This window comes from Vibrio sp. 661 (genome assembly GCF_033339315.1).
Classification (GTDB): Bacteria; Pseudomonadota; Gammaproteobacteria; order Enterobacterales; family Vibrionaceae; genus Vibrio; species Vibrio alginolyticus.
In genome coordinates, this window is sequence record NZ_JAWOUJ010000003.1 from 230687 (window position 1) to 288357 (window position 57671).

General features: G+C 44.4%; 57 protein-coding genes, 1 riboswitch and 1 other annotated feature (1 of these 59 cut by a window edge). Of the genes, 25 read left to right on the plus strand and 32 right to left on the minus strand.

Annotation, left to right across the window (positions count from 1 at the left end; genetic code table 11):
- The first annotated feature begins 411 nt into the window (after positions 1 to 411).
- The 4 genes from cls to R7P69_RS09060 all read left to right on the plus strand — a co-directional run bounded on the left by cls (position 412) and on the right by R7P69_RS09060 (position 5310).
- Positions 412 to 1866, plus strand: a complete 1455-nt coding sequence (cls, locus tag R7P69_RS09045; protein ID WP_005378105.1) for a cardiolipin synthase — start codon at positions 412 to 414, stop codon at positions 1864 to 1866.
- 211 nt (positions 1867 to 2077) lie between these two features.
- Positions 2078 to 3283 (plus strand): cystathionine beta-lyase, encoded by a 1206-nt coding sequence (locus R7P69_RS09050; RefSeq protein WP_238952270.1) that lies wholly within the window; start codon positions 2078 to 2080, stop codon positions 3281 to 3283.
- A 248-nt stretch (positions 3284 to 3531) separates the two neighbouring features.
- The gene (locus tag R7P69_RS09055; RefSeq protein ID WP_197687493.1) at positions 3532 to 4437 is read left to right on the plus strand and encodes an esterase/lipase family protein; all 906 of its coding nucleotides are present in this window, start codon (positions 3532 to 3534) and stop codon (positions 4435 to 4437) included.
- 12 nt (positions 4438 to 4449) lie between these two features.
- A complete protein-coding gene (locus tag R7P69_RS09060; protein ID WP_238952269.1) occupies positions 4450 to 5310 on the plus strand; it encodes a lipase secretion chaperone in 861 nt (286 codons plus the stop codon).
- A 24-nt stretch (positions 5311 to 5334) separates the two neighbouring features.
- Here the strand turns inward: R7P69_RS09060 and R7P69_RS09065 are convergent, their stop codons facing one another.
- The 7 genes from R7P69_RS09065 to pspA all read right to left on the minus strand — a co-directional run bounded on the left by R7P69_RS09065 (position 5335) and on the right by pspA (position 12674).
- Positions 5335 to 5901 carry a DNA-3-methyladenine glycosylase I gene (locus R7P69_RS09065; RefSeq protein WP_005378109.1) on the minus strand — a complete coding sequence of 189 codons (567 nt, stop codon included), beginning with the start codon at positions 5899 to 5901 and terminating at the stop codon, positions 5335 to 5337.
- A 72-nt stretch (positions 5902 to 5973) separates the two neighbouring features.
- Positions 5974 to 9084 carry an efflux RND transporter permease subunit VmeI gene (gene vmeI, locus R7P69_RS09070; RefSeq protein ID WP_017634672.1) on the minus strand — a complete coding sequence of 1037 codons (3111 nt, stop codon included), beginning with the start codon at positions 9082 to 9084 and terminating at the stop codon, positions 5974 to 5976.
- A complete protein-coding gene (locus tag R7P69_RS09075) occupies positions 9081 to 10178 on the minus strand; it encodes an efflux RND transporter periplasmic adaptor subunit (RefSeq protein WP_238952268.1) in 1098 nt (365 codons plus the stop codon). The genes vmeI and R7P69_RS09075 overlap by 4 nt, the downstream gene beginning before the upstream one ends.
- 1 nt (position 10179) lies before the next feature.
- Positions 10180 to 11211 carry an efflux RND transporter periplasmic adaptor subunit gene (locus R7P69_RS09080; RefSeq protein WP_054577943.1) on the minus strand — a complete coding sequence of 344 codons (1032 nt, stop codon included), beginning with the start codon at positions 11209 to 11211 and terminating at the stop codon, positions 10180 to 10182.
- Positions 11212 to 11372: 161 nt separating this feature from the next.
- The gene (gene pspC, locus R7P69_RS09085) at positions 11373 to 11762 is read right to left on the minus strand and encodes an envelope stress response membrane protein PspC (protein WP_025766867.1); all 390 of its coding nucleotides are present in this window, start codon (positions 11760 to 11762) and stop codon (positions 11373 to 11375) included.
- Positions 11755 to 11988 carry an envelope stress response membrane protein PspB gene (pspB, locus tag R7P69_RS09090; RefSeq protein ID WP_005378117.1) on the minus strand — a complete coding sequence of 78 codons (234 nt, stop codon included), beginning with the start codon at positions 11986 to 11988 and terminating at the stop codon, positions 11755 to 11757. The genes pspC and pspB overlap by 8 nt, the downstream gene beginning before the upstream one ends.
- Positions 11989 to 12002: 14 nt before the next feature.
- The gene (pspA, locus tag R7P69_RS09095; RefSeq protein ID WP_005378119.1) at positions 12003 to 12674 is read right to left on the minus strand and encodes a phage shock protein PspA; all 672 of its coding nucleotides are present in this window, start codon (positions 12672 to 12674) and stop codon (positions 12003 to 12005) included.
- Between the two features lie 231 nt (positions 12675 to 12905).
- Here pspA and pspF point away from each other — a divergent pair, with 231 nt between their 5' ends.
- The 6 genes from pspF to R7P69_RS09125 all read left to right on the plus strand — a co-directional run bounded on the left by pspF (position 12906) and on the right by R7P69_RS09125 (position 19357).
- Complete coding sequence (gene pspF, locus R7P69_RS09100) at positions 12906 to 13913, plus strand: phage shock protein operon transcriptional activator (protein WP_017820869.1); 1008 nt, start codon at positions 12906 to 12908, stop codon at positions 13911 to 13913.
- A gap of 205 nt (positions 13914 to 14118) precedes the next feature.
- Positions 14119 to 15738 (plus strand): ABC transporter substrate-binding protein SapA, encoded by a 1620-nt coding sequence (sapA, locus tag R7P69_RS09105; RefSeq protein ID WP_033905101.1) that lies wholly within the window; start codon positions 14119 to 14121, stop codon positions 15736 to 15738.
- Positions 15738 to 16700 (plus strand): ABC transporter permease, encoded by a 963-nt coding sequence (locus R7P69_RS09110; protein ID WP_005378122.1) that lies wholly within the window; start codon positions 15738 to 15740, stop codon positions 16698 to 16700. The genes sapA and R7P69_RS09110 overlap by 1 nt, the downstream gene beginning before the upstream one ends.
- Positions 16687 to 17574, plus strand: a complete 888-nt coding sequence (locus R7P69_RS09115; protein WP_005378123.1) for an ABC transporter permease subunit — start codon at positions 16687 to 16689, stop codon at positions 17572 to 17574. The genes R7P69_RS09110 and R7P69_RS09115 overlap by 14 nt, the downstream gene beginning before the upstream one ends.
- Positions 17574 to 18569, plus strand: coding sequence for an oligopeptide/dipeptide ABC transporter ATP-binding protein (locus R7P69_RS09120; RefSeq protein ID WP_005378126.1), 996 nt, complete (start codon positions 17574 to 17576; stop codon positions 18567 to 18569). Before R7P69_RS09115 ends, R7P69_RS09120 begins: the two co-directional genes overlap by 1 nt.
- Positions 18566 to 19357, plus strand: a complete 792-nt coding sequence (locus R7P69_RS09125) for an ATP-binding cassette domain-containing protein (RefSeq protein WP_005393308.1) — start codon at positions 18566 to 18568, stop codon at positions 19355 to 19357. Before R7P69_RS09120 ends, R7P69_RS09125 begins: the two co-directional genes overlap by 4 nt.
- A gap of 82 nt (positions 19358 to 19439) precedes the next feature.
- On the opposite strand, the gene R7P69_RS09130 is transcribed toward R7P69_RS09125, so the two are convergent.
- Positions 19440 to 19829 (minus strand): DUF2750 domain-containing protein, encoded by a 390-nt coding sequence (locus R7P69_RS09130; protein ID WP_005378129.1) that lies wholly within the window; start codon positions 19827 to 19829, stop codon positions 19440 to 19442.
- A gap of 68 nt (positions 19830 to 19897) precedes the next feature.
- Positions 19898 to 20803: a manganese-dependent inorganic pyrophosphatase gene (locus R7P69_RS09135; protein ID WP_017634678.1), complete on the minus strand. Its 906-nt coding sequence runs from the start codon at positions 20801 to 20803 to the stop codon at positions 19898 to 19900.
- A gap of 186 nt (positions 20804 to 20989) precedes the next feature.
- Between R7P69_RS09135 and R7P69_RS09140 the strand changes: the two genes are divergently transcribed.
- Positions 20990 to 22204 carry a putative manganese transporter gene (locus tag R7P69_RS09140; RefSeq protein WP_005378133.1) on the plus strand — a complete coding sequence of 405 codons (1215 nt, stop codon included), beginning with the start codon at positions 20990 to 20992 and terminating at the stop codon, positions 22202 to 22204.
- 77 nt (positions 22205 to 22281) lie between these two features.
- Here R7P69_RS09140 and R7P69_RS09145 read toward each other — a convergent pair whose 3' ends face one another.
- The 4 genes from R7P69_RS09145 to torE all read right to left on the minus strand — a co-directional run bounded on the left by R7P69_RS09145 (position 22282) and on the right by torE (position 28123).
- Positions 22282 to 24021, minus strand: a complete 1740-nt coding sequence (locus R7P69_RS09145) for a glycoside hydrolase family 36 protein (RefSeq protein WP_053303207.1) — start codon at positions 24019 to 24021, stop codon at positions 22282 to 22284.
- Positions 24022 to 24219: 198 nt separating this feature from the next.
- Complete coding sequence (gene torA / locus R7P69_RS09150) at positions 24220 to 26682, minus strand: trimethylamine-N-oxide reductase TorA (protein WP_005378138.1); 2463 nt, start codon at positions 26680 to 26682, stop codon at positions 24220 to 24222.
- Between the two features lie 26 nt (positions 26683 to 26708).
- Positions 26709 to 27893, minus strand: a complete 1185-nt coding sequence (gene torC / locus R7P69_RS09155) for a pentaheme c-type cytochrome TorC (RefSeq protein ID WP_005378139.1) — start codon at positions 27891 to 27893, stop codon at positions 26709 to 26711.
- A gap of 50 nt (positions 27894 to 27943) precedes the next feature.
- Positions 27944 to 28123: a trimethylamine N-oxide reductase system protein TorE gene (gene torE, locus R7P69_RS09160; RefSeq protein ID WP_005378141.1), complete on the minus strand. Its 180-nt coding sequence runs from the start codon at positions 28121 to 28123 to the stop codon at positions 27944 to 27946.
- 462 nt (positions 28124 to 28585) lie between these two features.
- Between torE and R7P69_RS09165 the strand changes: the two genes are divergently transcribed.
- Together R7P69_RS09165 and R7P69_RS09170 are read left to right on the plus strand one after the other, a co-directional pair.
- Positions 28586 to 29398 carry an ABC transporter permease gene (locus R7P69_RS09165; protein ID WP_017634681.1) on the plus strand — a complete coding sequence of 271 codons (813 nt, stop codon included), beginning with the start codon at positions 28586 to 28588 and terminating at the stop codon, positions 29396 to 29398.
- A 354-nt stretch (positions 29399 to 29752) separates the two neighbouring features.
- Positions 29753 to 29890, plus strand: coding sequence for a hypothetical protein (locus R7P69_RS09170; RefSeq protein ID WP_005378145.1), 138 nt, complete (start codon positions 29753 to 29755; stop codon positions 29888 to 29890).
- Positions 29891 to 29975: 85 nt separating this feature from the next.
- Here the strand turns inward: R7P69_RS09170 and focA are convergent, their stop codons facing one another.
- Positions 29976 to 30836, minus strand: coding sequence for a formate transporter FocA (focA, locus tag R7P69_RS09175; RefSeq protein WP_005378146.1), 861 nt, complete (start codon positions 30834 to 30836; stop codon positions 29976 to 29978).
- Positions 30837 to 31135: 299 nt separating this feature from the next.
- Between focA and R7P69_RS09180 the strand changes: the two genes are divergently transcribed.
- Positions 31136 to 31369 carry a TIGR02647 family protein gene (locus R7P69_RS09180; RefSeq protein ID WP_005387662.1) on the plus strand — a complete coding sequence of 78 codons (234 nt, stop codon included), beginning with the start codon at positions 31136 to 31138 and terminating at the stop codon, positions 31367 to 31369.
- A 43-nt stretch (positions 31370 to 31412) separates the two neighbouring features.
- Here R7P69_RS09180 and R7P69_RS09185 read toward each other — a convergent pair whose 3' ends face one another.
- A complete protein-coding gene (locus R7P69_RS09185) occupies positions 31413 to 31859 on the minus strand; it encodes a PACE efflux transporter (protein ID WP_005378150.1) in 447 nt (148 codons plus the stop codon).
- 89 nt (positions 31860 to 31948) lie between these two features.
- Here R7P69_RS09185 and R7P69_RS09190 point away from each other — a divergent pair, with 89 nt between their 5' ends.
- From R7P69_RS09190 to R7P69_RS09200, 3 genes are read left to right on the plus strand one after another with little or no spacing between them, the layout of a single operon-like run.
- On the plus strand, positions 31949 to 32827 hold the full coding sequence (locus R7P69_RS09190) for a LysR family transcriptional regulator (RefSeq protein ID WP_005378151.1): 879 nt from the start codon (positions 31949 to 31951) through the stop codon (positions 32825 to 32827).
- A gap of 18 nt (positions 32828 to 32845) precedes the next feature.
- Positions 32846 to 33673, plus strand: a complete 828-nt coding sequence (locus tag R7P69_RS09195) for an NAD-dependent epimerase/dehydratase family protein (protein WP_017634682.1) — start codon at positions 32846 to 32848, stop codon at positions 33671 to 33673.
- The gene (locus tag R7P69_RS09200; protein ID WP_042522048.1) at positions 33670 to 34308 is read left to right on the plus strand and encodes a YdcF family protein; all 639 of its coding nucleotides are present in this window, start codon (positions 33670 to 33672) and stop codon (positions 34306 to 34308) included. Before R7P69_RS09195 ends, R7P69_RS09200 begins: the two co-directional genes overlap by 4 nt.
- Positions 34309 to 34369: 61 nt before the next feature.
- Here R7P69_RS09200 and R7P69_RS09205 read toward each other — a convergent pair whose 3' ends face one another.
- Complete coding sequence (locus R7P69_RS09205; protein WP_042522050.1) at positions 34370 to 34948, minus strand: thymidine kinase; 579 nt, start codon at positions 34946 to 34948, stop codon at positions 34370 to 34372.
- Between the two features lie 87 nt (positions 34949 to 35035).
- The gene (cysS, locus tag R7P69_RS09210) at positions 35036 to 36418 is read right to left on the minus strand and encodes a cysteine--tRNA ligase (protein WP_005378155.1); all 1383 of its coding nucleotides are present in this window, start codon (positions 36416 to 36418) and stop codon (positions 35036 to 35038) included.
- A gap of 202 nt (positions 36419 to 36620) precedes the next feature.
- On the opposite strand from cysS, the gene R7P69_RS09215 reads away from it, so the two are divergent.
- The 4 genes from R7P69_RS09215 to R7P69_RS09230 all read left to right on the plus strand — a co-directional run bounded on the left by R7P69_RS09215 (position 36621) and on the right by R7P69_RS09230 (position 39829).
- Complete coding sequence (locus R7P69_RS09215; RefSeq protein ID WP_005378156.1) at positions 36621 to 37115, plus strand: peptidylprolyl isomerase; 495 nt, start codon at positions 36621 to 36623, stop codon at positions 37113 to 37115.
- Positions 37116 to 37175: 60 nt separating this feature from the next.
- A complete protein-coding gene (gene lpxH, locus R7P69_RS09220; RefSeq protein WP_005378157.1) occupies positions 37176 to 37913 on the plus strand; it encodes a UDP-2,3-diacylglucosamine diphosphatase in 738 nt (245 codons plus the stop codon).
- 98 nt (positions 37914 to 38011) lie between these two features.
- On the plus strand, positions 38012 to 39226 hold the full coding sequence (locus R7P69_RS09225) for an EAL and HDOD domain-containing protein (RefSeq protein WP_017821720.1): 1215 nt from the start codon (positions 38012 to 38014) through the stop codon (positions 39224 to 39226).
- An 87-nt stretch (positions 39227 to 39313) separates the two neighbouring features.
- Positions 39314 to 39829 (plus strand): YchJ family protein, encoded by a 516-nt coding sequence (locus R7P69_RS09230; RefSeq protein ID WP_031812834.1) that lies wholly within the window; start codon positions 39314 to 39316, stop codon positions 39827 to 39829.
- Between the two features lie 275 nt (positions 39830 to 40104).
- Here the strand turns inward: R7P69_RS09230 and hisIE are convergent, their stop codons facing one another.
- From hisIE to tet(35), 9 genes are all read right to left on the minus strand, one after another.
- Positions 40105 to 40740, minus strand: coding sequence for a bifunctional phosphoribosyl-AMP cyclohydrolase/phosphoribosyl-ATP diphosphatase HisIE (hisIE, locus tag R7P69_RS09235; RefSeq protein ID WP_053307441.1), 636 nt, complete (start codon positions 40738 to 40740; stop codon positions 40105 to 40107).
- Positions 40737 to 41510, minus strand: coding sequence for an imidazole glycerol phosphate synthase subunit HisF (hisF, locus tag R7P69_RS09240; protein ID WP_004749837.1), 774 nt, complete (start codon positions 41508 to 41510; stop codon positions 40737 to 40739). Before hisF ends, hisIE begins: the two co-directional genes overlap by 4 nt.
- Positions 41492 to 42229 (minus strand): 1-(5-phosphoribosyl)-5-[(5-phosphoribosylamino)methylideneamino]imidazole-4-carboxamide isomerase, encoded by a 738-nt coding sequence (gene hisA, locus R7P69_RS09245; RefSeq protein WP_053307442.1) that lies wholly within the window; start codon positions 42227 to 42229, stop codon positions 41492 to 41494. The genes hisF and hisA overlap by 19 nt, the downstream gene beginning before the upstream one ends.
- A 12-nt stretch (positions 42230 to 42241) precedes the next feature.
- The gene (gene hisH, locus R7P69_RS09250; protein ID WP_017821716.1) at positions 42242 to 42856 is read right to left on the minus strand and encodes an imidazole glycerol phosphate synthase subunit HisH; all 615 of its coding nucleotides are present in this window, start codon (positions 42854 to 42856) and stop codon (positions 42242 to 42244) included.
- A gap of 26 nt (positions 42857 to 42882) precedes the next feature.
- Complete coding sequence (gene hisB / locus R7P69_RS09255) at positions 42883 to 43956, minus strand: bifunctional histidinol-phosphatase/imidazoleglycerol-phosphate dehydratase HisB (protein WP_053307443.1); 1074 nt, start codon at positions 43954 to 43956, stop codon at positions 42883 to 42885.
- 71 nt (positions 43957 to 44027) lie between these two features.
- Positions 44028 to 45068, minus strand: coding sequence for a histidinol-phosphate transaminase (gene hisC / locus R7P69_RS09260; RefSeq protein ID WP_238952267.1), 1041 nt, complete (start codon positions 45066 to 45068; stop codon positions 44028 to 44030).
- A 12-nt stretch (positions 45069 to 45080) separates the two neighbouring features.
- A complete protein-coding gene (gene hisD, locus R7P69_RS09265) occupies positions 45081 to 46379 on the minus strand; it encodes a histidinol dehydrogenase (RefSeq protein WP_005378178.1) in 1299 nt (432 codons plus the stop codon).
- Positions 46380 to 46384: 5 nt separating this feature from the next.
- Complete coding sequence (gene hisG / locus R7P69_RS09270) at positions 46385 to 47281, minus strand: ATP phosphoribosyltransferase (protein ID WP_005378180.1); 897 nt, start codon at positions 47279 to 47281, stop codon at positions 46385 to 46387.
- 53 nt (positions 47282 to 47334) lie between these two features.
- Positions 47335 to 47472, minus strand: a sequence feature (His leader region).
- 180 nt (positions 47473 to 47652) lie between these two features.
- On the minus strand, positions 47653 to 49254 hold the full coding sequence (gene tet(35), locus R7P69_RS09275; protein ID WP_005378182.1) for a tetracycline efflux Na+/H+ antiporter family transporter Tet(35): 1602 nt from the start codon (positions 49252 to 49254) through the stop codon (positions 47653 to 47655).
- Positions 49255 to 49363: 109 nt separating this feature from the next.
- A riboswitch (Lysine riboswitch) is annotated at positions 49364 to 49546 on the minus strand.
- Between the two features lie 582 nt (positions 49547 to 50128).
- On the opposite strand from tet(35), the gene R7P69_RS09280 reads away from it, so the two are divergent.
- Positions 50129 to 50536 (plus strand): H-NS family nucleoid-associated regulatory protein, encoded by a 408-nt coding sequence (locus R7P69_RS09280; RefSeq protein ID WP_005378185.1) that lies wholly within the window; start codon positions 50129 to 50131, stop codon positions 50534 to 50536.
- Between the two features lie 127 nt (positions 50537 to 50663).
- On the opposite strand, the gene R7P69_RS09285 is transcribed toward R7P69_RS09280, so the two are convergent.
- Together R7P69_RS09285 and R7P69_RS09290 are read right to left on the minus strand one after the other, a co-directional pair.
- Positions 50664 to 51968, minus strand: a complete 1305-nt coding sequence (locus R7P69_RS09285) for an inosine/guanosine kinase (protein ID WP_005378187.1) — start codon at positions 51966 to 51968, stop codon at positions 50664 to 50666.
- Between the two features lie 117 nt (positions 51969 to 52085).
- Positions 52086 to 52355, minus strand: a complete 270-nt coding sequence (locus tag R7P69_RS09290; protein ID WP_005378190.1) for a hypothetical protein — start codon at positions 52353 to 52355, stop codon at positions 52086 to 52088.
- 188 nt (positions 52356 to 52543) lie between these two features.
- Here R7P69_RS09290 and mnmA point away from each other — a divergent pair, with 188 nt between their 5' ends.
- From mnmA to purB, 3 genes are all read left to right on the plus strand, one after another.
- Positions 52544 to 53668 (plus strand): tRNA 2-thiouridine(34) synthase MnmA, encoded by a 1125-nt coding sequence (gene mnmA / locus R7P69_RS09295; protein ID WP_005378192.1) that lies wholly within the window; start codon positions 52544 to 52546, stop codon positions 53666 to 53668.
- A 10-nt stretch (positions 53669 to 53678) separates the two neighbouring features.
- Complete coding sequence (gene hflD / locus R7P69_RS09300) at positions 53679 to 54296, plus strand: high frequency lysogenization protein HflD (RefSeq protein WP_005378194.1); 618 nt, start codon at positions 53679 to 53681, stop codon at positions 54294 to 54296.
- 153 nt (positions 54297 to 54449) lie between these two features.
- Positions 54450 to 55820 (plus strand): adenylosuccinate lyase, encoded by a 1371-nt coding sequence (purB, locus tag R7P69_RS09305; protein WP_238952266.1) that lies wholly within the window; start codon positions 54450 to 54452, stop codon positions 55818 to 55820.
- Positions 55821 to 55953: 133 nt separating this feature from the next.
- Here purB and R7P69_RS09310 read toward each other — a convergent pair whose 3' ends face one another.
- The 4 genes in view from R7P69_RS09310 to R7P69_RS09325 are tightly spaced (at most 6 nt apart) and all read right to left on the minus strand, a layout consistent with a single transcriptional unit that may run on beyond the window.
- On the minus strand, positions 55954 to 56487 hold the full coding sequence (locus tag R7P69_RS09310) for a DUF3833 domain-containing protein (protein ID WP_005378200.1): 534 nt from the start codon (positions 56485 to 56487) through the stop codon (positions 55954 to 55956).
- Positions 56487 to 57080 (minus strand): chalcone isomerase family protein, encoded by a 594-nt coding sequence (locus R7P69_RS09315; RefSeq protein WP_025766881.1) that lies wholly within the window; start codon positions 57078 to 57080, stop codon positions 56487 to 56489. The genes R7P69_RS09310 and R7P69_RS09315 overlap by 1 nt, the downstream gene beginning before the upstream one ends.
- Positions 57040 to 57552 (minus strand): DUF2878 domain-containing protein, encoded by a 513-nt coding sequence (locus R7P69_RS09320; protein ID WP_025766882.1) that lies wholly within the window; start codon positions 57550 to 57552, stop codon positions 57040 to 57042. The genes R7P69_RS09315 and R7P69_RS09320 overlap by 41 nt, the downstream gene beginning before the upstream one ends.
- A 6-nt stretch (positions 57553 to 57558) precedes the next feature.
- A protein-coding gene (locus R7P69_RS09325; RefSeq protein ID WP_025766883.1) for an SAM-dependent methyltransferase crosses the window boundary here: on the minus strand, positions 57559 to 57671 show its 3' portion. The gene runs 1144 nt beyond the window's last position; 113 of the gene's 1257 nt are visible here — the last part of the coding sequence; the start codon falls outside the window, past its right edge; the stop codon is at positions 57559 to 57561.

The following is a 57671-nucleotide window of genomic DNA, read 5'->3' on the forward strand; positions in this document are numbered from 1 at the left end:
CCCCACGTATCACGTGGTGCTGCTGTATTAGTTGTAGCCACGCTTTTTCTCCAAAATTAGTTTGTTGTGTATGCATAGAGATAGGCGTCTAAAAAGTTTATGTAAAAATTATTGTACACTTATAGAATAAGCGTTCGACGCACTATGTCTAGAAAGTAAAGCAGCTCCCCTTTAAAATTGGAACCCCAAAAAAGTACATTTATCGCACAAGTGTCGAGTTACGCAGGTTAAATGCTGCTTTTTTGTTCAAAAGTTAAAGAATGGCCTTATTTTTCACATTAAAATAACAGAATCAGCTGTTATGAAATTCGTTCCTCATATAAGGTCAATCCCACGTCTAAATGGGAAATCTATTCCCCCAACCCACTTTTATGCTTAATATCCTAGAAGGGCATATTACTCTGAGCGTATATGGACAAGTTTTATCACTTTCTTACTTTAGCTGGCATCGGGCTATATTGGTTACTGGTCGCAGGTGTGACCATTCGTGTCGTTTTAAAGCGCCGTGCAGTGAGCGTGTCTTTAGCTTGGCTAATGATCATTTATATCCTTCCCGTTCTGGGTGTCGCATGTTATTTCCTCTTCGGTGAACTGAACTTAGGCAGAAAGCGAGCCGAACGTGCGAAAGAGATGTTTACACCATTCGAGAAGTGGTTCAGTCAGCTTAACGACTGTAACGCGCACAACCCAGAAACGATGGGAAGGCACATCTACCGAATTGATGAACTTTGTAACAACCGCCTTGGTCTTCCCGCATTGAGCGGTAATACATTGTCGCTGCAACAGTCACCTAATGAGATTTTGCATTCCATTATTGAAGACATCGAAAACGCGCAGAGCAGTATTCGAATGGTATTCTACATTTGGCATCCAGGTGGTTTGGCTGACTCTGTGGCTTCTGCGCTTATTCAAGCGGCTAAACGCGGCGTAGATGTCAAACTATTGCTCGATTCAGCAGGTAGCCCGCGTTTTTTCAGAAGTCCTTGGTATCGAATGATGCAGGATGCTGGAATTGAAGTTATTCAAGCGTTAGAAGTGAAGATGTGGCGTATTTTCTTACGTCGTCTTGATCTTCGCCAACATCGCAAGATCATCGTAATTGATGATGAAATTGCTTATACAGGTTCAATGAACTTGGTTGACCCGGCTTACTTCAAGCAAAATAGTGGCGTTGGGCATTGGGTGGACATCATGGTTCGCATTACGGGACCAACGGTAAACGTATTGAGTGCCATCCACTGTTGGGATTGGGAAGTCGAAACTGGCGAACGTCATTTACCAAGACTACCTGAATGCAAGATCGATGAGAGTGAATTCCAACACCCTATTCAGGTTGTGCCTTCTGGCCCAGGTATGCCGGAATATCTGATCTATCAAGTATTAACATTGGCAATAAACCAAGCCAATCGCTCGGTACGAATCACAACACCATATTTCGTGCCCAATGCTGATTTACTCGAAACGTTAAAGATGACAGCACAACGAGGCATTGACGTTGAACTCATTATTCCACATAAAAATGACTCTATGATGGTGCAATGGGCGTCACGCGCTTTTTATAGTGAGCTCTTGAGTGCAGGGGTCAAGATTTATGAGTTTTATGGTGGTTTGCTGCATACAAAATCTGTCGTAATTGACGACCAATTCTGTTTAGTTGGCACCGTAAACATGGATATGCGCAGCTTGTGGCTGAACTTCGAAGTGACCCTCGCCGTTGATGACGAAGAGTTCACCAAGCAAATGTCTTGGTTACAAGATAGCTATATTAAGCAATCTCACACTGTTGTATTGGAAGAATGGGAGAAAAGGAGCCTATTTTCTCGGTTCTTAGAGCGAGTGTTCTATCTCTTCAACCCACTCCTCTAATACCTCAAATACACCGACTAAAAAACCTCCAGCGCTACATGCATCCTGCTGGAGGTTTGTTCTTTTAGCTCCCTATCTACACGATACCTCTCGACATCATTACCTGTTCATCTTGGCTGTTATTGGCTGATAGTCGACTTTTCCCTTGCATAACCTACGTCGTCCATGTTTTAAATATTCAAAACCGCAATATTTAAGACAGGGAACTTTTATGTCAGAGGGAAAAAAAACCAAACTCATTACCGCTGGCCGCGATAAAAAGTGGACAAATGGTGTTGTAAACCCACCCGTTCAACGCGCTTCAACCGTGGTATTCAATACCGTTGCAGAAAAGAACCAAGCCACCATTAATCGTGCAAACAAAACGTTGTTTTATGGTCGCCGAGGCACCAACACGCACTTTGCTTTCCAAGACGCAATGGTTGAGATTGAAGGTGGAGCTGGTTGCGCGCTTTACCCTTGTGGAACGGCAGCAATTTCAAACGCCATCCTCTCTTTCGTTGAAACTGGCGATCACATTCTAATGGTGGACACTTGTTACGAACCAACTCGTGACTTTTGTAACACCATCATGAAGAAGATGGGTATCGAAACCACCTATTATGACCCAATGATCGGTGAAGGTATCCAAGACTTGATTCAGCCGAATACCAAAGTCCTTTTCTTGGAGTCTCCTGGTTCAATAACCATGGAAGTCCAAGATGTACCTACATTAGCACGCATTGCCCATGAGCAAGATATCATCGTGATGCTAGACAATACATGGGGAGCTGGCGTGAACTTCTCTCCTTTCGAGCATGGCGTAGACATTTCCATTCAAGCGGCGACTAAGTATATCGTTGGACATTCAGATGTCATGCTAGGTACTGCTGTGGCTTCTGAAAAGTATTGGGATCAGCTTCGTGAACAAAGCTACCTGATGGGTCAGTGCGTTTCTCCTGACGACGCATACCTAGGTCTTCGAGGTATTCGCACGTTGGATGTTCGCCTAAGACAACACGCAGAAAGCAGTTTAAAAGTCGCTCAGTGGCTCGCTTCTCGCCCAGAAGTTGATCATGTCCGCCATCCAGCTTTAGAAACAAGCCCTGGCCATGAGTTTTTCAAACGAGACTTCACAGGTGGAAACGGCTTGTTTTCATTTGTTCTCAAAACGTCTTATCCAAAAGCGACGACGGCTCTGCTTGATGGTATGAAACACTTCAGTATGGGTTACTCTTGGGGCGGTTATGAAAGCCTCATTCTAGCTAACGAACCTAAGAGCTTTAACAGCCTGAGAACCGTAGCTCACCCACACTTTGAAGGTACTTTGGTTCGTATTCATATTGGCTTAGAAGACGTAAATGACTTGATCGCTGATTTAGAGACTGGTTTTGCGCGTTATAACGCCTTAATGCTTGAAAAAGAAGTCTCCCTATAACAATGATTGAATCGCCCTGCATTGCGGGGCGTTTTTATAACCCCCTGACTTAATTAGAATTTACTAACATTCACCCACGCCATTAATTAATGTTAATCATTTGTGTTGTTTTTCAATTGAGCAGTCACAGAATGAAATAATGTGCTATAAATAGGCTTTCCAAATTTAGAGTTTCTCTCCTACTTTTTATCATTCATAAGAGGTCATACCACAAGGAGATAGTTTTGAAACTCAAATTTATAGCGCTAATGCTTTTTACCTTAATTACCGTCCCAATAACCTCCGTATCCGCTGCAACAGGTTATACCCAAACCAAGTATCCGATTGTTCTGGTTCATGGATTATTTGGTTTTGATACCCTCGCAGGCGTAGATTACTTTTTCGGAATACCACATTCCTTAACAAAAGATGGCGCTACGGTTTATGTTGCACAGGTATCCGCGACCAATAGCAGCGAAGTTCGAGGGGAGCAACTGCTTGCTCAAGTCGAAACCTTACTTGCAGCAACAGGCGCAGAGAAAGTCAATCTCATTGGTCACAGTCATGGTGGTCCAACAACGCGCTATGTTGCCTCTGTCCGTCCTGACCTAGTCGCATCAGTTACGAGTATAGGAGGCGTTAATAAAGGGTCTAAAGTGGCAGATTTAGTTCGTGGCACCGTATCTGAGGGTTCGGGTAGTGAGCAGCTCGCGGTAAAACTGGCGCAAGGCTTAACTACTCTTATTAATCTTCTATCAGGTGGTTCTGATCTCGACCAAGACCCTTTAGCCTCACTAGCAGCATTAACCACGGAAGGATCATTAGCGTTTAACCAACACTACCCGGAGGGAGTCCCTACCAGTGAATGTGGTAATGGTGACTTGCTGGCTTCAAATGGCGTTTATTACTACTCATGGACCGGATCATCCACTTTTACAAACGTTTTCGATCCGACCGATGCTGCCATGATGGTACTTGGCTTAGCCTTTGATGGGCCAAATGATGGCTTAGTTGGTGCGTGCAGCACACATTTGGGCAAAGTCATACGTGATGATTATCAAATGAACCATTTGGATGAAATTAACGGCCTACTCGGTATTCATCATCTTTTTGAAACCGATCCAGTCACGCTTTATCGCCAACATGCAAATCGTCTCAAACTTCAAGGTTTATAAGAGGTCATCACAATGAAGAAAGTCGCTCTCACCACTTTTATCCTGCTCTCGATATTTGGCGTGGGAGCGCTTTCTCTGTTGCAAAGCGACAAACAACAAGAGATAACCTCTAACCATTCGCAATCTCAGCAAGATATAGCCGCCGATGTCTCTTCCCCAAAAGACTTCTTCGAATATTCTCTTAGCCGGCTGGGCGAAGAAGATCTCGATACGATCAAAGCGGAAGTTAATGATGACACTTTAGCAAAGCAAACTCTGAATATTGATGCCAAACTTTTTCAAACCTACCTTTCCTACAAGCAAGCACTCTCTGCATTAGAGCCTTTTGAGCACAACCACCTAACGCTTGAACAGTTAACCATGCTGAATGAAGCAATACTGAACTTACAGCTTCAATACTTTAACGAGGTGCAGATAACCCAATTGTTTGACGAAGAAAACCGACTTCGCCAACTTGCTTTAGAAAAGCTGACGATTAAAACACAGGCATCGGATAGCGAGAGTCAAGAACACCTTCTCAATCAAGCGTTATCAGAACAACCGGATTACATACGAGAAAGTGAACGCAATAACGCATTAGCAAAGCAGCTCGAGCAAGCTTCTCAGCTTGATTCACAAGACAAGTACATCGCCCGTGTTGCTCTGGTAGGAGATACCGGAGCGCAGAGGCTGCAAAAGCTTGATGAGCAAAGAGCATCATTTGAGACTCAACTCGCCACTTACTTAAAGCAGCGTCAAAATATTCTGAATAGAGATTTTCTAGGGCAAGACGAAAAACAGGCAGAAATCATTGCTTTAAGAAAACAAAGCTTCGATACCACTCAATGGCGTCGAATCGAAGCTTTGGAACGTATTCATGATAGCCAGAACTAACAACATTAGCTTAATCGCCAAACGTTACTTATTCTGCTTTTTAGGACATCCAACGATATGGTCATCCACCATGCCGACGGCTTGCATGAAAGCATAACAGATGGTTTCACCGACAAACTTGAAGCCTTTCTTTTTTAGGAATTTACTCATGGCTTTGGATTGCTCTGTCGAAGCTGGTACGTCACTCATATGTTGCCATTGATTGACGATTGGTTCACCGTCCACGAACTGCCACAACGCGTCTGATAAACTCCCGTATTCAGCAATTAACGCTTTAGCCGCTTTGGCATTACTAAATACCGAGTTAATCTTTCCGCGATGTCTCACAACATCGAAGTTTTCCACGATGTATTCAGCGCGTTCTTCATTTCTTTGTTCCAACGCATCTAGGTCGTAGTTCTCGAACGCTTCTCTGTAACCTTCGCGTTTTTTAAGGATGGTGATCCAGCTAAGCCCAGCTTGCGCACCTTCCAAAGTAATAAATTCAAACAGGACTTGGTCGTCATATACTGGCACGCCCCATTCGGAATCATGATATTCGCGTTCTAATGGGTGATTCATCGCCCACGCACACGTTTTTTGTTCTGTCATTATTCTTCCTTAAAAAGCGCCTCTAACTGATGAGCTAGAGGCGCGATATTTTTCATCGTTATATCAGTAGCACTAAGCCTGTTTCGGTACTGCCACTTTATGGAACAAACGATACAACACTGGCACGACAATCAGTGTCAGGACTGTCGCAAAACCCAAACCAAACATAATCGTAACCGCCATTGGTTTGAAGAAAATATCTGGCAACAGTGGGATCATACCAAGGATCGTCGTGATAGCAGCCATACAAACGGGACGGACGCGACTTACCGCAGCATCAACGACCGCGTCATAAGCCTCTTTACCGGACTTCATTTCAATTTCAATTTGGTCCAGTAATACGATGCCATTTTTGAGCACCATTCCCGATAAGCTTAAGAAGCCGAGCAATGCCATAAAACCAAACGGCGTGTTGAGTGCCAACAAACCAGTGGTGACGCCAATTAACGCCAGCGGTACGGTAAGCCAAACAATGAGTGGCTCTTTGATAGAGTTAAATAGGAATACAGTGATCAAGAACATGAACAAGTACCCCATTGGCATAGTAGTAAACAGTGACTCTTGAGCATCACCTGAAGATTCGTATTCACCACCCCACTCTAAGGAATAACCTGGTGGTAATTGAATCGCTTCGATTTGGGGCTGTAAGCGTTTTTGCAATGTCGATGCGGTTTCTTCACCTAGAATATCAGGGTCTGCCATCACAGTGAGCATACGCTTACGGTTCTTACGTACGATGATAGGATCCTCCCAACGCATGTCGTAACCCATTGTGACTTGTTGAAGTGGGATAAACTCACTCTGTGCTGGACTCCATATTTTCATGCCTTCAATGTTACGAATATCAATACGTTCATCTTCAGGTAAACGAGCCACGATAGGCATGAGCGTCGTGCCGTCTCGGTAAAGGCCTATCGTCATTCCAGAGAATGACATGGACAAGAAGTCATCGACATCTGATTTGGTAATGCCATAGCGACGTGCCTGACTCTCGTTAAACTGAGGTTCAAGAACTTGGGTTCGTTCACGCCAATCATGCCTGATATTTGTTGCCTGAGGGTCGGCGTACATGATGTCCTTGACCTGAGCGGCTATCGTACGAAGGACGGTTGGATCTGAGCCAATAATGCGAGCTTCAATTTTTGCACCACCACCAGGGCCTAACTCAATCTGTTTGAGCTTGTAATTGATTTCTGGGTAGTTGGCTTTTAAATACTCTCGAAACTTCGCCATTAATGGTTTTAACGCTTCGTAGTTTTCCATGCGAGTGGTTATCTCACCATAAGCCGCATAACTTTTCTCTGGCGCGTACGTTAACATGAAGCGCTGTAAGCCTTTACCCGCGGTCGTCGTGATATGGTCAACATGCTCTTGCTTAGCTAACCAACTTTCTAACTCTTTAAGCGTTGTGTTGGTTGCTCGAATATCAGTTCCTTCTGGCATCCATACATCTAACTGAAAAATAGGCGTTGTCGACGATGGGAAAAACGCTTGCTTCACAAAGGTGAACCCGTAAACACTTGCCGCTAATCCCGCAATCAGCACCACAACGGTAAACCAAGCACGACGCATACAAAACTGAAGAAACTTTTTATAAATAACGAAAATAACCCCGTTATATGGATCATTTTCTTCCCCTTCACCTTGTTTAATCTTCTGGCCTTTAAAGAAGATGTCAGCAAAGAATGGTGTCAACGAGATAGCGGTAAACCAGCTCAACATTAAAGAGATCAGCAGAACCGTAAATAAAGTGCCACAGTATTCGCCCGTCGAGTCTTCAGACAGTCCAATTGGCGCAAATGCAGTTACCGCAATCACAGTTGCCCCAAGTAATGGCCACTTTGTTTGGGTAACAATGTCGGTCGCTGCTTGGAGTCGAGTTCGCCCTTTTTGAGTACCAATCAAAATCCCCTCAACCACAACGATTGCATTGTCCACCAGCATACCTAACGCGATAACCAAGGCACCTAATGAAATCCGCTGCAAATCTATCGCGAGATACTTCATGAAAATGAACGTACCCAATACCGTCAGCAGCAAGATTAAACCAATAAGTAGCCCCGAACGTAGCCCCATAAAGAACAGAAGTACGATAATAACGATACCGACTGCTTGAGCTAAGCTCACAACAAAACCGCTAACCGATTTATCCACCTCTTTAGGCTGACTGTAAATTTCGGAAATTTCGATACCGACAGGTTGTTGGTACTTTAGCTCGGCAAGGCGATGATCAAATGCTTTTCCGACTTCAACCACATTGACGCCTTCAGCAAAAGAAACACCCACGTTCAGTGCAAGGCTGCCGTTAAAATTAATAACATTACTCGGTACTTCTACATACCCGCGTTTTATTTCCGCCACATCTTTCAAGAAAATGAGCCCCTGAGCGCCCGACTCAGTAATTAACAAATCACCCAGCTCCTCCACACTCTGGAACTCGCCAGTCGGCTGAATTCTGATGTACTCGTCACCAATTCTGATCGCTCCTGCGTCAGAAACCACGTTTTGCGTCGAAAGAAGATTAAATACGGTATCCGGAGCAAGACCTATACTGCTCAGCTTTTTCATCGATACTTCGATGAAAACTTGTTCTTGCTGTTGCCCGGATACCGAAACTTTACTCACGCCATCAACCAGTTCGAGCTCTCGGCGTAAGTAATCGACGTAATCCAGTAGCTCTTTATAGCTATAACCGTCGCCAGTCACCGCTAACAAAATCCCGTAAACATCACCAAAATCATCGATCACTTGAGGTTCATTCACACCTGGAGGCAACGTCCCTTTAAGGTCGTTCACTTTACGGCGCAACTCATCCCAAATTTGTGGTAGATCATCAGGGCCATAATTGTTCTTCATCGTGACCGTGATTTGAGATAATCCCCGGCTAGAAATCGAATTTACTTCATCAACATAAGTAAGCTGCTGAATCGCTTTTTCGATTGGGTACGTCACTTCTTCTTCGACTTGTTGCGGTGTCGCACCAGGGTAAGAGGTCACTACCATCGCATCTTTAATAGTAAAAGCAGGGTCCTCAAGACGCCCTAAACCAAAGAATGCGGCGATACCACCAATCAAAAATATCAGTGCGACCATCCAACTGATGACGCGATTTCGGATGAAGTACGCAGCAATACCGGTCACATCATCATCACTTTGAGGCACTGATTTATTAAGATCGCTCATAGACCGACCTCCTGCGTAGCCATTTCCTGTATCACTTCCACTTTCATGCCATCCCTTAATCGAGAAACACCGGCAATCACGACTTTGTCTTTGAGCATGAGACCATCAAGGATTTGAATGGACGTTTTAGATGCCTTACCTGCTCGCACCTGTTTGCGCGATACCGTATTGTCGTCATTCAGTACCCAAACAAATTTGTTTTCGCGCCCCAGCTCGTCACCATCCGCATTAAAAATGGCTTCGATAGGAACATTAATTCCTAGGTTGAGATCAAGCCCAACATTCTCGTCTTTAGAAGTTACCTCAACAGCCATACCATCTAGGATGTACTCTTCTTCCGGCATAGGAAGCGACAGTGTGACAGTAAACGTACCTGTTGTTGGGTCGGGTTCGGTTGTAAATTCTTTTACCGTCGCGTTATATTCGTTACCACTGGGCACGCGCACTAATGCTTTGATCGCGGTAAGCCTTTCTTCCGTTGGCGGTTGGTTCACATAGAGGCGGTCAGGAAGCTGAATCAACACTTCGACTCGCTCCAAGCTGTGAATATTAACGATATGCTGTCCGACTTGAACATTTTCGAATTGGTCGATATTAACTCGCGAAATAATCCCATCCACGGGCGCTTTTAAGGCAGTAAATGATAGACGAAGTTTGGCTAACTGAAGCTCAGCTAAGGCGATTTGTCGTTGTGCTGCAATTTCATCAAACTGAGACTTAGCTAATAGGCCTTTATCAACCAAAGGGCGTGAGCGGCGATACTGACTGTCGACAACAGAAAAACGCGCACTCGCATTATCTACATCCAACTCATAGTCAGTGGGATCTAGTGTTGCAATAACATCACCCTTCGTGACTTTGTCGCCCTCTTTTACCATGATGCTGCTGACTTCTCCTGCCACTCTAAAGCTCAAATGAGAGCGATCCGCTGCATTCGCAACCGCAGGGAAGTACAAGTTGTCGTCCACCTTGTTTCCCGCTAATGACGTAACCCTAACTCGTGGCGTTTCGAGCTCTTTTTCTGGCGCCTTATCCCCACAGCCGACGAGAAAAAGCGTTGAAAGTAAAGTCGCTAGAGAGATGATTCCTTTCATATTACAACCCTCTTTCCTTAATCCACGCTCTTACCTTAATTCCGGGTTCAATTACACTGACACCCGAGATAATGATTTGGTCGCCATCGTTAAGCCCAGCTAACACTTGATTTTTGTCATTCATCTCAATTGCGGCTTTGGACACAATGCCTTGCTCATCGACACGCCAAACGTATGTTTTGCCGTTCTCTACTAGCAGCGCAGAGTTAGGAATCTTTGTCGCTCCTGCACTTTTGGACAGGAGGTAAGCATTGCCAGACATTCCCGGCAAAAGGCCTATTTCTGCTGGCCGTTCCATGACCATCGTGACTTTGTAACTGCCCGTTTTAGGATCGGCTTCTGTATCGATTTCCTGAAAGGTTAAATCAAAGGCTCGCTCGGGGAACGCATCAAATATCATTCTGGCAGAGACATCGCTCCCCTGCGTGTAACGATTTAGAAGATAGTCTGGGATTTGGAATATCACTTTGAGGAGTTGGTTGGACTGAATATTCATCACCCCTTCTTTCGCGGCAACATATTCATGGTTTTCTGCTGGAATGTACGAAATGGTGCCATCATATGGCGCGACAAGTTTGGTATACCTTAAGTTTGCCTTTGCTTGATTCCATTGAGCTTTTGCCGAGTTGTGATTCGCTTTTGCCTCATCAAAATCTTGCTCAGATACTACTTGGTCTTTACGTAGCTTTTGGTATCGCTTGTATTGCACATCTGCGAGCAAAAAATTTGCCCGAGCTTGCTGTTCGAGCAGAGAATATTCATCTGGGTTTAATGACGCCAAAACATCACCTTTACTGACGACTTGACCTTCATTCACTTCTATCGTTTGAAGAAGCCCAGGAACTCGAAATGTCAGTACTGCTCTATCGCCAGCTTCCGTCGTGGCAGGAAAATGTCGCTCAAACTGGGCATTGCCAACAGATACTGTAAATAGCTTCGCAGGGCGCGATTCAGGTTCAGGAACAGGAGGAAGTTCTTTACCGCACCCCGACAAGACAGCCGAGATGGCAATAGGAATGAGCAATTTTCTCATTACATTCATCCATAAAAATTGGGGGATTATTTTTAAAGTAGATGAATTTTGAACGAACTTCCAGAGCAGAAAAGATTAATAGTGCTTTAAAATTAGTAATTTGTGATAAAAAAGCAGGCTTTATGCCTGCTTCAGTTAAATCTTCTTTGGATACAAAATGCCTAGAGCTTACTGAATTCTCTGTTCACCCTATATGTATCAGACGTAACATACGCTTCCATGTTACGAATTTTGCCATCAAGACGGTCAAAATCCCTTTCCAACACACTGAGCAGTTGATCAGGGCTTTGCCCTTTCTGCCAAGGCTTACTTTTGAGCGTATGCTCTTGCTGAGCTCTGATATTTTCAGAATACGTTACTGGTTGCTTTTCTAACATAAACGCCATCGCGATGTACGCTAACAATACCAAAAACGTACCACCTAACAGCGCTGCAGAAATCACTACAATACGAATCAACCAAACTTCTGCACCAAAGTAGTTGGCAATTCCGGCGCAAACACCGGAGATTTTGCCATTTACTGGATCACGATACAGTTCTCGATTATTCATACTTTCGTCTCCATGTTGGTGACTCAGCATCCAAGATGCGCTCCAATGTATCAACTCGGGACTGCATCGCTTCCGCTTTTTCAGATAGTACCTGAAGGCGCTCTAAATCTTGGCTCGACAGTGCACTATCTGTTTTGCGTTTGCTGCGATAGTGTAAGAAGAGCCATAGTGGAGCGACAAAGATTAAAAAGACAATCACTGGTCCTGCTATAAAAAATGCCGACATAAATGGCTCCTTTCTTATTTATCTTTCGATGACATCTGTTCTTTCAGTTTTGCCAACTCTTTTTCAATTTCGTCTTGTGCCTGCAACTCTGCAAACTCTTGTTCTAGCGATTTAGCATTACCAGTTTGAGCATACAGGTCTGCTTCCGCTTCCATTTCATCCACTTTACGTGAGTACTGCTCAAATTTCGCCATCGCTTCATTAGTACGGCTAGTGTGCAGGTGTTTTTGCACATCACGACGGTTAGATGCAGTTTGGTTACGAATTGCTAGTGCTTGCTGTTTTGCGCGCGTTTCAGCAATTTTGCTTTCCAACTTACCAATCTCGCCAGTAAGCTTATCGATCGTTTCTTCCACTAAGGTTTGCTCAGTGTGGAGGCCTTTAATTACTTGCTCTAGCTTTTGCTTTTCAATTAATGCTGCACGAGCTAGATCTTCGCGCTCTTTAACTAATGCTAAGCTCGCTTTTTGACCCCATTCGCCAATTTGCTCTTCTAACGTTTCAACCTTACGAGCCAACTCTTTCTTGTCTGCAATCGCTTTAGCCGAGTTAGTACGCACTTCAACAAGTGTGTCTTCCATTTCTTGAATGATAAGACGGATCATTTTTTCAGGATCTTCCGCCTTGTCCAGTAATGCACTGATGTTTGAGTTAACGATATCTGCAAATCGAGAAAAAATACCCATAACGGAACTCCTCTTTTTCCTATTAAAACTCGACAAGGTGGTGATTAACCTTGTGTCTCCCTGAATATATAACAAGTAACGTGCCAACTTATAATTTTCTTTTAAATCAGAGCGTTATTCATTTTGTTGTCGTTACACACTATTGTGCTATGATGTTTTTCACCAACTGTTGGTGAAATTTACCAACTCTATCTCTAAATCATGGCTCGGCTGTTAAATAAGAAGGACTTTATGAAGCAAAACCTGATTGGTGAATCACCTGCTTTTCTCGCTGTACTAGATAAAGTATCACAACTTGCACCCATTGAGCGCCCTGTCCTCATCATTGGTGAACGAGGTACGGGTAAAGAACTCATCGCTCAGCGTTTGCATTATTTATCAAGACGTTGGGATAAACCACTACTATCACTCAACTGTGCGACATTAAGCGAAGGGCTAATAGATTCCGAATTGTTTGGACATGAATCCGGCTCCTTCACGGGCTCTAAAGGTAAGCATAAAGGGCGTTTCGAGCGTGCCGAGGGCGGTACTTTGTTTCTTGACGAACTGGCAACCGCACCACTTTTAGTTCAAGAAAAGCTATTACGCGTCATCGAATATGGTGAATATGAGCGAGTTGGCGGTCATACCGCTCTCAATGCGGATGTTCGACTTGTTTGTGCAACCAATGCCGACCTACCAAAATTGGCAGAGCAAGGTGATTTTCGTGCAGATCTGCTCGACAGGCTAGCCTTCGATGTCATTATGTTACCGCCTCTTCGCGAGCGCAAAGAAGACATTCTCTCTTTAGCAGAGCACTACGCGATGAAAATGTGTCGTGAACTGCAACTGGAATACTTTGTCGGTTTTACCCCAAAAGCGCAGCAGTCGCTTATTGAATATGAATGGCCCGGTAACGTCCGCGAACTAAAAAACGTGATTGAACGTGCGATTTACCAACATGGTCTGAATGCTCACCCAATTGATGAACTGGTTTTCAATCCTTTTGAAACGGTTTGGCACAGCGCGCTTGGCCATAGTGCAAAACAAGCAGAACAACAAGAAGAGGAAGCATCAAGCAACACCATCCAATTCCCTCTAGACTATAAACAATGGCAAGAGGAACAAGATATCCATTTACTCAATCGTGCATTGGAAGAAGCCAAGTTTAATCAACGACAAGCAGCCGAGCTACTTGGCTTGAGCTATCACCAATTACGAGGGATGGTTAGAAAATATGGTTTGGTCGGACAAAGCTAACTTGACCGAGAGTACTCAATCAATACACGAGCTCGTGACTGCGCTCTAATTCGCATGCATTTATGGCATAACACCTTACAGTGTATGGATTTTATGTTTGGAGCGAGTTCACAAAGGTGATAAATTAGCGAGATCATTTTCGCTTGTTAGCTTTGAAAGAGTAAGATCAAACGAAACGAGCAAGATCCAATGAACATTTCATATTATGAATGCTTTTATAAGATTATCGCTGAGCCTTATTGGGATTAGCCTACTGACCGCTTGTGGCGATGAAATTGACCACAATGATATTCGCAAAGCTGGCTTTGTGTTTTGCGGACAAGGTAAGCCGACCACGTTTAACCCTCAGCTTATTGATAGCGGTATTACCGCAGAGGCTCTGAGCCCGCAGCTGTACGATACGCTGCTCACGCTCGATCCTAAATCACATCAGCCCGTGGCAAGCATCGCCGAGAGTTGGTCAGTAAATGAATCAGGGACGGAATACACGTTTAAGCTTAAACGTGGTGTTAAATTCCAAACCACACCTTGGTTCACACCCACTCGCCCATTGAATGCAAAAGATGTGGTATTTAGCTTCAAGCGAATCATCGATGTAGACCATCCTTTTCACCAAGTAGGTGGTGGTTTTTATCCATGGTTTGCAGGGTTAGATTTTCAAAACCTACTCCAAGACGTGGTTGCAATAGATGAGTATACGGTAAGGTTTACGTTATCTCAGCCAAACTTTTCTTTCTTGGCCAATATTGCCACCAGCCATGCGGTTATCTTGTCTGCGGAGTATGGACAGCAATTGGCAGCAAAAGATCATAAAGAAGAAATCGACCAACTTCCTATCGGTACCGGCCCTTATCAATTAAAAGAGTACCAAGTGAACGACTTGATTCGATTAGAGCGTCATTCAAATTACTGGAAGTCACCAGCAAAAATGGAACAAGTGGTGTTCGATATCTCTCACAGAGGGACGGGTACATTAGCTAAACTTTTAAGAAACGAGTGTGACGTACTCTCTTCACCTATTTCGAGCCAAATACCTGTCATTCAAGAAAATGACAACCTTGAGCTGACGGCTACACCAGCTAACAACGTTTCCTTTATTGCGATAAACACAGAAACCACCGCGCTGAGTGATGCTCGAGTTCGCCAAGCTCTTAACTTAGCGATCAACCGTCAAAATATTTTAGATTCGGTTTACTACGGAACTGGCTCCCAAGCTTATACCTTGCTACCACCTAATTCATGGGCTTATCAAAAAGACAGCGTAAAAATTCGTTATGACCGGAATTATGCATTGGCACTACTTCGAGATGCAGGCTACGAAGACGGCCTAGAATTGACCATGTGGGTACCACTTGAACCACGTGCTTTTAACCCAAGCCCTCGCAAGACCGCAGAGCTAATCCAAGCGAATTTTGCCGATATTGGGGTTAAATTAACGCTACTTACCGATGATAGGTTTGAACGTGTGGATTTGGAGAACATCAACGATATCGATTTACTTTTAACTGGTTGGATTGGTGATACCGGGGATCCTGACAACTTTTTCCGCCCTTTATTATCTTGCGAGTCTGACCGCGTTGGCCTTAACGTGTCCATGTGGTGTAACGATGACTTCGATTTCTTGCTCGATTTGGCTTTAGAAACTCAAGAACCGCGTTACCGTTTGAACCTATATCGCCAAGCACAGAACATTTTGAATCAAGAGTTCCCGGTTATTCCTCTGGCGCATGGCGTGCAGTTCCGTGTGCACGACAAATCGCTGACAGGCTTCAAATCAAGCCCTTTCAATGCCCAACCGTTTGATAGAGTTGAGAGAATTCACTGATGTTTTGGTATACCGTTCGACGCTTTAACCTATTTATCATCACTTTGATGATCCTTACATTAGTGGGTTTTTCTCTGCTGCGCCTTGACCCTCTCTCGCACTGGGCAAACGTTGATTTTTGGTCTGGCTGGCAAACTTACTTGATCAACCTTTCTCAACTCGATTTTGGCATAAGTAAAAACGGCAATGCGATTTACGACGAGCTCGCCGTTGTATTCCCAGCCACTTTGGAATTGTGTTTCTTTGCCTTTTTGGTGTCCCTTTTGATCGGCATTCCACTTGGAACCGTGGCTGGGATGAAGCAAGGTAAATGGCTCGATACCAGCATTTCATTCATGTCAATGTCTGGTTATTCCGCCCCAATCTTTTGGGTTGCTCTGTTACTTATCATGGTCTTTTCATTGGAATACCAACTCTTTCCCGTTGCGGGACGGTATGATTTACTTTACGAAATTGATCATGTAACCGGGTTTGCCATTATCGACGCATTCATGGCGAAAGGCGAATACCGCGCTCATGCACTGCAAAGCGTTATTGAGCATATGGTGCTGCCATGTTTGGTGCTCGCTTTGGCTCCAACCACCCAGGTTGTCGGACTAATGCGTTCCTCGGTAGCGGAAGTGATGAGCCAAAACTACATCCGTGCAGCGAGAATCAAAGGTCTTTCTAACCGCGAAATCGTGACTCAACATGTATTGCGGAATGCGATACCGCCTATCATTCCCAAAGTTGGTGTTCAACTTTCGAGTATGATTACCTTAGCTATCATCACGGAGTCTATTTTTAACTGGCCAGGTATTGGTCGTTGGCTTTTAGATGCGCTAGCAAGCCAAGACTATGCATCTATCCAAGCTGGCGTGATGGTACTTGCGACTTTGGTTCTTACCGCTAACATACTCTCGGATTTGATTGGCGCGATGATTAACCCTTTAGTTCGAAAGGAATGGTATGCTAACAAATAACGTTTATCAGGAAGAGCGTATTCCAACACAGTTTGAGCGTTTTTGGCGAAGCTACCGCGCCAACGGACTAGCCATGTTTGGCTTGTGGTGCTTGGTGTTTATCGTCCTTATTACCATTTTTGCCCCCCTACTTGCACCATTTGACGCCCAAGCACAGTCAGGTGAGTTGCTTGTGCCGCCATCATGGGCCCCAGCAGGAACGGTTGATTACTTTTTGGGGACCGATGACTTAGGTAGAGATATTCTTTCGCGCCTGATTATGGGCTCTCAGCTGACATTTGGCGCTGCTGTCGCCATCACCGCAATTGCTGCCGTTGTAGGCTGTTTAATTGGCGTATTGGCAGGTATGACGAAAGGCTTACTGTCGAGTACTCTCAACCACTTGCTCGATACCGTCATGTCGATCCCGTCGCTCTTATTAGCAATCATTTTTGTGGCATTTCTAGGCTTTGGTGGGTTCAATATTTTACTCGCAATCTGCTTGGCTTTGATTCCGCGTTTTATTCGCTCCGTTTATATAGCAGTCCACACCGAAGTTGAAAAAGACTACATAATGGCAGCACGCCTTGATGGCGCTAATGATTTCTACTTACTGTGGAGTTCAATTCTTCCTAACATTCTGACGGTCATTGCCGCTGAAATCACACTCGCGCTCTCTGCTGCGATTTTAGATATTACGGCACTGGGTTTTCTTGGCCTAGGCGCACAGGCACCAAGCACCGAGTGGGGAGCAATATTAGGTGACTCTGTCGAGCTTATTTATATTGCACCTTGGACAGTGACCCTACCCGGCCTGACCATCATGTTTACTGTTATTACCCTAAACTTAGTAGGTGAAGGTGTACGTCAAGCGCTTAATGCGGGGATCGAATAATGCCGTTGTTAGATATTCGACATTTGACCATTGAGATCGAAACACCTCAAGGGTTGGTCAAAGCCGTTGACCGAATGAGCCTAACTTTGAACGAAGGCGAAATTCGTGGTCTTGTAGGTGAGTCTGGTTCAGGGAAAAGCTTAGTTGCAAAAGCGATTGTCGGGGTAAGTAAAGATAACTGGCGCATCACCGCAGACCGTATGCGCCTTGGCAATATTGACTTGCTTCAGCTTACACCAAAAGAGCGTCGGCGCGTCATTGCTCGTGATATTGCGATGATTTTCCAAGAGCCTTCAACTTGTCTTGACCCTTCAGAGGAAGTCGGGCGTCAATTGATTGAATCCATTCCATCTCGCGCATTTGAAGGGAAATGGTGGGAGCGATTTAAATGGCGTAAAAAACAGGCCATCGCGCTTTTGCATAAAGTGGGTATTAAAGATCACAAGCGTTTAATGGGTAGCTACCCTTATGAACTGACTGATGGTGAGTGTCAAAAAGTCATGATTGCCATGGCGATAGCGACCAAACCAAAGTTGCTGATCGCAGATGAGCCAACCAACGACTTAGACCCGATTACTCAATCGCAAATTTTGCGTCTGTTGAGCCGCATGAACCAACTTAATAACACAACCATTTTGCTTATCGGCCACGACTTAGCGACCATAACACAGTGGGCAGGACGTATTACGGTAATGTATTGTGGTCAGTCGGTGGAGTCTGCCGATACCAGTAAAATCATTGCGGCACCCAAGCACCCGTACACCGATGCCTTGCTTAAAGCGATGCCTGACTTTAATGATTGGGTACCACACAAGCAAAAACTCCAATCCCTACCGGGCTCGATTCCGCCATTGCAGCATCTGCCTATCGGTTGTCGCCTCGGACCACGTTGCCCATATGCGCAGAAACAATGTGTAGAAATTCCACACACCAGACGAATTAAGAATCATAAATTTAACTGCCACTTTCCATTGAACACGGAGAAAAAGTCATGAGTGCGTTACTTGAAGTCGATAATTTATCGAAGCAATTTGTTACGCGCTCCCGTCTGTTCAAACGTCAGGTTAATGAGGCAGTTAAACCGGTAAGCTTTACTTTAGAGCCAGGACAAACTATTGGTTTTATTGGTCAAAACGGGTCAGGAAAATCCACACTAGCTCGTATGCTTGCTGGCGTTGTTGAACCAAGCTCCGGAGAGATCCGTGTGAATGGCGAACGATTGGAGCACAAAGATTACGCGACACGCTGCAAGCTCATCCGCATGATTTTCCAAGATCCAAACACATCGTTAAACCCACGTATCCAGATTGGTCGTATTTTAGAAGGTCCGCTAAAGCGAAATACCAACATGCCGCCAGATGCGCGCATGCAGCGTGTAAAGAACACCTTGCTCCGCGTAGGATTGCTGCCTGAGCACGCCTATTTTTATCCACAAATGCTAGCTGCCGGTCAAAAACAGCGCGTATGTTTGGCTCGTGCACTTATTCTTCAACCTTCCATCATTGTCGCTGATGAGGCGTTAAACGGTTTGGATATGGCAATGCGCTCGCAGATCATTAACTTATTCCTCGAGTTGCAAGAAGAGATGGGATTGTCATTTGTGTACGTGTCTCAGCATATTGGCATTGTTAAGCATATTACTGATAAAGTGATGGTGATGCATGAAGGTGAAGTGGTCGAGTTTGGCGAGACCAACCAAGTACTGACTCATCCCGAGCATCCTATTACTCAACGATTAGTCGAAAGCCACTTTTACAAAGCGCCAAGCCATCAAACAAAATAGCTTATCAAAGATGTAATCGTGCAAATGTAAAGAAGCCTGCTTTAACGCAGGCTTCTTTATTGCATGGGTACTAATCAAAAAACTAACGGCGGCTCGCTTGTTTGCGCAGTTCAAAATCAAACTCGTCAGGAAACAATACGACCCCTTCTTCATTTTGATTTGGGAATACAACAATCGATAGCTCGTCATCCTCTAGACCAGAGGTCCAACGGCTGTGCCACTTGTTTAGAGAGATCGCTTCTGGCTCGCAATCTTCCCAATCACCATTCGCCCATTGCAAAGCGAACTCTTCGTTTGGCCATACTGGTACACAATCATCATCTTCTGTATTTAACATGACACAGCCATGTTCGTCTTTCAGAATCCAAACCTTACGATTCGCCACAATCTCTTTTACGCAGTACTTTAAACGTTGCTCTTCGTTGTAGCGATTAATGGTATCCATCTGCTCTTGGGTCAGTTGCTCAGACATATTCGTCTCCTATTTCCCATAGAAAAATGCCCGCAGCTAGGCGGGCATTTAAAGTATATGCTAGAAAATTAAGCTAGCTCAGTTTGAAGCCAAGGCCAACCTTGCTTCTTACGACTTAGCGTGTTTTCCATCATTAGCATGCCGTCTTTTTCGTGCTTAACAAGCTTCTCAGCCCACTCACCTTTGTATAGAAGACGAGTTTGAGCAGTCGTGATGTCTGTTAGCATTACAGCAGCGAACGCTAGGTTATCTTTCTCACAACGAGATTCTAGGTCTGCTTCTAGTGCTTCGATCATACCGTCAACTTGCTCAAGAGTTGCAAGTTCAACTTGCCCAACCACTACGTCACGACCGTTGAATGGGTAACCTTTAAGGTCTTTCTCAACAAGCTCAGCCGCTGATAGACCTTCGATGTTTGTTTTAGCAATTAGAAGATCTTTAGTGAACGCGTCAACATCTTGTACGTCTGCGATTGCCGCTAGTTCAGCAACGGCATCTTTGTCTTTTTGTGTACAAGTTGGAGAAGCAAAACCTACTGTGTCAGATAGAATTGCTGACATCATTAGCTTAGCAATTTGTGGAGTAATCGCGTGACCTTCAATCTTGAACATGTTGAATAGAACAGTGTTGGTACAACCAACAGGCCAGATCCATGCTTCCATTGGGTTTACTGTCATCACGTCACCTAGACGGTGGTGGTCAACAATACCCGCAATTTCAGCTTCTGCGATATCGTCTGGTGCTTGTGCTAGATCTGAGTAATCTACTAGCCAAACGGTCTCACCCGCAACTGATGTGCGAAGCTCAGGAACTTCAGCGCCAGCAACTTCTAGGATGTGCTGAGTTTCACGGTTGATTTCGCCTTGGCGAATTGGCATAGCTTCAACGCCACGCGCTTTTAGAAGTTCAGTTGCAACGAGTGCACTACAAATACTGTCACTGTCTGGGTTCTTATGACCTACAACTAGAATCATGTTTCTTCCTATTCAAGTCAATTTTATACGCCGCCTAATACAGTTAATTAGGGCGTGTTTGCTCACAAAGGCCGATACTTTACCTGATTTCAGAGAGTTTGACACGAAGAAAAGTTCACAATGCTATTGCGAATAAATCTCATTTACATATAATGATAATTATTCCTATTTGCATTTGAGTAAACGATGAACGCGACCCAATTATTACACTCTGCACAACAGTTGTTTCAGCCTACTCAGTTTCGTTTAGCTTATAAGCGATTGCTGATCCCTATCGTCATGCTCATTTTGCTAGGCAATGAAAATACACGTGACGTAGCCGTACAGACGCTATCCGACTCATTCTGGGCAGTGTCATGCTATGTTGCTGCCACATTGGCTATTTATCATTATCTTTCAAACTTTATGTCGAAAACCAATCGAATTACCGAGCTCTACCATCGCTCGCGTAATCATCAGGTTTTCTTTGCTTCTTTATTGGGTGCTTTGCCTGGCTGTGGTGGCGCTATTGTTGTGACAACGCAATTTATTAGTGGCCGAGTGGGATTTGGTGCGATTGTCGCGGTACTTACTTCAACAATGGGTGACGCTGCCTTTTTACTTCTGGCCGCCAAACCAAGTGTTGGATTAGGCGTGGTTGGATTAGGCATTATCGTGGGTACTCTTTCAGGGTTAGTCGTTAATGCTTTTCATGCTGATAACTTTCTGCGACCAGAACCAAAAGAAGCACCTCAGACACATGCTTGTTGCCAACACCAGACAGACCGACACACGCCTCTTGAACAACGTGCAATCAATCTACAAGGCGCATTTTGGAAATGGCTTATTGTGCCTGCTAGTGTCGTTGCTGTGTTAATGTCTTTCCAAATAGATATTAATCAGTTGCTATCTTTGAAAGCCAACACCATTGAATGGCTGGGCGCTATCTTCGCGGTGATCACAATGTCATTATGGGCGATGACCAAAGAACTTGGCGATTATCAGTCAACGGTCTCTGAAGATGAAAAAATCGTGGACTCACACCCGATTCAAAAAGCAGCACAAGATACGAATTTCGTCAGTGCTTGGGTGATCGTTGCTTTTCTGGCGTTTGAGCTGACAACCTATTTTTCTGGACTCGACCTTGTAGAAACCTTTTCTCATTGGGGAATTTGGATGCCATTAGCTGGCCTAGCCATTGGTATGTTGCCTGGTTGCGGACCGCAAATTTTAGTCACTAGCCTATACATTTCTGGTGCAGCGCCACTTTCTGCGCAACTGGCCAATGCGATTTCTAACGATGGTGACGCCCTATTCCCCGCCATTGCAATGGCACCGAAAGCTGCTTTGGTCGCGACTATTTATTCGTCCATTCCTGCGTTTATTGTTGGATACGGGTATTACTTTTTATTCGAGTTCTAACGCCCAGAGCATCAAAACGAGAAAGGAGCCGCAATAGGCTCCTTTCTTGATCTTGGTATTGGGCGATTTACTTCACGTTATGCTGTAACGATCGCTTTCGCATTGAGCCCTTTATCCACGCTCACCATTAACAACTGGCAAGGTTCTTGGTTTAGCTTTTCCCCTGTCCAGTAATCATACCAGTCCACCGGTTGATCAGACGTCAGCGTAAATTCCATCGCTCCGTAACTCGCATAATTAAACAAACAATGGAGGTCATTCTTCGTCGTTAGTTTTAAAAACGCGTGATTTAAACTCAAAGCGGTAAACTTTGCAGATTGTTGGTTACGTTGTTGACGTAACATGAGCTTAGACAGTGTCTTCTTAGCAAACGGTGTAATCTCAGGGAGCGGGTCACCAGACAGCAGCAAACCACCACTCGCTAATAACACCGTGCGATGAAATTCATACTCTTCTCTGGATGCAGATTGATTAGCTAATGAAGTGAACGTGGCGCAATCCGGGTCAATTTGCCACAGTTTTCGGTGCTGCCAACTACGGTAAAAGGTTTCTTTGGCTATCTGTTCGAATCGACGACTATGACGCTCTACATCGTCAGAAACACGCATTGCATCCACAAGCCCCAGAGATGGCCACATTGGCGCGTTGCAACCTAAAAGCCACGCATCACCAGCGCCTTTGGCAATCGCTTCCATACCCATGCGGTAGGCTTCTACACCGGTGACACCCGATTGGCTTCGTTTACCTTTTAACGTGCCCCAGTAGTTTGCGTCTAATTTGAATAGCTCAACGCCCCACTCTTGACGCATAACAGAGACCACATGAGTTAGGTGATCTTGCACTTCAGGGTTTGAAGTATCGAGAATGTACCAAGGCGTGCATCGCCAACCACCGTATGTGACATCTTCTGCTTTAAGTAAGCTTCCATCTTTGTGGCGAACAAACCAATCTGGATGCTGTTTGAAGATCTCCGACTCAGGCTGAGCAATAAAGGGCGCCATCCAAATCGCCGGCTTTTTGCCTTTTGCACGGATACTATGAATGAGCTCTTTTACGCCACCAGAAAACTTATCTGATGGGGTTAACCAATCGCCCATAAAGGCTTGATAGCCATCATCCAGAAGTACCCACTCCAGGTCTTCGAGCTTATCTTGCATGCAATCAACGTTCTGCATGATGTTTTGCTCTGTCACGTCTGCGTAGTACGCGTACCACGAACACCAACCAACAGGCGCATCTTGTGTCACACCTTGGCGAACAGGATGATGCTTTGCAATCATCTCGCCATAGGTTTGATAAAGCTCGGACAGCGATTGACCACAGAGTACCGCCACGGATTCAAGTTGATTACTTTCCCAATCCGCCACTTGAGTCAACTCACCATCAATTGCGGCTGATAAAACCCAATGCCCATCACGCAGCACAACATCAAAATAGCCTGCAAAGCGATGACATGATGTGAAGCCAAATAATGTGTAGCCCGCTGAACCTTCCACCACTAAATAGTTGTAATAACGCTTAGGTGCATTTTTAGGGTAGATTCGATAAGAAGGATTATTGTCTGGGCAGCGACCAATATCAACGGGGTGATTGATCGTTCCCGCCGTTTGCGCCAACATTTGAAAACCATCCCCAATTACGTTGGCCTCGTGCTCGTACAAAAACGGCATTTCGAATAACACTTCACGGTCCGTAAAGGTTTTATTGTGAAGGCCAGCAAAAGAAAAATGTAATTGATTACCCTCGACTTCAACTTGGAAGTCATTGTTATTCACAGTGATCTCAGTGTGATTTGCTAATTGAATGCTCTGAGCCATAAAGAGTCTACTCACTTAATTATTATTGTTTAGCTTGGCGCATTATCTCCTGCTTGTCTCACCCAATTCGTTACCATCATCACGAATACCAGTCTCGTTTAACGTTATGAAGTTACTATTGAGACAACGCTCACTGAAATTTTGATAAAAAAATACCAGCCCTGAGGCTGGTATTTGGATTTATGCAAACTGCACTAATTAAGCAACTTCGATCGGACCACCAAATGAAGTGACTGGCGGCACTTTACCTGTGAACTTCTCGAAGTCTACGATACATGTGTTCGCAGAAGTCGCCTGTGCAAGCTCAGAAGAACCGATGTCTTGCGTTAGGGTGTTAGGATCACCGTAGGTACAGATTGCGCCTTCTTTCTCGTTTAGAGGACCGTACCATGCACCTTCTTCGATACGAATAACGCCACGTGGGTAGCTGTCAGTCAAAACAGCACCAGCTAACAGCTGACCACGACCGTTGAATACACGTACCAAATCACCATCTTTGATACCTTTTGCTTTGGCATCCGCTGGGTTGATGTAAACCGGCTCACGACCTTGTACCGCGTAAGTCGCGCGGAACTCTTCAGACTCACACATTTGAGAGTGCAGACGCTTGTCTGGGTGACAAGACTGCAACCAGAATGGGTATTTGTCTGAACCAGGGCCACCGTGTGAACGCTCTGATTTTTCGAACCACATTGGGTGCTCTTGACAGTGTTCGTAACCGTAACGGCCGATCTTACGTGATGTAATCTCGATGAAGCCAGACGGTGTACCTAGAGGGTTAAGCTCAGGGTCTTTACGGAAGTCCGCGTGACGAACCCAAGGTTTACCTTCACCGAAGTCTAGTACGCTCTTCTCCCAGAACTCATTGAATTCTGGCATTTCGAACTTACCTTCGTTCGCTTTCTTACAATCGTTGTATAGGCTTTCGATCCACTCCATCTCGCTCATACCACGAGTGTATTCTTCGCGGCGACCAAAACGCTGAGTTAGTTCACTCATGATTTGGAAGTCAGGCTTAGATTGGAACAATGGATCAACTAGGCGATGCATCGCAATCAGACCTTTGTTCGAGTATGAACCGTATACGTCGATGTCGTTACGTTCCCATTGCGTACACGCCGGTAGAACGATATCTGAGAAACGACATGTCGCAGTCCAAGCAAACTCGATCGTTACAACCGTTTGAAGCTTGCGGAACGCTTTCTTCATGCGGTTACGATCTTGATGGTGGTGCCATGGGTTACAACCCGAGATAACCATCATCTTGAAGTCTGGCAGTTTCACTTTACCGCCGTTGTAGTTGATCTCTTTGCCAGGCTCTAGCAGACAGTCGATCCAACGTGCAACAGGGATAGTACGACTGTAACCGTTAAAGTCGTTGTTGTCCCACTTCGGTTTCATACCTTGGTCAAGGTTACGAGGGAAACCACCAGGGCCCGCGAAACCAGTAGAAGGCACACCGATACTTGAGTAATGGTGACCGTAAGAGATACCACCGCCAGGTAGACCGATTTGACCAACCATTGCAGCAACCACAGCCGCTGCCCAGTATGGCTGCTCACCGTGCTCTTGACGCTGGATACACCAACCCATCAGGATCTGTGTACGACCGCTGACTAGCATGCGTGCGAATTCACGGATCTTGTCCGCTTTCACGCCACAAATCGCTGCTGCCCATTCAGGCGTCTTCTCTACTTTGTCTTTTGTCTTACCTTGAACGTATTGAATGAACTCTTCAAAGCCGAGACAGTAAGTATCAATGAACTTCTTATCGTACAGGTTTTCGTTGTACAACACGTGTGCCACAGCGAGCATGAACGCTACGTCTGTCAGCGGGTTGATGTACAAGTGATCGTTCTCTAAGTAGCGCTGAGTTTTGTTCTTCACTGGGTCTACAGATAGAACGTTGATCTCACCTTTCGCCACTTTTTCTTTTAGTTGTGCAAGGTACTTAAACGACTCATGCGTTTCACAGTTCCAACCTACTTGAAGGTTTTTCACTGGGTCGTTAGCCCAAAGAACGATGTTGTCAGAGTTTTCTAGGATCTCAGACCAAGACGTACCTTGTGCGTACACTTCGGTTGAACCTAGCACGTACGGCATAATGGTTTGACCTGCACCCGTCGAGTAGTCACCTACTTTAGTGATGAAGTTGCCGTGCATACCTACTGCACGTTGCATGTGCGCTGTACAGTTGTTAAATGAACCCGTTTGGTTCCAACCTGTTTGACCTGCATGCAGCGCCCATGGGCCGTAGTCTTTTTGAATACGTTCTAGTTCGCGATAAAACAAATCTAGCGCTTCATCCCAAGTTACTCGGATGAAACGGTTGTTACCGCGAGTATCTGCGCTGTATTTGTGTTTCTTCAACCAATCTAGACGAACCATTGGGTAACGAACACGTGAAGGGCTGTAGATAATACCCTTAATGCCGTTCAACATTTCTGTTGGGTTTTTGTCTAGCTCTAGCGGCTTGATCTCTTGAACTTTACCCGCGTAGATGTGGGCGCGGAACGCGCCCCAGTGAGAACCGGTTACTTTCCAAGTACCTGTCGTCTCAACGGCATTTGCAGAGGCGGACGCCAATAAGCTAGGACCAATTACTGACGCTGCACTTGTGGTTGCTACACCTTTAAGAAAACTTCTTCGTGTAATAGCCATTTAAAATTACTCCAATCCGACGCTTATTAGTGGTGACCTTCAGCATAATCTGAAGAGTGTTTCTGTAGATACTTCAAGATCAGTGCTTCACTGTCTGTATCTAGGTTAACGAACGCCAACATACCGTCGAACATACCTGGCCAGGTGTTCGCGTCGAAGTGCGCTTCCGCAGGTTGAGTGTGACATACAGAACAATTGGTCTTGTAGGCTTCACGAGATTTTTCCCAAACAGGATTGATGTCGTTCAGCATAGACTCTTTCTTAATCCATACTTTCGCCGCTACTTTTTCCCAAGGAAGGCCTGTTAGCTCATCCACTTTTTTCTCACCAGTCGTCACAATGTTGCTGTCTGTTGCTGCTTCTTTCATCAGAGACGCAGTCGCAATGTTCTTACCGAAGTCTTCTTGAATTACACGACCAAAACCTTTTGCTTTGCGCCAACCGTCAATTTCGATCTCAACAAACTCGCCTTTGTCTTCAAGAACTTTAACGGTCGATGCAGGATTAAGAAGACCAGCTTCTTTACTGCCTTGCGCATCAAAGTAAATTGGTAGGTGACGAACGCTCACGAGTTGCTGACCAACGCCGTAATCCGTGTTAGAAGTCATACCCTCTAGATCACCCACGATACCGCCAATGCTGTCCATGCCTGCTGGTAGGTTGTGCGCAATACCCTTGTGACAGTCAACACAGCTTTGATCTTTCTCAGCGGCTTGCTTCATTTGGATACGAGCCGTAGGAGACATTTGCTCGAAATCCATCGATTCGTAGTTGTGACAGTTTTTACACTCCAGAGATTTGTTTGCCGAGAAACGATCCCATTCGTGTTTAGCAAGTTCGATACGACGCTCTTCGAACACACCCGGTTCGTCGTAGTTGCCAAATACTTGTGCAAATACTTCTTTAGAAGCTTGCATCTTACGAGCGATCTTATCTGTCCAGTTATGTGGAACGTGACAATCAGGACAGGTAGCACGAACACCAGAGTGGTTTTTCCAGTGCACCGTTTCTTGTAGCTCAACGTACACGTTGTCACGCATTGTGTGACAACTAATACAGAATTCTTCTGTGTTGGTTGCTTCTAGAGCGGTGTTAAAGCCACCCCAAAAGATAACACCAGCAATAAAGCCGCCCATAGTCAGCACACCTAGGCTGATATGTACAGCTGGGCGCGTCATGGTACGCCACAGTTTAATGATTAATGATTTCATTATTTGCTCTCTTAAAATCTTTTCAAAAGTGTGGTTATGAGCTCACTGGCTTACATGCCGTGCGCGCCTGGAGGCCCAAAGAAGAAGACTTGCAACATCCAAACGATGAACCCGTAGCCGCCAACAAAGGCCACACTCAGAATTGGGAAGAGAACAACTGCAATGAAGAGGAACGACTTCCACTCCAGGGAGCGTTTTTCACCACTCTCAATTTTATTAACATCACTCATACATTTGCCTATTTTGTATCTAGTGTTATTGAAAAGCCCGCGTAACCAAGCTTAAGTTTTTTACAATCTCTAATGGAAAATGTTAGACCATGCTAATAGTAGGGTTCAATCAAATAAGCGACCTCAGACCTTGTAATTCAACACTTTTTTGAGCTCATCCAGAGATATGATGGATTGATGTTATTTATTAAAAAACATGAACAGATGTGACAAAATAAGTCTTTTAAGGAGTTGTTAAATAACCAACATTTAAGAAACATCGATCACATTTAAATCGTAATTACCATGCCATAAATCGACTTAAAAACTCCGAAAAAGATAACCGTTTGTAAACAAAATGCTGCGTATTAATGTCTAAAATAGCACTCAAGGTTTACTTTAAGAACAGCAAAAAGTGCACATAGTGGTTCATATAAAGGGGAGGCTTAGATACAATTATTCGCGTATTTTCAAGGAGCGATTATGGATAACGTGGTGGATATAAGCTGGGTCAAACTGGCACTGTTTGGTTTGATTTTATTGGTCCCCTTCTTTATCAATGCCCGCTACAAATTAGGGATAGCAAAAGACACCATAATCAGTGTTATCCGAATGACACTTCAGCTCATATTGATTGGCGTGTATTTAGAATATCTTTTTCAATTAAACAGCTTACTTGTCAATATACTTTGGCTTGCCATCATGCTACTGATTGGTGCCAGCTCAATTGCGGGAAAAGCTCACTTACCTAAAAAGCCACTTATGCTTCCGCTACTAACGGGCCTTACCTGTGGTCTAATACCACTTCTGATAGCAATTACAGCAGGCCTAGTGCAACCATCCCCTATTTACAATGCGCAGTACATGATCCCACTTGCTGGTATGTTATTGGGTAACAGCTTGAGTAGTAATATCATCGCTCTTCAGAATTTGTTTACGGCTTTTGAGCAGAGACAAGCAGAATATGAGGCTGCAATCTCACTTGGAGCCTCTCCTCGCTACGCATCCTTCCCCTTCATTCAAGAGGCTCTTAGAAAGTCCCTTGCCCCGACTTTAGCTTCTATGGCCACTACAGGACTGGTTACCTTACCGGGTATGATGACCGGTCAAATTCTAGGTGGCGCGAGCCCGATGGTTGCGATTAAATACCAGTTAGTAATTATGCTGGCTATTTTCGTCATGTTGAGTGCCTCCGTAACCATAACGTTAGAAATGACATTGCGCTGGGTACAAACCAAAGAAGGCCGAATCAAGATAAAAATCGAGCAACCCGAATCGACCAAAACTCACGGTTAGTTGGCGCTTGTGGGTAAAGCCCGTTAAACAACTTATGGTGCCAAGTCGAACGTACTTATAACTGAATAACTCAACTATTCTTCGAGCACTCATCAAGACGCTTTCAGATGAAAAGTCAGGCAGAATTCTTTTTGATATAAGCCTCTAATTTTATGAAATTTTCTTTGCAAGTTTAGATACGCACGACCTTTGATACAGGTTATCCACAGAAAATGTGGATAAGCCCCCAAAACCCATACGCAACCAGAAACATAGCAACATAAGTGATCAATCGAATCGTCATGCATTGATCACGTGACTGACATGTTCTAATTTTATAGTAAAGGCAGTGACCACAAACTTGGAGAGACGTACATGGATGTCTTAATGATCAAAGAAAATTACGATGAACTCCTGTCCGATGCACCTCTGGATTGGCTAGTTCAAGAACCAAAGGAAGTAACTTCTCATTGGCTCCCAACCGATTTTGGCATCAACGAAGAGTTGATTTAGCATGACTCGACTTATTTGACATTTGCAGAGACAAATAAAAAGAAAGGCGAACCATCTGGTTCGCCTTTCTTGTGATCTTCTAAACTTATCGCAAATGGTTATCTTCATCGCGTAGATAAATCATCCAATACCACATGCCAACAAATACGCCACCACCAATAATGTTTCCTATCGTAACAGGAATTAGGTTGTTTACGATGAACCCCATCATGTTTAAGTCCGCGTAGTTTGCAATATCTGCCCCTGTCATTTGCCAAAACGCTTCTGGCGCAAAGTACTTAATACCAATCGCCATAGGTACTTGGAACATGTTCGCAATACAGTGCTCAAAACCTGCCGACACGAACATAGCCACAGGCAAAATCATGACCGCTATTTTATCTGTCAATGTTCGCCCACTAAACGTCATCCAAACTGCAATACAAACTAATACGTTACACATAATGCCAAGCGCAACAGCAGCAAAGAAACCATGATGTAATTTGTGTTGGGAGATCGCCATCGCGTTAAGACCAACTTGGCCATGATCAAACATATATTGCTTGGTAACTAGCATACAGGCCACGAGCAAAATGGCCCCAACCATATTGCCAAAGTAAACCACCAACCAGTTTTTGATAAGTGCTTGCCAAGAGATTTTTCCACTCGCACGCGCAACTAGTGTTAGCACAGAGCTAGTGAAAAGCTCGCCGCCAGTAACCACCACCAAAATCAAACCAAGGCTAAATGCCAGACCACCAATGAGTCGTGTAATGCCCCAAGGCAGCTCGCCTGCGCCTGTCGTTACTGTGGTATAGAAGATGAAAGCAATACCAATATGAAGCCCCGCAGAAATGGCGAGCAGAAAAGATTTGATTGGAGCTTTCGTTGCTTTGCCTACCCCCACTTCAGCCGCGCGTTCCGCAGCTTGTGGCGGTAATAGTGAGTCAAACTGATTAAAGTTCATTCTGGTGTAACATTTAGAAACATTTAAAGAGGCGCGGATAATCGCTCTATTTCCCTATTTTTTCAAGTGCTATTTGGCGTGTTTACTAAAATCGTTGTTATTGGGAGATCAAGCAATAAATAGCGCCTATCATTCGCTACCGTAAGTATCATTGATACTTAACAAGTATTCGGCCTTTCGAACAAAGATCCTGCGTTATATCAGCCTGATAGCGCCATACTTAACACTTCTTGTCGTTGAATGTTGCCCAACGCTACTTTTCAGACTAGCTTGGTAAAAAAAGCGCAAAGGAATCATTTATGAAATATTCAGCTGAACATATCGCCGAATTGAATCTACTTCTTCAGTTCGACCTAAGTAGTGCTGCAACTGGTATTAAAGTTCATACAGACGCGTCAGAAGAAATGCAGGCAGCCGTTGCTCGTCTATATAAGAAGCAACTTTGTACACAGCCTGACGGTGGTTATCTAACAGACGAAGGCATTGAAGTTGCAGAACATGCAGATAAGATTTTAAGAGTTTTGTCTGTGTAATTTGAACAAAAAACGCCACCGAACTCGGTGGCGTTTTTTAGTCCTATATTTTTCCTGTCGATGCCTGCGGCAATAATCGCTTTTTCATTTTGCTAAATGGTTGAACCTTGTCATACAACCAGTTAAAACCAGTAGCATAAAATAGAAAGAAAACGAGGAAGCCGGCTTCCAGCATCAGAGCTTGAAGAAGCGTAATTTCTAAGAACCAGGCAATCACAGGTAGAGAGATAAAGATCAATCCTCCCTCGAAACCAACAGTGTGTCCAAGCCGCATCGCTAAACTTCGCTCAGCTCGATTGCCACCAAACCACTTATCAAAGTACAAGTTGTAGATGTAGTTCCATATCACGGTATACATGCTCAACCCGACCCCAACCAACGCAAGATCACTAGAGCCCTTTCCAGTGATCAATGAAGCCGCTGGTACAATAATCGCGAGTGCGATTAACTCAAAAAGTACTGCATGAAAAATTCGTTCGTTACGAGTCATATTTCTCTGTCCAAATAGTTCTACTCAATGCTTAGAATTTTATCTATTATTTAGATAACCAAAAGTTAGATACCATCGGTTTAAGCGATATGTTTACCATCGAACAACTGCAAGCTTTTATTGCTACATCAGAAGCAGGATCATTTTCAGGAGCAGCTAGAAAACTGGGGCGAGCTCAATCTGTAGTGAGCCAGCACATCATGAATATGGAGATCGACTGTGGCGTTGAGCTTTTTGATCGATCAGGCAGGTACCCTAAATTAACTGAGAATGGCCTCGCGCTCGTACCTTATGCACAAGCAACAATCAGCCAACTCGACCGCCTAAACAATAGGGCATCGCAGCTCTTTTCCACGCCAACGAACAAATTAGTCTTAGCTATTGATGAAGGGATTCCTCTGACTCGCTTGCCGGATGTGCTAAAGAAGTTAGAGCAACGCTTTCCACACTTACAAGTTGAATGCTTAACGGCATCAAGCCCTGATATCATTGAATTGGTTAAGTCGGAACGCGCCACGACTGGGATTATTTTGAGTGATTTACAAATGCCAAGGCACATCGATTTCACCAATCTTGGCAATATTGCATTTGATGTCTATGTCTCTTCAACACATCCTTTAGCAAAGCAGCAAATCACTCACATTGATCAACTAAAACAACATCGTCAATTGGTCATACGATCCAAAAGTGCAGAGCCATGTGGTCTCAATCAAGCATTTAGCCCAGATATCTGGTACGCTGATAACTACTATATTTTGTTGGAATTGGCGAATAAAGGGTTTGGTTGGTGCTTTCTACCACAGCATTTAGTCGCGTATTCACCTAATACATTAAAAAAAGTTGGGGATGATTTCACAAAACTGGCTTGGCAAGTCAATGTTGACCTTATTCAGCACCAGAAATGGCATTCAGATCCCCTCCATCAACAAGCCAAAGCAGAACTGCTCAACCTATTCGGGCAGACATAAGTAAGTAGGAAGACCCAAATGGCAAATACATTGATCGTAGGTGCAGGCTGGCTCGGAACTCCGCTAGCAGAAACATTGATGAAAGATGGACACTATGTTGTTGTCACTCGTCGTAGCCAAACTCGATTAAAAGAGTTACCCACCTCATTAACTCACTCCGCATTGTTCGATTTCAATCAATTGAACGCCACAGCACGGCTAGATGAGCTGCTCAAACAGCATCAAATTACGCACGTTATCGGTGCTTTTCCTCCAGGATTTCGTAAAGGACGCGGTCAAGAATATGCACAGCAATGGCAAATACTTGCCAACGCAGCTAAGCAAAACAACGTTGAAAAACTTCTCATGATCAGCTCTACAACGGTTTACCCTAACCTTGCTTCCGATATGGAAGAAGCTGACGCGTCAATCTCTTTAGCAGCCGAAAGCCCTTATTTCTCTGACAATGCACGTATTATGCTTCAAGCAGAGCAGCATGTTATCGACTCGAATATTAGCTTTGTTATTCTACGTTGTAGCGGATTAATCGGGCCAGATAGACACCCATCTCGCTTTGCAGCAAGGCTTCAACAAGTTAGTCGTAAAGCACCAGCTAATATGCTTCATCAAGATGATGCTGTCTCGGCTGCGAAATTTGCCTTAGGCAATTTAAGCAACCAAGTCATTAATGTTACGACACCTCATACTGTCAGCAAGGCTGAGTTCTACCAAGCTGCCATAAACAAAATCGGAAGTGAGATACCTCTTCCACCCGTCACAGAGCAAGCTGACAAGCGTATTCTTGCTGACAAACTACTCTCACTTGGTTATCGATTTCACTTCAATTCAACTTTGGATGCGCTATGAGACTCTATAGACATATAGAAACGCTTTGGGATTACATGCAACTCAAACATGAACTGAAACCTGCGGACTGTTTGTTTGTGATGTGCAGTAATGATGTGCGTGTAGCGGAGCACGCTGCCAAGCTCTACCACCAAAAGTTGGCACCTTTGATTGTATTTTCAGGGGGTGAAGGTCGCTTCACAGATGGACTGTTTGAAAAAAGCGAGGCAGAAACCTTTGCCGAGATTGCAAAGTTGTCGGGCGTTCCAAGTGAAGCAATTTTGCTCGAGACTAAATCCACAAACAGTGGAGAAAACGTTCGCTTTACTGAGCAACGATTAAAAGAGGAAGGAAAACAGTGTTCCTCGTTTATTCTGGTACAAAAACCGTTTATGGAGCGTAGAGCAATCGCGACATTTGAAAAACAGTGGCAGTCACCCTACACTCAGCTCCAAGTAAGCTCTGCGGCTCTTCCATTTTTTGAGTACATTAATGAAGACATGCCATTAATGATGGTGCTAGAAGCACTAATGGAAGATTTCTCTCGCGTGAAAAGCTATCCAGAGAAAGGATTTCAAACCGAGCAGAACATCCCTCAGCAAGTCGAATCTTCTTACCAGGCTTTACTCGAGCGATTTGGTTTTGACTTAGTCTAGCTTTTTCTAACCGACAAACAAAAAGCCACCAAGTACGGTGGCTTTTCTATATCAATACGGCTTATTTACCGAGCGCTTCTTTGTAATGTTGGCGGCATACGGAGACATACTTATCGTTACCGCCGATCGCAACTTGATCGCCTTCTTTAATTGCCACGCCGTGTTCATCGGTACGAATAACCATATTCGCTTTGCGGCCGCAATGGCAGATTGTTTTGAGCTCAACCAGCTTGTCTGCCCAAGATAATAGATACTTACTGCCTTCAAAAAGTTCGCCTAGAAAATCGGTGCGAAGGCCGTAACACAATACTGGAATATGCAACTTATCAACGACTTCAGTAAGTTGATAAACTTGTTCTTTCGACAAGAACTGACACTCATCAACAAGAATACAGTGACGTTTTTCAACCTCATTCAGATCTGCGATCTCTTGATACAAATTGGTATCCTGACGAAATAAATGTGCGTCAGATTGAAGACCAATACGAGAGCTCACTTTACCGACACCAAAACGATCATCTAGCGCAGCCGTAAAAATAACTGGCGTCATGCCGCGTTCTTGATAGTTGAAAGAGGATTGAAGAAGCGTTGTTGATTTACCCGCATTCATTGCTGAGTAATAGAAATACATCTGAGCCACAGAGCATTACCTAAAGTTAAAGTTTTAATTTATGGAAATGGAAAATAAAAGGGCTGAATTATCAGCCCTTTAAAAATGAAAATTCAATTACTTACGACGCCACGTTGTGCCTTCTGGACCATCTTCCAGAACAATGCCCATTTCGGTCAGCTTGTCACGAGCCATATCTGCATTCGCCCAATCTTTCGCAGCACGAGAGTCGTTACGCAGCTTGATCAGAGCTTCGATTTCAGCCACTTCATCATCGTTACCTGCATCACCTTTTAGGAAGGCTTCTGGATCTTGGTGAAGAATACCGATCACATCTGCTAGTTCACGCATTAGCGCACCTAGCTCGCTCGCTTTCTCTAGGTTTTCTGTCTTCAGACGGTTAACTTCGCGCGCCATGTCGAACAGAACTGAGTACGCTTCTGGTGTATTGAAGTCATCGTTCATCGCTGCTGTAAAGCGAGATACGTACTCTTCACCACCAGCAGGCGCAGCGTTTAGGTCTAAACCACGTAGAGATGTGTACAGGCGCTCAAGCGAAGCACGTGCTTGGTTTAGGTTATCTTCGCTGTAGTTTAACTGGCTACGGTAGTGACCAGACATTAGGAAGTAACGCACTGTTTCAGCATCGTAGTGACCAAGAACGTCACGGATAGTAAAGAAGTTACCTAGAGATTTAGACATCTTCTCACGGTCTACCATTACCATGCCGCTGTGCATCCATGTGTTCACGTATTGTGTATCGTGTGCACAGCATGATTGCGCGATTTCATTTTCATGGTGTGGGAACTGAAGGTCAGAACCGCCGCCGTGAATGTCGAAGTGGTTACCTAGGATTGAAGAGTTCATTGCTGAACACTCAATGTGCCAACCTGGACGACCAGGACCCCATGGTGACTCCCACGTTGGTTCACCCGGCTTAGACATCTTCCAAAGTACAAAGTCTAGAGGGCTGCGTTTTGCTGTTTCGATATCAACGCGCGCGCCAGCTTGAAGCTGATCAAGGTCTTGCTTAGAAAGCTTGCCGTATTCGTTGAACTTACCCACTTCAAACATTACGTCACCGTTATCTGCAACGTATGCAAAACCGCGCTCGATTAGCTTCTCAACCAATTCGATGATTTCAGCAATAAACTGTGTCGCACGAGGTTCAACGTCCGGACGTTTCATGTTCAGCGCATCAAAATCAGCGTGCATTTCACCAATCAAACGCTCAGTCAATGAATCGCAAGACTCACCATTTTCTGCGGCACGTTTGATGATCTTATCGTCGATATCTGTGATGTTACGTACAAACGTCAGATCGTAGCCCAAGTAGCGAAGGTAACGTGATACAACGTCAAAAGAGACGAAAGTACGACCGTGACCAATGTGACAGAGATCGTAGATGGTAACTCCACAGACATACATACCGACTTTGCCAGCTGTAATTGGTTTGAATTCCTCTTTCTGTCTTGTGAGTGTGTTATATATCTTTAACATGATCTCTATCTATGATTGTGAATGAATAAAAGAAGATGAGTATATCAACTCCAACCTAGTTAGGTAATAGCAATTAACCGATAAAACGATAATCGGCTAAACTTCAAGCACAAAACGAAGAATTTCCTCTTCCTGAGTTTTTAAAGCACTAGAACTTAGGCTAGAATCTCGGGCTCAACACAACACAGTAAAGGAAAGTAGCATGATCACCCTTCACACTAATTTTGGTGACATCAAGATTCAACTAAACGAAGAGAAAGCGCCAGAGACAAGCGCAAACTTCCTTCAGTACTGCCGCGACGGTTTCTACGACAACACGCTTTTCCACCGTGTTATTGACGGCTTCATGATCCAAGGTGGTGGTATGGAGTCTGGTCTACGTGAAAAAGCGACTCGTGCACCTATCAAGAACGAAGCAAACAACGGCCTAAGCAACAAAGTGGGTACACTTGCTATGGCACGTACTATGGAGCCGCATTCAGCAAGCTCTCAGTTCTTCATCAACGTAAACAACAACACATTCCTAGACTTCCGTAGCGAAAGCCTAGATGGTTGGGGTTACTGTGTGTTCGGTGAAGTAATCGAAGGCATGGACATCGTAAATAAGATCAAAGGCGTTAGCACTGGTTCTTACGGCATGCACCAAGACGTACCTCTAGAAGACGTAGTAATCACTGGTACAACAATTGAAGAGTAATTCTTAGGAATTATTTTTAAAAGATAAGTTAATGGGGAGGCATAGCTTCCCCTTATTTCTATGACGACATTATTTATTTCCGATCTTCACCTTACCCCATCACGTCCTGATATCACGGAATGTTTTGTGACGTTCATGCGAACAGAAGCAACAAAAGCTGATGCACTTTATGTACTCGGCGATCTGTTTGAGTTCTGGATTGGTGACGATGACAACACCCCTTTTGCAGACCAAATCCGTGCAGAATTTAAAGCACTGACGGATGCGGGTGTGCCAACTTTTTTCATCCAAGGCAATCGAGATTTTTTACTCGGCAAACGCTTTTGCAAAGAAACCGGTATGACATTACTCGACGATGTCTGCACGATTGATCTTTATGGTCAAAAAGCCGTAATCCTACATGGCGATACGCTCTGCATTGACGATGTGAAATACCAAGAGTTTAGAAAAACCGTTCACAAGCCATGGCTACAATGGTTGTTTAACCGTATTCCTTGGTTCATTAAGAAGAAAATTGTCTCAAAAGTTCAATCCGATATTCGTGATGATAAAATGAGCAAGTCATTAGATATCATGGACGTTAACCAAAATGAGGTCGAGAAAGTGATGTCTCAGAACTGCGTCAACATAATGATTCATGGTCACACACATCGCCCGAACACACATTTTTTTGACGTCGATGGCATTAAAAAGACCCGAATTGTTTTAGGGGATTGGTATACGCAAGGCTCAGTTTTAAAAGTAAATTCTGATAGTTTTGACCTGCAAACGAGACCGTTCATACAGAATTTGCGTTAAGCATGTAGAGCGTGTAGAAGATTCACGCTCAAGTCGTAGATATTTTGTAAAAAATCGCTATTATCATAATACTAAGTTAAACAGAACGAAGTACCTAATTGAAGTATTCTTACGTAGCTCGCCAACCGATTCTGGATAGAGAAAAACGAACCATAGGTTACGAACTCCTCTTTCGAGACGGCCCTAAAAATACCTTCCCTGAAGTAGAACCAGAGCTGGCTACTAGTCGACTGCTATCCGATCATTTTTTGTCGACGCATTACAACACATTAGGAAACAAACTTGGCTTTGTTAACTTTCCGCATCAAAGCTTGGTGAACTTGGTCCCAACTTTGTTTCCTAAAGAATCTCTCGTCATTGAAGTCCTTGAAGACTGCCAACCGACAGAAGAACTGTTAGAAGCCATCAAGCACCTTCATGAGTGCGGGTACAAAATTGCTCTGGATGATTTTGTTCCGACGAAAGCTTGGAAGCGTTTTCTTCCATACGTTTCCATGATCAAGTTTGATATTAGACTTGTGCCGATCAAGAAAGCTGCCATTTTTATTCAGGCGTTGAGCCCATTTAAAATCGACTTTCTTGCGGAAAAGGTAGAGACCTATGAAGAGTTTGAGCAAGCTCTAGAAGCCGGTTTTAACTATTTTCAAGGGTATTTTTTTAGCAAACCTGAGATGATCCAGAAAAAACGGTTGAACCCCGCGTTTCTTACCGTCATCCAACTTTGTAAAGAGATTGCAGATAAGCCCATCGACTTCAATGAGGTTGAACGTCTGTTTTCGATTGATGTGACGCTGTCATACAAGCTGCTTACTTACGTAAATTCAGGATATACATTAACGACTAAGATCAAATCGTTCAGACAGGCGCTTATTTATCTGGGTGAAGAGCGACTACGACGCTTTATTTCCTTAGTTGCAATTGCCTCCGTTCAAGAAGATAAACCTGACTCTCTTTACTCTTTAGCGATTCAGCGTGCACGAATGTGTGAACTGCTACTTAGTCAAATGAACACTAGGTATGACCCTGGGCAGGCTTTTTTGACAGGCATGTTTTCTTTGCTCGGATCTTTGCTCGATCAACCGCTCTCGGATGTCATTGAAGATATCCCCGTTGACGAAGATATAAAACTCGCATTAACCAGTCGAAAAGGCGTACTTGGTCACTTACTTTCGATGACGATCGCCTACGAACAAGCGGACTGGGAGTTAGCCGAGCGATATTGCACCGTTCTTAAATTAACCGAACCTCAATTAGCAGACGCTTTTAATCAATCGACGGAATGGGCTCAAGAACTGCTGTCTCAAACGCCCTAAACGGCTATAATGCCCCAAAGAATACCTGCGACCTCACTTATGTGGGGTTGTTTGTTTTTACCGCTTAATTAATCGAGATTTCATTTTATGGCTTCTTCTTGTCCTTGCGGCTCTAACCGCACCTACCAACAGTGTTGTGAAATTGCCCACAATAACCACGCTGACGTCACCACTCCGGAGCAGCTAATGCGCTCTCGTTACAGCGCGCATGTGTTAGGTCTAGTGGATTACGTGGTGAACACATACCACCCAAGCTGTAATGCAGAAGAGCAACGTGAAGGCATTGCCCAATCTATCGACAGCGATTGGTGCAAGCTTGAAGTTGTAAAAACAGAAGCTGGCAGTAATGACAATGAAGGCTTTGTAGAGTTTAGCGCTTATTTTGATGAAGACGGCAAACGCTACTGTATGACAGAGCGTTCTCGTTTCGTGAAAGAAAATGGGCTTTGGTACTACATTGACGGCACGTTTCCAGAAGAAGAGCTAGAAGAAGAACCAGAACAAGATCCTCGCCTAAACCAACCAGTGAGTAGCCTAAAAGTAGGTCGTAACGACCCGTGTATCTGTGGAAGCGGTAAGAAATTTAAGAAGTGTTGTGGGTAAGATCATCCACTCCTAGCTTATTGAGCTCGATTTAATTGGATTCTTGACTTCGCCTAGGTTCGTTGGAGTGACGTGAATATATGTACCTATTTGAAGTAAATAACTCTACTGCAAGTACCATTAGAAAATATACCGTCATTCTGAACAGCGAGGGACGAGCGTGATTCAGAATCTAATCGCCACCAGCACTGTTGCCGGTTTTTGCCCCGAATCAAGAACACTAAAGTAAAAAGCCCCTAGGCTCGAGAGCATAGGGGCTTTCACTTATCGCAAGCTTACTTATGACGCTCTTTCAGTTTGTTCACTACGTCATTCATCGATAAGCCTTGGTCTTGAAGCAATACCATTAAGTGATAAATCAAATCTGCAGATTCACACACTAACTCCGCCTTATCGCCCGACGTCGCCGCAAGCGCGACTTCAACGCCTTCTTCGCCCACTTTTTGCGAAATACGCTTGGTGCCACGGGCATAAAGACTGGCAGTATAAGAGGAATCTGGGTCGGCACTCTTGCGGGCAGCCAATAGCTGCTCAAGTTGATGAAGCCACACCATTTGTGACTCCTCTTGAGGGTCCACATCCCAGCAAGTTGTGTTACCCAAGTGACACGTAGGACCAATGGGATTCACTTTCACCAGTAGCGTATCGTTGTCGCAATCGAGCTGAATGTTCACTAGTTGCAATACGTTGCCGGAGGTCTCACCTTTCGTCCAAAGACGCTGCTTGGTACGAGAGAAAAACGTCACTTGACCTGTTTCGCCCGTTTTTGCCAACGCATCTTGGTTCATATAACCCATCATAAGCACTTGGCTTGATTGGAAATCTTGTACGATAGCAGGTACCAGACCATCCACCTTTTCCCAGTTGATTCGCTCAACTAGCGAACTTACTTCGGCGGCTTTCACACTCATAGTCGTACCTCAATGCCTTGTTGTTTCAAATACTGCTTTAGTTCACCAATATTGATGACTTGTTTGTGGAATACCGATGCGGCAAGCGCGCCATCCACATTTGCTTTTTGGTATGCTTCCGCAAAGTGCTCCATAGCACCTGCCCCACCCGATGCAATCAATGGCACGTTACACACTTCACGCACCATGTTAAGTTGTTCAATATCGTAACCGTTACGTACGCCGTCTTGGTTCATCATGTTCAGTACGATTTCACCAGCGCCACGCTTTTGTACTTCTTGCACCCAATCACGTGTTTCCCATTGAGTTGCTTTGGTGCGTTCTTCATCGCCAGTAAACTGGTAAACCTGATACTTGCCTGTCTCTTTGTCGTAGTATGAATCGATACCAACGACGATACATTGCACACCAAACTTATCAGCAAGGTCAGTAATCAGTTGCGGGTTAGCCAATGCAGGTGAGTTAATAGACACTTTGTCTGCACCAAACTCAAGAATGCGCGCTGCATCTTCCGCTGATTTAATACCACCAGCGACACAGAAGGGAATATCAATCACTTCAGCAACGCGAGCGACCCAACTTTTGTCAACGACACGCCCATCACTTGAAGCGGTAATATCGTAGAACACAAGCTCGTCAGCGCCTTCTTCCGCATAACGCTGCGCCAGAGGAACGATGTCGCCAATGATTTCGTGGTTGCGGAACTGGACGCCCTTCACCACTTGTCCATCACGAACATCAAGACATGGAATTATTCGCTTTGCCAGCATGCAAATGCCTCCTCTGCTGTGAATTTACCATCTAACAGCGCACGACCAACAATCACACCAGCCACACCGCTGCCTTTTAGCGCTTCGATATCTGCTAATGAGCCAATGCCACCTGAAGATTGAAACTGCACTTGTGGGTACTGTTTACATAGATCGACATAAAGCTCTACGTTTGAGCCTTCTAGCGTACCGTCACGAGAAATGTCCGTACAAAGCACGTGCTGCAAACCTACCGTCAGGTAATCGTTGATCAGAGCTTCGATAGTCACGCCTGAATCTTCTTGCCAACCAGAAATCGCTACTTTACGTGTGCCGTCTTGATCGATGTTGATGTCTAGCGCGAGAACGATTTTCTCTGCACCGTATTTTTCCATCCAACCTTTCACAAGCTCTGGCTGTTTTACTGCTGTTGAGCCAACGACAACACGCTGAGCCCCCGCTTCTAGCAGCTCAATCACGTCTTGCTCTGTGCGCACTCCGCCACCGATTTGGATGTTCGCTGGCGTGCTTGCTAGTAGCTTTGCAATTAAATCAAGTTGACGTGCTGTCGTGTCTTTCGCGCCAGTTAAATCCACCAAGTGCAGCCAGTTAGCACCAGCTTGGTGGTACAAGTTGAACTGCTCTGCTGGGTCGACTTTGTACTCAGTTACTTGGCCGTAATCACCTTGATAAAGGCGAACCACCTGTCCTTCAATTAAATCAAGAGCTGGAATAATCACACTAAATCCCTTTTATAATTCTAAGAAGTTTTGAATAAGCTTCGCGCCCGCTTTTGAAGAACGCTCAGGGTGGAATTGCACGCCGTAATAGTTACCGCTTTGTACTGCTGCTGTGAACGGGTTGCCGTATTCACATTCCGCAATCGTGTAATCCCCAACAGGCATCGCAAAGCTGTGCACGAAGTAGAAATACTCTCCTTCTTCAATATCTTTGAAAAGTGGATTACCTGCTTTTGCAGAGACCGTGTTCCACCCCATATGCGGCAACGGCAAATCGCCAGTTTGTAGTAGCTTCACTTCGCCATCACAAAGTCCAAGACACTCAACTAACTCGTCGGCTTTCTGCCCTTTCTCTTGAGACACTTTGCCCAACAGTTGCATGCCTAAACAGATACCTAGTAATGGCTTTTCTACCTGTTTTACCAAGCTGATCAGATCGCGCTCTTCTAGGTTCTTCATCGCTTCGCTGGCGGTTCCCACACCCGGTAGGAATAGCTTATCTGCGGATAATACGACTTGCGGATCTTTTGAAATCGTTACGTCATAGCCTAGGCGTTCAATGGCAAACTTCACCGAAGAAACGTTGGCACAGCCAGTATCGATAATGACAACTTTCTGTTCTGTCACTGTTTTTCTCCTTGCTAACGTTAGCCTTAAAGCACGCCTTTACTACTTGGTAGCTCAGTGCCTTCTACTTTGATTGCTTGGCGTAACGTACGACCAAACGCTTTAAATAGACTTTCAATGATGTGGTGATCATTGTTGCCCGCAGAAGAAAGGTGCAACGTACACGCTAATGTGTCAGTCAGAGAGCGGAAGAAGTGAACCACCATCTCTGTTGAAAGATCACCCACTTGCTCACGACTAAACTGCGCGTCGAACTTAAGGTAAGGACGACCTGATAGGTCTAGTGCGCATTGCGCCAAACACTCATCCATTGGCAAGCTAAAGCCAAAGCGACCAATACCACGCTTGTCACCCAGTGCTTCTTTCAACGCTTGACCCAACGCAAGAGCGGTATCTTCTACTGTGTGGTGATCATCAATGTGCAGGTCACCTTCCACTTTGCACACCATTTGGAATCCACCGTGCGTCGCAATTTGATCCAGCATGTGGTCAAAAAAGCCAAGACCTGTAGAAATATCGTTACCGCCTTGCTCGTCAAGATTAACGAATACTTTAATGTCTGTTTCTTTTGTGGTGCGAACCACTTCAGCAACGCGAGCCTTCACCGTGAGATCTTTTAGGATCTGTTTCCAACCCATGGTTTCTGGGTTGTATTGAATGCCACGAATTGCCATGTTTTCTGCAAGTTGAAGATCGGTTTGACGATCGCCAATCACAACAGAGTTTTGAAAATCCACTTTGCCACCTTGAAGGTACTCTTTTACCAAGCCCAATTTAGGCTTACGGCAAGAGCAGTTATCTTCATCGAAGTGAGGACAAATCAGCACATCATCAAACTTCACACCTTGAGATTCAAAGATCTCCATCATCATGTTGTGTGGTGCATCAAAATCAGCTTGTGGGTAACTGTCGGTACCCAAACCATCTTGATTCGTGACCATCACTAGACGGTATCCTGCATCCTGCAACGACAACAGGCTTGGGATAACAAATGGCTCCAGTTTTAGTTTATCTAAACGGTCTACTTGAAAATCAATCGGCGGCTCAACAATTAAGGTGCCATCACGGTCGATAAAGAGGATTTTTTTTTGTTTGCTCACTCGGGAACTTCCTTATTGCTATTCTTTTGGCGCTCCCGCTATTGAGCGAGAGCGATAAATTCTGTCTCTATTTATGCGTAGTAGTTTCTGATAAATCCAAGCGTTTTTTCGCACTCGTCACGGTTACCCACACTGATACGCACACAGTTTTCAATTGGCGAGTTACGCAAAATAATGCCCGTATCCCAAGCCGCTTTGAAAAGGTCATCGCCATCTGGGAATTTCACCAATAGGTAGTTCCCCCACCCTTCAAACACTTCCAAGCCCGGAATCATTGAAAGGCCAACTTGCAAGTAAGCACGGTTTGCATTCAAATCGAGAACTTGAAACTTCGCTCGCGCTAAACCAGCTTCCGAAAGCGCCTGAGTCGCAATTTCTGCCACTGGAACTGGGACTGGGTAAGGTGCGATAACTTTAAGAAGTACATTAATCAGCTCTTCGTTCGCAAGCGTAAATCCACAACGCAGACCTGCAAGCGCAAAAGCTTTCGACAGAGTACGCAGAATTGCAAGGTTCGGGTATTGCGCCAGTAGGTCTACCGTTGACGCTTCTGGACAAAAATCGATGTACGCTTCATCCATCACCACAATTGCACGGTCTTTTGTCATCTCAAGCAGAGACACAATGTCTTCACGCTTAACCAAGTTACCCGTTGGGTTGTTTGGCGAACATACAAAAACCAGCTTCACGTTATCCAGATTAGCTTCGATGCCTGCAAGGTCTAGTTGCCAATCTGACGTTAGCGGCACGGTTTTACGCTCTACACCTATGGTTTCTGCACTGATGGCGTACATACCGTAAGTCGGTGGGCAGTAAAGAATCGCATCTTCACCCGGCTCACAGAAAGCACGAATCAGTAGTTCAATACTTTCATCAGCACCGCGAGAAGTCAGCGTTTGTTCTGGTTTCACACCCGCATACGCTGCATAAGCGGAAATCAGTTCTTTCGGTTGGCATTCGCTGTAACGATTAAGACGAGCAAAGTCTGTTTTATATTCATTATTGAATGGCGATTCGTTGGCGTTTAGCCATACGTCACCCGTACCACCGATTCGGCGAGCCGACATATAAGGGGTAAGCTTTTGGACTTGTTTACGCGCTAGCTTTTCCATCTCATTACTCTCTTATTCTTTCTTACTTGCTAATTTTTCTACGCGAATGGTCACTGCACGTTTGTGCGCATCCAGACCTTCTGCTTCCGCCATGGTGACCACAGTTGGTGCAAGGTTCTTTAGGCCATCAGCAGACAGTTCTTGAACCGTCATACGCTTGGAGAAATCGGCCAAACCTAAGCTTGAATACGTGCGTGTGTAACCGTAAGTAGGAAGAACGTGGTTGGTGCCCGATGCGTAATCACCTGCTGATTCAGGCGACCAATCACCTAGGAAGATAGAACCTGCGTTATCTAATAGAGGTAAAAGCTCGCGTGGGTTCTTAGTCTGAACAATTAAGTGCTCAGGACCGTAGTAATTCGAAATGGAAACCGATTGAGTAAGAGACTCGGCAATGATGATCAAGCTTGAAGCCAATGCTTGCTCTGCGATGTCCGCACGAGATAGCTCCTTAAGCTGACGTTGAACCGCATCCGTCACTTGATCAGCAATCACAGGAGAAGGAGTCACCAATACCACTTGAGAATCAGGACCGTGTTCTGCTTGGCTCAAAAGATCCGCAGCGATAAAGTCTGCATCTGCGGTTTCATCGGCAATCACAAGAACTTCTGATGGCCCTGCTGGCATATCAATCGCAGCACCGCGGAAATCATTGCTAACCTGTCGTTTTGCTTCGGTCACGTAAGCGTTGCCCGGACCAAAGATCTTATCTACTTTCGATACAGTCTCGGTGCCATAAGCCATTGCAGCAACTGCTTGGCCACCACCGACGTTGTACACTTCATCAATGCCACACAGCTTCGCGACATAAAGGATCTCATCAGCGATTGGCGGTGGAGAACAAAGAACGACTTTACGACAACCTGCAATTTTTGCAGGAACGCCGAGCATCAAAACAGTCGATGGCAAAGGCGCACTGCCACCAGGAATGTACAAACCCACTTTTTGAATTGGACGTGTTACTTGTTCACAAAGAACACCTGGCTGCGTTTCCACCTTGAGCGGTTGCGGCTTTTGCGCTTTGTGGAACTTAGAAATATTGGCGTAAGCTTGCTCTAGTGCGCTCTTCATTGACTCTGACAAACGCTCTGACGCTGCCTTAATTTCCTGAGAAGAAACACGAATGGATTCAGGCTTAACACGGTCAAACTTTTCTGTCAGCTCAATAAGAGCAGAGTCACCTTCTTCTCGAACTTTAGCAATAACTTCGGCCACAGCAGTGGTGATATTGGCACCTTCTGCAATAGCAGGGCGCTCCAAAATAGAGTCTTGCTGATTCTCACTTAATGATTGCCAAACGACTGTTCTCATGATGCTTACTCCATCATTTTTTCAATTGGTAGAACGAGAATTGAACTTGCGCCCAACTCTTTCAGCTGTTCCATTGTTTCCCAGAATAGGTTTTCAGAACTCACTAAGTGAACAGCCATTTTCTGCTTATCTGCAGAAAGAGGAAGAACAGTTGGGTCTTCAGCACCTGGCAGTAGTGCTTTAATTTGATCTAACTTCTCTGCTGGGGCGTGAAGCATAATGTACTTAGATTCTTTCGCTTGCTGCACGCCTTGCATGCGAGTTAACAGCTTTTCGATTAGCGCCACTTTGTCTGCGTCGAACTCACCTGTGCGTTGAATCAATGTCGCTTTTGATTTAAAGATAATTTCAGCTTCTTTAAGGCCGTTCGCTTCCAGTGTTGCACCTGTAGAAACCAAATCAGCGATAGCATCAGCGAGACCCGCGCGAGGGGCAACTTCTACAGAGCCTGTCAGCATACATGTAGAGAATGGAACGCCGGCTTCATCCATGTACGCTTTTAGAAGTTGAGGATACGTTGTAGCAATACGCTTGCCAGCTAAGTCTTGTGGACCGTTGTACTCTTCGTCCTTGTCGATTGCGATAGATAAACGACAGCCACCAAAATCAAGTCGACGAAGCTGAACAAACTCGCAGGGTTCACCTAATGCTTTGCGGTCAAGGCGAACTTCTTCTAGTTCATTTTCGCCAATAAAGCCAAGGTCAACCACGCCATCCATAATTAAACCTGGGATGTCGTCGTCACGAACCAAGAGTAAATCAATTGGCATATTTTCAGAATGGACAACTAAACGCTCGCCCATTACGTTGAACTTTACGCCGCACTGTTTTAGTAGAGCTTGACTCTCTTTGCTAAGACGACCTTTTTTCTGAATTGCGATTCTTAAACGTTGTGTTTGCATTGCTTTGTCCCTATGCAAGATTTTGATATCTAAGTATTTTTCAAACTAATAAAACTAAAAAACCCTCGGGAGATTGAAGTCTCCCGAGGGTTTAAAATCTGCTTTTACTTTGATTTTACCTCCGGGAGTTTCCTGCCTCCCGGGTATGCGTACATCGCCCGAAAGACTAGATTGGGTGATGATGGTGATGAATGTTCATTACAAAATTACGCATACTTATTTCAAGGCTCTTCTCATTTGCTTTGTTACCAACCACACTAACCAAGCTGATTACTTTTTTCAACCCTTAATTTTAAAAAAATTCGAATTGTATAATACAAATAAAAAAGGAGGCCGAAGCCTCCTATAAATTTACTTTTTAAATCAGTGAATTACGCACTCTGGCAAGACGCTATTTTAGACTTTGAAAGCCATGACAAAATAGCGCAAACGATAACGAATGTTATCGACGCTGCAATGAACGAGAACGCTATTGAAGCAGTCATACCAAGGGCAATAAAGCCGACGCATGAAACAAGCGCGACTGATAATGCATAAGGTAGCTGTGTTGATACGTGATCAATGTGGTTACAACGTGCACCCGTCGATGACAAGATAGTCGTATCTGAGATTGGTGAACAATGGTCACCGAATACCGCACCAGCTAAAACCGCACTCAGCATCGGTAGCATTAGCGCTACGTCTGTTGCGCCAGCCATGTCTCCAGCGATTGGAAGCATGATGCCGAACGTACCCCATGAAGTACCTGTTGAGAACGCCATCAGGCCAGACAACAAGAATAGGATAACTGGGAGCCAATGAGGGTTGATATTGCCCTGCGCCATTGTCGAAAGGTAAGTACCAGTCTTCATATCACCGATAACAGAACCAATGGTCCAGGCAAATACTAAGATTAGAATCGCACCAAACATAGACTTAGCACCAATCCAAAGTGTACGTGCGATCTCAGCCATTGGTAGACCTTGCTTCACAACAGTAAACAGTGCAACTGCTAAGCCAAGCAAGCTACCGTAGATTAGTGATGTACCTACATCTGTATTTTCAAAAGCACCAAGAAGCGCAAACTCCTTACCATCAGCAGCCAATGCTTGGCCACCCGTGTAAAGCATTGAAGCGATAGTCGCGATAATCAGCGTCACGATAGGAAGTATCAAATCTGACACTTTACCCTTTTCACTTTCACGGATATCTAGCTCTTCGTTTAGGTCATGCGCTTCTTGCGAGTCATTTTCTTTGTCTTTATCAAAGCCACGACCTTGCGATGCAGAGATCTCATGCTCACGCATTTTACCAATATCAAGACCAAACCACGCAACAGCGAACACCATTAGCAGCGCAAAAACGGCGTAGAAGTTCATTGGAATAAGACGAACATATGCGCCAAGAGCCGAATACTCTGTGATCCCATGTGAGACTAAGATCCCGCCAATAATAGTAATAATGTAAGCACCCCAGCTAGAAGCAGGCATAATTACACACATTGGAGCAGCGGTTGAGTCTAGAATGTACGCAAGCTTAGCGCGAGACACATAAAAGCGATCGGTTACTGGGCGAGAGATCGCACCAACAGCAAGGCTATTAAAGTAATCATCGACAAAAATGAATACGCCTAAAAAGGCGGCAAGAAGTTTGGAGCCGCGTTTACTCTTCACTCGAGATTGTGCCCATTCAGCAAAAGCACGAGTACCGCCAGATAGCGTTAATAAAGCTGTTGTCATACCTAATAAGATTAGGAAACCAACAATGCTCATGTTCCAAGTGTTAATTCCGCCATCTTCAATAAAGACAGAAGAAACTTGAGAACTGACGTAACCTGCGGTGTCGCTGATAGACCAGCTATTAAGTAGCACCGCACCTAGCACGATACCTACACCCAAGGAAACTAATACACGTCGAGTCAAAATCGCCAAAGTCAAAGCGACAATAGGTGGCAATAATGAAACAGGAGAACTAGAAAAATCTATTAAATTCATGATCTTCAAAAACCAAAGTTTGGCTAGAGATCTACTGCAGACAAGTCACGTAGCATACGATACGTGCTCATGTTGAACTTAGCGACAGGGAAGCGAACACTCCACCCAACCCTACAGTAGCGCTCCATAGTTTAATGTGAATATATACTATGGCAGTGTTGTTCCTTTCAGATACAACCCCAGCAAGTAACTTTGATGAGTTACTTACTTCGGCAATCTTCGCCTTCCACTATTATTCATTGGCATCACCCCAATAATAGCTACTCTTCGAGACCGCGCCTCTACGGCAACAACAAACAATTAACCACTAACTGTACAAATTAACAACAAATTGTCTGCAATATTGCATCAGGTGGCAGCCATTGTACTTATGATGAGAGTCAATGCAACACATCAAACTAAATTAAACAAATAAATAATGGCTGAGATAATTTATAAACCTTGCCTAATTCCATAAGTTTTGTGCAACTGAAATCACATCAATCATGTTATTTATGAAACATTATTACTACCTTAGAAATATCATGGTTTATCTTATATCAATAAATTAAGGATATATGACACACCATTAAAGATGGATGCTTCATATTTTTAAGTAATAACTCAAATTTTTTTATAAAGAACCAAGCTGTCACTCTCTCTATACAATAATGATTGTTGATTTTAGTTCTCATCTAATAATGATTTATTTCGAGTGTAATAATATTAATTGCTTTAAAAAATAGTCAAATTTAAACAAAATCTTGATTTAGCATTTGCACATAAGGAAAAGATAAAGTTAAATATAAGGACTCTTTGTTTATTTATAGATTGGCATTATTTAATCGTAACGATAAAAAGTGCCCAACACATTAACCTTTTAATAGGAATCGTTATGTCAGAGCTGACTAAAACCCTTCTAAATATCCGTAGCCTTCGTGCATTTTCTCGTGAGCTGACTCTAGAACAATTGGAAGAAGCTCTAGATAAACTCACTACTGTCGTAGATGAGCGTCGTGAAGCAGAAGAAGCAGAACGCGCAGCACAAGCAGAGCAAGAAGCTAAGCTTGCAGAGATTGCTGAGAAAATCGCTCAAGACGGTATTGATGTAGAAGCACTTATTACTGCGCTATCTGGCGAAACTAAGACGAAAGGCAAAGCGAAGCGCGCACCTCGCCCTGCTAAATACAAATACACAGATTCAAACGGTAATGAGAAAACTTGGACTGGCCAAGGTCGTACACCTTCGGCGATTCAAGAGCAACTTGATGCAGGTAAATCTCTGGATGAGTTCCTAATCTAGATCCGTGCTATTTTTAAAAGGCTCCCATAGGGAGCCTTTTTTATTTAAACCATTACAAATAAAAAAGGCACATTTCTTAATGCGCCTTTTACTTTAGTTACAGAATAGTTAATTAAACCGCTTCGTATTAACGTTCCCAGTATGCTTCTTCTAGGCTATCTTCTCGCTCAGGAAGTCCGCGCGACAATCGTGGTGAATGTTGCACGAGAACTTCGTAGCTCGCACGGTTTGCGTATTTGCAGACTTGAGAAAAAGAAGAGTAAGTTAAATACTCGTTACTGTGCTTGCTTGAATTAGGCACATTTTCTTTATGGTATTTATTTGCTGCCATATCATGAAGAACAGCAGATAACGCGGCATCACCTGCGCCATTTGTATTCTTAATTTTTTCTGGACCACCCATATATGGCGAGATATGCGAGTACACTTTTATTGGCGTCTCGCATGAGTCTTTTTTCGCCGGACGACTAAATTCATAACGATTAAATTCAGCAATTGACCCTGGAAGTAATGGCAAAGAAGTTTCGCGCTTCGCGCTATCTTCCGTATACCCAGCCATAAATAGACCTACAGGACCCGCCGTGCACAATACTAAATCAGCCCACTCCAATGTTTTATCAGACGCAGCAAGTGGATCAGATTCCCCCGTCAGTGCTTCTGCTTCATCTTCATTCATCGCAACGACTGAAACGTTATCTCGAATGAATTCTTGCCAATATTTAGGGTCATCTTGAATAACAAACTTTGTGCCTAAAGTCAGAACAACAGGCACATCATTCTTTTTCGCGTACTCAATCGCTTTCATTGTTGCTTCCGGCATTGGGTCGCCGTCTTTGCAACGTACTAGATATGACGTCAGTACAAGTGCTGATGCATTTTTAAAGATTTTCTCTGGAATGCTATCAGGATGGAGTTGGTTCATTTGCCCTTCGCTGATAGCAAAAGTACGTTCGCCGTCTTCTGTGATAAGAGCAAAACAACGGCCAATTGCACCATCTACACCTTGTAGGTAGTTCAAGTCCATGCGGCTTGATGTATTACAAAGATAACGGTAACCGTAGCTGCCAATCTTAATATCCTGGCTCATCACTCCAAGTAGTGTGGAGCGATCATCCGCTAGCACGGAGTAGTTATGTAGCGTGTTACCAATGGTACCGCCCGCATACTCATTGGTAATCAAGTTCTCTTCTTTCAGTTGCTGGTATAACTCTTCTGCTCTTTCGTCATCGATAACCAGAGAGTGACCTTTACTCAGACCGTACTTTTCAATCACATCCGTTGTAACTTTTGCTTCAATATCAACCAAGGTTTGGTCAATACCAATGATGTGAGTGCGCGTCATCTTCTTGCTTTCTTGTGCTTGGCTCACCAGCGGGTCACGAGCATGAACAGGAAAATAGTGCTTCGATTTGCGTTGTCCAGGAAATTTCATATTGTCAGTCTGAGTAAGGGGATGAAAAGGAGAGCGGATTCTATACCGCTAATAATAAAGCAGCAATAAAAGCGATTATAGCAAACGTTTGCTGACAGCTTTTTTCTTTTAGGTGGCTTATTCACCTTCCATAAAGCTGAGATCTGGTAGTTGCTCAAGGTGCTCGCTATAACGCTTTAGGTTGAACTCACCTTCATTCTTCATTACATCAAAAATCTCAATTGACATCGCACATGCCATCATCGCAACCGCATCTTCACGTGGTGTGCCAGTCATCATTAAACGCATAAGGGTTTCTTTTACTTTAAGCGGGTTGCCATCTTCGAGCTGATTTTCAACAATTTCAATCAACTCACTTTCTTGCATAAATTGGTTTTCTTCTGTCATTTGGTGTTTCCTCTTGGATTTTGGCCAACTATGCCATATATACCTCTTCTATACTTGCGAAATTACTCGTTCGAATCTTTGTTGAAGAAAAATCCAGCGAAACGAATTGTGATTTCGATCTCGGATCTGTCACCGGTCTGTGGATTCTGATAGAATCTGCATCCCGTTTATTTAAGTGGTGTTTAGTAATGTCTGATAACAGCCAAAAGAAAGTCATCGTCGGTATGTCCGGCGGCGTTGATTCATCTGTTTCCGCGTATCTTCTAAAGCAGCAAGGCTACCAAGTAGAAGGCCTTTTCATGAAGAACTGGGAAGAAGATGACAACGAAGAATATTGTACAGCGGCAGAAGATCTTGCTGACGCTCAGGCAGTATGTGACAAGCTAGGCATCCACCTACACACTATCAACTTTGCTGCCGAATACTGGGATAACGTATTTGAGTACTTCCTTGCTGAATACAAAGCTGGCCGTACTCCGAACCCTGACATTCTTTGTAACAAAGAAATCAAGTTCAAAGCATTCCTAGAATTCGCTGATGAAGTACTTGATGCTGATTACATTGCAATGGGCCACTATGTGCGTCGCTCTTTCCCAGAAAATGGTGAAAAACCACAGATGCTGCGTGGTCTAGATGGCAACAAAGATCAAAGCTACTTCCTGTACACATTAAGCAACGAGCAAATCGCACGTAGCCTATTCCCTGTTGGTGACCTAGAGAAGCCAGAAGTACGCCGCATTGCGGAAGAACAAGATCTAATTACCGCTAAGAAGAAAGACTCAACTGGTATTTGTTTCATCGGTGAACGCAAGTTTACAGAATTCCTCGGTCGCTACCTTCCAGCTCAGCCTGGTAATATCGAGACTCCAGAAGGCGAAGTGATTGGTCAACACCAAGGCCTGATGTACCACACACTTGGTCAGCGTAAAGGTCTACACATCGGTGGCCGTAAAGGCGGCGGTGGTAACGAGGACCCATGGTTCGTTGGTGAGAAAGATCTAGAACGTAACGTTTTGATTGCTGTTCAAGGTAAAGACCATCCAATGTTGAAATCAGAAGGTCTACTTGCATCACAACTTCATTGGGTAGATCGTGAGCCAATTCGCGATGTTATGAAGTGCACAGTGAAAACTCGTTACCGTCAGGAAGATATTCCTTGTACAATCATCCCTATCGATGATGAAAACATTAAAGTTATCTTTGACGAGCCACAAATTGCTGTAACTCCAGGTCAATCAGCAGTGTTCTACAAAGGTGACGTGTGCCTAGGTGGCGGCATCATCGAGCAACGCATTAAATATTCTCAAGCTTAGGAGTCGTTACGTGGCGAATACACTTTATGACCGTACTATCGCTTTCGCTGGGATTTGCCAAGCTGTTGCTTTAGTTCAACAGGTAGCGAGAAACGGACATTGTGATCAAGATGCTTTTGAAACATCAATCAACGCTATTTTGAGCACGAACCCTGCTAACACAGTTGGCGTATTCGGTCGCGAAGCCGATCTAAAGCTCGGCCTAGAATGCTTGGTTAAAGGGATTGATAGCACACCATCAGGCAGTGAAATTACTCGTTACATTATTAGTTTAATGGCGTTAGAGCGTAAGTTAAGCTCTCGTAACGATGCTATGTCTCAGCTTGGTGATCGTATTCAAATGGCCAAGCGTCAGTCAGAGCACTTTGAGCTACTAGACGATCAAATGATCAGCAATTTAGCGAGCATCTATCTGGATGTCGTTAGCCCTATTGGCCCACGCATTCAAGTAACGGGCACGCCATCTGTACTGCAGCAGACGGCAAGCCAACACAAAGTTCGTGCGCTGTTGTTATCTGGCATTCGTAGTGCAGTTCTTTGGCGTCAAGTTGGTGGTAAGCGTCGCCACCTAATCTTCGGGCGCAAGAAGATGGTAGAGCAAGCACAAATCCTTCTTGCTCGTCTGTAGTAAAATATCAAATAAGCAGCTCGCGTTTATCGCGAGCTCATTTTTTTCGACTAAAACAAATCTCGCGCAAACGTTTGCGCAATATTCGTGACAATTGCCACAGTTATTGGTATAAAGCTCACGAAATTTAGAAACCCAATTCAGGAGAACATCATGGAACTGTCAGCATTGACTGCTGTTTCACCAGTAGACGGCCGTTACGGAAGCAAGACAATTGCGTTACGCGAAATTTTCAGTGAATACGGTCTACTAAAGTACCGTACTATCGTTGAAATCCGCTGGCTACAAAAGCTTGCTGCTACTGCTGAAATTGCAGAAGTGCCAGCGTTTAGCGCAGAAGCAAACCAATTCCTAGACGACCTTGCTGCAAACTTCTCTGAAGAAGATGCACGCCGTATCAAAGAGATCGAGCGTACAACTAACCACGACGTAAAAGCGGTTGAGTACTTCCTAAAAGAGAAAGTAGCAGACGTTCCTGAACTGCACGCAGTAAACGAGTTCTTCCACTTCGCATGTACTTCTGAAGACATCAACAACACATCACACGCTCTAATGCTTAAAGAAGCGCGTGAGAACGTGATTCTTCCAGAAATCCGTAACCTAATCGACGCTATCAAAGCACTAGCAGTGGAATACCGCGACATTCCTCTTCTATCTCGTACACACGGTCAGCCTGCTTCTCCATCTACTATGGGTAAAGAAATGGCAAACGTGGCGTACCGTATGGAGCGTCAATTCAAGCAAATCGAAAACGTTGAGATCCTAGCGAAAATCAACGGTGCAGTAGGTAACTACAACGCACACCTTTCTGCTTACCCAGAGCTAGATTGGCACAAGTTCTCTGAAGAGTTCATCACAGAGTCTCTAGGCGTAACTTGGAACCCTTACACAACTCAAATCGAACCGCACGATTACATCGCTGAGCTGTTCGACGCTATCGCTCGTTTCAACACTATCCTGATTGACTTCGACCGTGACGTTTGGGGTTACATTGCACTAGGCCACTTCAAGCAAAAAACTATTGCTGGTGAGATCGGTTCTTCAACAATGCCTCACAAAGTTAACCCAATCGACTTTGAAAACTCAGAAGGTAACCTAGGTCTTGCGAACGCTGTATTAGGCCACCTAGCACAGAAACTGCCTATCTCTCGTTGGCAACGTGACCTAACTGACTCAACGGTTCTACGTAACCTTGGTGTTGGTGTTGGCTACGCTATCATCGCTTACACTTCGACACTTAAAGGCATCAGCAAGCTAGAAGTAAACCGTGAAGCGCTTCTTGCTGAACTAGACAAGAACTGGGAAGTACTAGCTGAGCCAGTACAAACCGTTATGCGTCGTTACGGCATCGAGAAGCCATACGAGAAGCTGAAAGAGCTAACTCGTGGTAAGCGTGTAGACGGCGAAGCAATGCGTAACTTCATCGACGGTCTTGAGCTTCCTGAGCACGAGAAAGCACGTCTGAAAGAAATGACACCAGCGAACTATATCGGTCAAGCAATCGAGCTGACAGATAAGCTGTAATACTCCTGTAACGACCAGATACTTAAAAGGTTGACGCGAAAGCGTCAACCTTTTTTAGTTAGGGGAGTTAGGTCGGGAGAAAATAATTTTAGTTATATGGAATGGATTATTAATTGAAGATCAGCCCCATTTGTTATGGCTGCTTTTGGAAGAACAAGGTTATTGTTCCTACTTCCACACCAAACTTTTTTATTTTCGTTAGATTGAAAACGTGTCTGTCATCCTGACGATAAAGCCAATCATCAAAAGCAACCGTCACTGATGAATCCTCCATTTGTAGCTCAAAGTCATATTGCCACTGTAGCGCATTGCCCTGCTCTTCCCCTGTTGCTACACCTATAATATCGTCTGCCTTACCTTCATAACTACCGTCTTCTAATCTAGTGATAACCCAAATTCGCTGGTCCACCTCTCCGTCATCAAACACGAAGTCTTCCACCAGCGTCAGCGTATCACCTTCTACAGTACCCACTATATCGACTTCAAAGCGACGGGTTTGCTGTTCGGTATAATCTTGCACCATCCCCCACGCCTTTATGTCGCCTTCGAAATAACCGAATACGTCAAAAGTCGGTGTAGAAGAGCGGTAATTATCAATGTCTGCGGAACATGCCGAAAGAAAAACAGCTGCCACTAAAGTCGCTGATTTAAAAATTCGTTTAAGCACTATCTAACCTGCCCTATCAATTGTTTTCGGAGTTTCGGGAATTCTGTGTTGGGTGATAACCATATAGCTAAAAATGCATCGTTCATTCGTTCGTCTTCAATGATGCCAACGTTCTTTACTTGCACGTCCCCAACCTGCTTATAAAACAGCTGACCGGATTTTCCATCTGTTAGATAAGTAAGCTCGTCACCTTTTTGAATATCAGGAAACATACGATCGAGCTCGCTGATCCAGGCTTTTCGATATGAGTCCGTAAAACCCAATTTCGCCCACTGCTCATCCGTCACATCAAGCAGCTGTTGCTTACTGATGTCTCTCTTGTAATTAATTTCCAACGCAAGGGGATGTGGCGATACGTCATCGCTTACGATGAACTTTCCATCAGGCGCTTTTAATCTTGAGTGATAAATATCGAAGATGAACCAGGTAAGTTGGGCTTCTCCAACAGTTTTCCATCCCTTCCAATTAGCAATGTTGCTAGCAGCTTCGCTGTTTCCAACGGGTTGAGCTTGCAGAGCAAAAGAACCAGTTACTATTACCAACGCAAGCAACCTAGTCAGTCTCTGAGTTAAAACTCTCTTCAAGCTTTTCATTTCCGTACACCTTGAGTATCAAGAGCATCATGACGCACCATTCGACAAACAACATTGCCAGTGTAGCGCCAGTGCTAAATCCAAATTCAACGGCTTGGAGCTTATAGCCAGCAAAGTAGCTCACTGTTCCTCCGAGTCCGCCTACTATTGATACGTAGGTTTTTGGGAAACGGTACAAAATTGACTTAAGTTGATAGGCATACCAAGAAAACAAAACCCACAAGCATAATAACCAGACTGGCAGCCATGGGGTTGGAAAGACAAAGACCGAGAGTTGTTGATTGAGCGTATCAAGCACGAGCCCGCTCGTGACGATCACACCAATACTTTTGAGCGAAGATGCGTCAGTTTTCAAACAATATAGTAGGGTTGCCAAAGTAAGGAATAACGTCACCCATTGCCATTGATAGGTTCCAAGCACCGCTGCAAACCAGCAGAGTTGGAACCATGTCGAAGCAAGAAATACCTTCATAACGAACTACGGGCGTTGAAACGTCATGTGAACGGCACTGATCGTGCGAGCCAAAAAGCCCCCTTCACAGTAGCTCAAATAGTAGCGCCACATACGCACAAAGCGATCGTCGTAGCCAA

What these genes read in the sequence shown, in the direction of transcription:
- cls (WP_005378105.1), top strand. Translation starts at nt 412, where the DNA reads ATGGACAAGTTTTATCACTTTCTTACTTTAGCTGGCATCGGGCTATAT.
- R7P69_RS09050 (WP_238952270.1), top strand. Translation starts at nt 2,078, where the DNA reads ATGTCAGAGGGAAAAAAAACCAAACTCATTACCGCTGGCCGCGATAAA.
- R7P69_RS09055 (WP_197687493.1), top strand. Translation starts at nt 3,532, where the DNA reads ATGCTTTTTACCTTAATTACCGTCCCAATAACCTCCGTATCCGCTGCA.
- R7P69_RS09060 (WP_238952269.1), top strand. Translation starts at nt 4,450, where the DNA reads ATGAAGAAAGTCGCTCTCACCACTTTTATCCTGCTCTCGATATTTGGC.
- R7P69_RS09065 (WP_005378109.1), bottom strand. Translation starts at nt 5,901, where the DNA reads ATGACAGAACAAAAAACGTGTGCGTGGGCGATGAATCACCCATTAGAA.
- vmeI (WP_017634672.1), bottom strand. Translation starts at nt 9,084, where the DNA reads ATGAGCGATCTTAATAAATCAGTGCCTCAAAGTGATGATGATGTGACC.
- R7P69_RS09075 (WP_238952268.1), bottom strand. Translation starts at nt 10,178, where the DNA reads ATGAAAGGAATCATCTCTCTAGCGACTTTACTTTCAACGCTTTTTCTC.
- R7P69_RS09080 (WP_054577943.1), bottom strand. Translation starts at nt 11,211, where the DNA reads ATGAGAAAATTGCTCATTCCTATTGCCATCTCGGCTGTCTTGTCGGGG.
- pspC (WP_025766867.1), bottom strand. Translation starts at nt 11,762, where the DNA reads ATGAATAATCGAGAACTGTATCGTGATCCAGTAAATGGCAAAATCTCC.
- pspB (WP_005378117.1), bottom strand. Translation starts at nt 11,988, where the DNA reads ATGTCGGCATTTTTTATAGCAGGACCAGTGATTGTCTTTTTAATCTTT.
- pspA (WP_005378119.1), bottom strand. Translation starts at nt 12,674, where the DNA reads ATGGGTATTTTTTCTCGATTTGCAGATATCGTTAACTCAAACATCAGT.
- pspF (WP_017820869.1), top strand. Translation starts at nt 12,906, where the DNA reads ATGAAGCAAAACCTGATTGGTGAATCACCTGCTTTTCTCGCTGTACTA.
- sapA (WP_033905101.1), top strand. Translation starts at nt 14,119, where the DNA reads ATGAATGCTTTTATAAGATTATCGCTGAGCCTTATTGGGATTAGCCTA.
- R7P69_RS09110 (WP_005378122.1), top strand. Translation starts at nt 15,738, where the DNA reads ATGTTTTGGTATACCGTTCGACGCTTTAACCTATTTATCATCACTTTG.
- R7P69_RS09115 (WP_005378123.1), top strand. Translation starts at nt 16,687, where the DNA reads ATGCTAACAAATAACGTTTATCAGGAAGAGCGTATTCCAACACAGTTT.
- R7P69_RS09120 (WP_005378126.1), top strand. Translation starts at nt 17,574, where the DNA reads ATGCCGTTGTTAGATATTCGACATTTGACCATTGAGATCGAAACACCT.
- R7P69_RS09125 (WP_005393308.1), top strand. Translation starts at nt 18,566, where the DNA reads ATGAGTGCGTTACTTGAAGTCGATAATTTATCGAAGCAATTTGTTACG.
- R7P69_RS09130 (WP_005378129.1), bottom strand. Translation starts at nt 19,829, where the DNA reads ATGTCTGAGCAACTGACCCAAGAGCAGATGGATACCATTAATCGCTAC.
- R7P69_RS09135 (WP_017634678.1), bottom strand. Translation starts at nt 20,803, where the DNA reads ATGATTCTAGTTGTAGGTCATAAGAACCCAGACAGTGACAGTATTTGT.
- R7P69_RS09140 (WP_005378133.1), top strand. Translation starts at nt 20,990, where the DNA reads ATGAACGCGACCCAATTATTACACTCTGCACAACAGTTGTTTCAGCCT.
- R7P69_RS09145 (WP_053303207.1), bottom strand. Translation starts at nt 24,021, where the DNA reads ATGGCTCAGAGCATTCAATTAGCAAATCACACTGAGATCACTGTGAAT.
- torA (WP_005378138.1), bottom strand. Translation starts at nt 26,682, where the DNA reads ATGGCTATTACACGAAGAAGTTTTCTTAAAGGTGTAGCAACCACAAGT.
- torC (WP_005378139.1), bottom strand. Translation starts at nt 27,893, where the DNA reads ATGAAATCATTAATCATTAAACTGTGGCGTACCATGACGCGCCCAGCT.
- torE (WP_005378141.1), bottom strand. Translation starts at nt 28,123, where the DNA reads ATGAGTGATGTTAATAAAATTGAGAGTGGTGAAAAACGCTCCCTGGAG.
- R7P69_RS09165 (WP_017634681.1), top strand. Translation starts at nt 28,586, where the DNA reads ATGGATAACGTGGTGGATATAAGCTGGGTCAAACTGGCACTGTTTGGT.
- R7P69_RS09170 (WP_005378145.1), top strand. Translation starts at nt 29,753, where the DNA reads ATGGATGTCTTAATGATCAAAGAAAATTACGATGAACTCCTGTCCGAT.
- focA (WP_005378146.1), bottom strand. Translation starts at nt 30,836, where the DNA reads ATGAACTTTAATCAGTTTGACTCACTATTACCGCCACAAGCTGCGGAA.
- R7P69_RS09180 (WP_005387662.1), top strand. Translation starts at nt 31,136, where the DNA reads ATGAAATATTCAGCTGAACATATCGCCGAATTGAATCTACTTCTTCAG.
- R7P69_RS09185 (WP_005378150.1), bottom strand. Translation starts at nt 31,859, where the DNA reads ATGACTCGTAACGAACGAATTTTTCATGCAGTACTTTTTGAGTTAATC.
- R7P69_RS09190 (WP_005378151.1), top strand. Translation starts at nt 31,949, where the DNA reads ATGTTTACCATCGAACAACTGCAAGCTTTTATTGCTACATCAGAAGCA.
- R7P69_RS09195 (WP_017634682.1), top strand. Translation starts at nt 32,846, where the DNA reads ATGGCAAATACATTGATCGTAGGTGCAGGCTGGCTCGGAACTCCGCTA.
- R7P69_RS09200 (WP_042522048.1), top strand. Translation starts at nt 33,670, where the DNA reads ATGAGACTCTATAGACATATAGAAACGCTTTGGGATTACATGCAACTC.
- cysS (WP_005378155.1), bottom strand. Translation starts at nt 36,418, where the DNA reads ATGTTAAAGATATATAACACACTCACAAGACAGAAAGAGGAATTCAAA.
- R7P69_RS09215 (WP_005378156.1), top strand. Translation starts at nt 36,621, where the DNA reads ATGATCACCCTTCACACTAATTTTGGTGACATCAAGATTCAACTAAAC.
- lpxH (WP_005378157.1), top strand. Translation starts at nt 37,176, where the DNA reads ATGACGACATTATTTATTTCCGATCTTCACCTTACCCCATCACGTCCT.
- R7P69_RS09230 (WP_031812834.1), top strand. Translation starts at nt 39,314, where the DNA reads ATGGCTTCTTCTTGTCCTTGCGGCTCTAACCGCACCTACCAACAGTGT.
- hisIE (WP_053307441.1), bottom strand. Translation starts at nt 40,740, where the DNA reads ATGAGTGTGAAAGCCGCCGAAGTAAGTTCGCTAGTTGAGCGAATCAAC.
- hisF (WP_004749837.1), bottom strand. Translation starts at nt 41,510, where the DNA reads ATGCTGGCAAAGCGAATAATTCCATGTCTTGATGTTCGTGATGGACAA.
- hisC (WP_238952267.1), bottom strand. Translation starts at nt 45,068, where the DNA reads ATGGAAAAGCTAGCGCGTAAACAAGTCCAAAAGCTTACCCCTTATATG.
- hisD (WP_005378178.1), bottom strand. Translation starts at nt 46,379, where the DNA reads ATGAGAACAGTCGTTTGGCAATCATTAAGTGAGAATCAGCAAGACTCT.
- hisG (WP_005378180.1), bottom strand. Translation starts at nt 47,281, where the DNA reads ATGCAAACACAACGTTTAAGAATCGCAATTCAGAAAAAAGGTCGTCTT.
- R7P69_RS09280 (WP_005378185.1), top strand. Translation starts at nt 50,129, where the DNA reads ATGTCAGAGCTGACTAAAACCCTTCTAAATATCCGTAGCCTTCGTGCA.
- R7P69_RS09285 (WP_005378187.1), bottom strand. Translation starts at nt 51,968, where the DNA reads ATGAAATTTCCTGGACAACGCAAATCGAAGCACTATTTTCCTGTTCAT.
- R7P69_RS09290 (WP_005378190.1), bottom strand. Translation starts at nt 52,355, where the DNA reads ATGACAGAAGAAAACCAATTTATGCAAGAAAGTGAGTTGATTGAAATT.
- mnmA (WP_005378192.1), top strand. Translation starts at nt 52,544, where the DNA reads ATGTCTGATAACAGCCAAAAGAAAGTCATCGTCGGTATGTCCGGCGGC.
- purB (WP_238952266.1), top strand. Translation starts at nt 54,450, where the DNA reads ATGGAACTGTCAGCATTGACTGCTGTTTCACCAGTAGACGGCCGTTAC.
- R7P69_RS09315 (WP_025766881.1), bottom strand. Translation starts at nt 57,080, where the DNA reads ATGAAAAGCTTGAAGAGAGTTTTAACTCAGAGACTGACTAGGTTGCTT.
- R7P69_RS09320 (WP_025766882.1), bottom strand. Translation starts at nt 57,552, where the DNA reads ATGAAGGTATTTCTTGCTTCGACATGGTTCCAACTCTGCTGGTTTGCA.